The 57,671-nt window shown below is 44.1% G+C and carries 49 protein-coding genes and 1 other annotated feature (1 of these 50 running past the window's edge); of the genes, 29 read left to right on the top strand and 20 right to left on the bottom strand.

The features are described from left to right. Positions 1–360 precede the first annotated feature (360 nt). Positions 361–765 (top strand): DNA polymerase III subunit psi, encoded by a 405-nt coding sequence (locus tag AACV32_RS04535; protein ID WP_170895691.1) that lies wholly within the window; start codon positions 361–363, stop codon positions 763–765. Between the two features lie 4 nt (positions 766–769). Continuing rightward, positions 770–1,216: a ribosomal protein S18-alanine N-acetyltransferase gene (gene rimI, locus AACV32_RS04540; protein ID WP_013857606.1), complete on the top strand. Its 447-nt coding sequence runs from the start codon at positions 770–772 to the stop codon at positions 1,214–1,216. A 62-nt stretch (positions 1,217–1,278) separates the two neighbouring features. Here the strand turns inward: rimI and AACV32_RS04545 are convergent, their stop codons facing one another. Beyond that, positions 1,279–3,330 (bottom strand): putative bifunctional diguanylate cyclase/phosphodiesterase, encoded by a 2,052-nt coding sequence (locus AACV32_RS04545; protein WP_013857605.1) that lies wholly within the window; start codon positions 3,328–3,330, stop codon positions 1,279–1,281. Between the two features lie 222 nt (positions 3,331–3,552). Here AACV32_RS04545 and prfC point away from each other — a divergent pair, with 222 nt between their 5' ends. Further along, the gene (gene prfC, locus AACV32_RS04550; RefSeq protein WP_026028084.1) at positions 3,553–5,142 is read left to right on the top strand and encodes a peptide chain release factor 3; all 1,590 of its coding nucleotides are present in this window, start codon (positions 3,553–3,555) and stop codon (positions 5,140–5,142) included. Positions 5,143–5,243: 101 nt separating this feature from the next. Here prfC and srmB read toward each other — a convergent pair whose 3' ends face one another. Both srmB and AACV32_RS04560 read right to left on the bottom strand, forming a co-directional pair. Further along, complete coding sequence (gene srmB, locus AACV32_RS04555; protein WP_013857603.1) at positions 5,244–6,479, bottom strand: ATP-dependent RNA helicase SrmB; 1,236 nt, start codon at positions 6,477–6,479, stop codon at positions 5,244–5,246. A gap of 92 nt (positions 6,480–6,571) precedes the next feature. Then, positions 6,572–7,294, bottom strand: coding sequence for a tRNA1(Val) (adenine(37)-N6)-methyltransferase (locus AACV32_RS04560; RefSeq protein ID WP_170895692.1), 723 nt, complete (start codon positions 7,292–7,294; stop codon positions 6,572–6,574). Positions 7,295–7,602: 308 nt separating this feature from the next. Between AACV32_RS04560 and brnQ the strand changes: the two genes are divergently transcribed. The 5 genes from brnQ to AACV32_RS04585 all read left to right on the top strand — a co-directional run bounded on the left by brnQ (position 7,603) and on the right by AACV32_RS04585 (position 14,100). Next, positions 7,603–8,916 (top strand): branched-chain amino acid transport system II carrier protein, encoded by a 1,314-nt coding sequence (gene brnQ / locus AACV32_RS04565; RefSeq protein WP_013857601.1) that lies wholly within the window; start codon positions 7,603–7,605, stop codon positions 8,914–8,916. Between the two features lie 170 nt (positions 8,917–9,086). Then, positions 9,087–10,185, top strand: a protein-coding gene (gene prfB / locus AACV32_RS04570) for a peptide chain release factor 2 (protein ID WP_096036081.1) whose coding sequence is annotated in 2 segments (ribosomal slippage) — positions 9,087–9,161 and positions 9,163–10,185 — 1,098 coding nt in all. Because the reading frame shifts where the segments join, the coding sequence is not laid out codon by codon here. A gap of 33 nt (positions 10,186–10,218) precedes the next feature. Then, positions 10,219–11,751 (top strand): lysine--tRNA ligase, encoded by a 1,533-nt coding sequence (gene lysS / locus AACV32_RS04575; protein WP_013857598.1) that lies wholly within the window; start codon positions 10,219–10,221, stop codon positions 11,749–11,751. 262 nt (positions 11,752–12,013) lie between these two features. Further along, the gene (gene vpsR, locus AACV32_RS04580) at positions 12,014–13,348 is read left to right on the top strand and encodes a cyclic-di-GMP-binding transcriptional regulator VpsR (RefSeq protein WP_017043264.1); all 1,335 of its coding nucleotides are present in this window, start codon (positions 12,014–12,016) and stop codon (positions 13,346–13,348) included. A gap of 500 nt (positions 13,349–13,848) precedes the next feature. Then, a complete protein-coding gene (locus AACV32_RS04585) occupies positions 13,849–14,100 on the top strand; it encodes a hypothetical protein (protein WP_010319130.1) in 252 nt (83 codons plus the stop codon). Between the two features lie 37 nt (positions 14,101–14,137). Here AACV32_RS04585 and AACV32_RS04590 read toward each other — a convergent pair whose 3' ends face one another. Together AACV32_RS04590 and mutH are read right to left on the bottom strand one after the other, a co-directional pair. After that, entirely contained in the window at positions 14,138–15,172 is a 1,035-nt protein-coding gene (locus AACV32_RS04590) for an NADP(H)-dependent aldo-keto reductase (protein WP_013857595.1), read from the bottom strand. A gap of 134 nt (positions 15,173–15,306) precedes the next feature. Then, positions 15,307–15,972 (bottom strand): DNA mismatch repair endonuclease MutH, encoded by a 666-nt coding sequence (gene mutH / locus AACV32_RS04595; RefSeq protein WP_170895693.1) that lies wholly within the window; start codon positions 15,970–15,972, stop codon positions 15,307–15,309. Positions 15,973–16,577: 605 nt separating this feature from the next. Between mutH and rppH the strand changes: the two genes are divergently transcribed. The 5 genes from rppH to AACV32_RS04620 are packed head-to-tail and all read left to right on the top strand — an operon-like array spanning position 16,578 to position 21,859. Further along, complete coding sequence (gene rppH / locus AACV32_RS04600; RefSeq protein ID WP_010319133.1) at positions 16,578–17,096, top strand: RNA pyrophosphohydrolase; 519 nt, start codon at positions 16,578–16,580, stop codon at positions 17,094–17,096. A gap of 2 nt (positions 17,097–17,098) precedes the next feature. Then, complete coding sequence (gene ptsP, locus AACV32_RS04605) at positions 17,099–19,345, top strand: phosphoenolpyruvate--protein phosphotransferase (protein WP_088720923.1); 2,247 nt, start codon at positions 17,099–17,101, stop codon at positions 19,343–19,345. 8 nt (positions 19,346–19,353) lie between these two features. Beyond that, a complete protein-coding gene (locus AACV32_RS04610) occupies positions 19,354–20,145 on the top strand; it encodes a sulfite exporter TauE/SafE family protein (protein ID WP_064624487.1) in 792 nt (263 codons plus the stop codon). Positions 20,146–20,188: 43 nt separating this feature from the next. Further along, the gene (lgt, locus tag AACV32_RS04615; protein ID WP_013857591.1) at positions 20,189–20,992 is read left to right on the top strand and encodes a prolipoprotein diacylglyceryl transferase; all 804 of its coding nucleotides are present in this window, start codon (positions 20,189–20,191) and stop codon (positions 20,990–20,992) included. A 15-nt stretch (positions 20,993–21,007) separates the two neighbouring features. After that, positions 21,008–21,859: a thymidylate synthase gene (locus AACV32_RS04620; RefSeq protein WP_017043268.1), complete on the top strand. Its 852-nt coding sequence runs from the start codon at positions 21,008–21,010 to the stop codon at positions 21,857–21,859. 103 nt (positions 21,860–21,962) lie between these two features. Here AACV32_RS04620 and AACV32_RS04625 read toward each other — a convergent pair whose 3' ends face one another. Beyond that, on the bottom strand, positions 21,963–23,108 hold the full coding sequence (locus AACV32_RS04625) for a Na/Pi symporter (protein WP_170895694.1): 1,146 nt from the start codon (positions 23,106–23,108) through the stop codon (positions 21,963–21,965). 371 nt (positions 23,109–23,479) lie between these two features. Here AACV32_RS04625 and nhaR point away from each other — a divergent pair, with 371 nt between their 5' ends. Beyond that, positions 23,480–24,370, top strand: coding sequence for a transcriptional activator NhaR (nhaR, locus tag AACV32_RS04630; RefSeq protein ID WP_026027442.1), 891 nt, complete (start codon positions 23,480–23,482; stop codon positions 24,368–24,370). Positions 24,371–24,644: 274 nt separating this feature from the next. Next, complete coding sequence (locus AACV32_RS04635) at positions 24,645–24,938, top strand: ArsR/SmtB family transcription factor (RefSeq protein ID WP_026028082.1); 294 nt, start codon at positions 24,645–24,647, stop codon at positions 24,936–24,938. Positions 24,939–25,089: 151 nt separating this feature from the next. On the opposite strand, the gene rpsT is transcribed toward AACV32_RS04635, so the two are convergent. Beyond that, positions 25,090–25,350, bottom strand: a complete 261-nt coding sequence (rpsT, locus tag AACV32_RS04640) for a 30S ribosomal protein S20 (protein WP_026027444.1) — start codon at positions 25,348–25,350, stop codon at positions 25,090–25,092. A gap of 257 nt (positions 25,351–25,607) precedes the next feature. Here rpsT and murJ point away from each other — a divergent pair, with 257 nt between their 5' ends. From murJ to ispH, 6 genes are all read left to right on the top strand, one after another. Beyond that, positions 25,608–27,170: a murein biosynthesis integral membrane protein MurJ gene (gene murJ / locus AACV32_RS04645; protein WP_026028080.1), complete on the top strand. Its 1,563-nt coding sequence runs from the start codon at positions 25,608–25,610 to the stop codon at positions 27,168–27,170. Between the two features lie 71 nt (positions 27,171–27,241). After that, positions 27,242–28,177, top strand: a complete 936-nt coding sequence (gene ribF, locus AACV32_RS04650; protein WP_026028079.1) for a bifunctional riboflavin kinase/FAD synthetase — start codon at positions 27,242–27,244, stop codon at positions 28,175–28,177. A gap of 63 nt (positions 28,178–28,240) precedes the next feature. Then, positions 28,241–31,099 (top strand): isoleucine--tRNA ligase, encoded by a 2,859-nt coding sequence (gene ileS, locus AACV32_RS04655; protein WP_017048821.1) that lies wholly within the window; start codon positions 28,241–28,243, stop codon positions 31,097–31,099. Positions 31,100–31,116: 17 nt separating this feature from the next. Next, entirely contained in the window at positions 31,117–31,626 is a 510-nt protein-coding gene (lspA, locus tag AACV32_RS04660; protein ID WP_026028078.1) for a signal peptidase II, read from the top strand. Positions 31,627–31,794: 168 nt separating this feature from the next. Beyond that, positions 31,795–32,226 (top strand): FKBP-type peptidyl-prolyl cis-trans isomerase, encoded by a 432-nt coding sequence (fkpB, locus tag AACV32_RS04665; RefSeq protein ID WP_017046295.1) that lies wholly within the window; start codon positions 31,795–31,797, stop codon positions 32,224–32,226. Positions 32,227–32,252: 26 nt separating this feature from the next. Beyond that, positions 32,253–33,215 (top strand): 4-hydroxy-3-methylbut-2-enyl diphosphate reductase, encoded by a 963-nt coding sequence (gene ispH / locus AACV32_RS04670; protein ID WP_017047896.1) that lies wholly within the window; start codon positions 32,253–32,255, stop codon positions 33,213–33,215. 95 nt (positions 33,216–33,310) lie between these two features. Here ispH and AACV32_RS04675 read toward each other — a convergent pair whose 3' ends face one another. Beyond that, positions 33,311–34,795: a carbon starvation CstA family protein gene (locus tag AACV32_RS04675; RefSeq protein ID WP_170895695.1), complete on the bottom strand. Its 1,485-nt coding sequence runs from the start codon at positions 34,793–34,795 to the stop codon at positions 33,311–33,313. 243 nt (positions 34,796–35,038) lie between these two features. On the opposite strand from AACV32_RS04675, the gene AACV32_RS04680 reads away from it, so the two are divergent. Both AACV32_RS04680 and AACV32_RS04685 read left to right on the top strand, forming a co-directional pair. Further along, a complete protein-coding gene (locus tag AACV32_RS04680; RefSeq protein ID WP_026028346.1) occupies positions 35,039–35,380 on the top strand; it encodes a DUF2799 domain-containing protein in 342 nt (113 codons plus the stop codon). A gap of 51 nt (positions 35,381–35,431) precedes the next feature. Beyond that, positions 35,432–37,228, top strand: coding sequence for a cation:proton antiporter (locus AACV32_RS04685; RefSeq protein ID WP_017048823.1), 1,797 nt, complete (start codon positions 35,432–35,434; stop codon positions 37,226–37,228). Here the strand turns inward: AACV32_RS04685 and murQ are convergent. Together murQ and AACV32_RS04695 are read right to left on the bottom strand one after the other, a co-directional pair. After that, positions 37,225–38,154, bottom strand: coding sequence for an N-acetylmuramic acid 6-phosphate etherase (murQ, locus tag AACV32_RS04690; RefSeq protein WP_017048824.1), 930 nt, complete (start codon positions 38,152–38,154; stop codon positions 37,225–37,227). The genes AACV32_RS04685 and murQ overlap by 4 nt on opposite strands. Before the next feature lie 15 nt (positions 38,155–38,169). After that, entirely contained in the window at positions 38,170–39,282 is a 1,113-nt protein-coding gene (locus AACV32_RS04695) for an anhydro-N-acetylmuramic acid kinase (protein ID WP_026028077.1), read from the bottom strand. Positions 39,283–39,380: 98 nt separating this feature from the next. Here AACV32_RS04695 and nagZ point away from each other — a divergent pair, with 98 nt between their 5' ends. Continuing rightward, a complete protein-coding gene (gene nagZ / locus AACV32_RS04700) occupies positions 39,381–40,367 on the top strand; it encodes a beta-N-acetylhexosaminidase (protein ID WP_170895696.1) in 987 nt (328 codons plus the stop codon). A 54-nt stretch (positions 40,368–40,421) separates the two neighbouring features. Here the strand turns inward: nagZ and btsR are convergent, their stop codons facing one another. Together btsR and AACV32_RS04710 are read right to left on the bottom strand one after the other, a co-directional pair. Next, positions 40,422–41,138, bottom strand: a complete 717-nt coding sequence (btsR, locus tag AACV32_RS04705) for a two-component system response regulator BtsR (protein WP_017046291.1) — start codon at positions 41,136–41,138, stop codon at positions 40,422–40,424. A gap of 9 nt (positions 41,139–41,147) precedes the next feature. After that, complete coding sequence (locus AACV32_RS04710; protein WP_026028347.1) at positions 41,148–42,827, bottom strand: sensor histidine kinase; 1,680 nt, start codon at positions 42,825–42,827, stop codon at positions 41,148–41,150. Positions 42,828–43,202: 375 nt separating this feature from the next. Here AACV32_RS04710 and AACV32_RS04715 point away from each other — a divergent pair, with 375 nt between their 5' ends. Both AACV32_RS04715 and tyrA read left to right on the top strand, forming a co-directional pair. Then, entirely contained in the window at positions 43,203–44,282 is a 1,080-nt protein-coding gene (locus tag AACV32_RS04715) for a 3-deoxy-7-phosphoheptulonate synthase (protein WP_017048826.1), read from the top strand. Positions 44,283–44,293: 11 nt separating this feature from the next. After that, positions 44,294–45,421: a bifunctional chorismate mutase/prephenate dehydrogenase gene (gene tyrA, locus AACV32_RS04720; RefSeq protein WP_017048827.1), complete on the top strand. Its 1,128-nt coding sequence runs from the start codon at positions 44,294–44,296 to the stop codon at positions 45,419–45,421. A 45-nt stretch (positions 45,422–45,466) separates the two neighbouring features. Here the strand turns inward: tyrA and AACV32_RS04725 are convergent, their stop codons facing one another. Both AACV32_RS04725 and ettA read right to left on the bottom strand, forming a co-directional pair. Further along, a complete protein-coding gene (locus AACV32_RS04725; protein ID WP_013857542.1) occupies positions 45,467–45,844 on the bottom strand; it encodes a PilZ domain-containing protein in 378 nt (125 codons plus the stop codon). A gap of 190 nt (positions 45,845–46,034) precedes the next feature. Beyond that, the gene (gene ettA / locus AACV32_RS04730) at positions 46,035–47,702 is read right to left on the bottom strand and encodes an energy-dependent translational throttle protein EttA (RefSeq protein ID WP_010319161.1); all 1,668 of its coding nucleotides are present in this window, start codon (positions 47,700–47,702) and stop codon (positions 46,035–46,037) included. Positions 47,703–47,961: 259 nt separating this feature from the next. Here ettA and AACV32_RS04735 point away from each other — a divergent pair, with 259 nt between their 5' ends. Together AACV32_RS04735 and trpR are read left to right on the top strand one after the other, a co-directional pair. Next, positions 47,962–49,911 carry a transglycosylase SLT domain-containing protein gene (locus tag AACV32_RS04735; RefSeq protein ID WP_170895697.1) on the top strand — a complete coding sequence of 650 codons (1,950 nt, stop codon included), beginning with the start codon at positions 47,962–47,964 and terminating at the stop codon, positions 49,909–49,911. A 58-nt stretch (positions 49,912–49,969) separates the two neighbouring features. Next, positions 49,970–50,269 (top strand): trp operon repressor, encoded by a 300-nt coding sequence (trpR, locus tag AACV32_RS04740; RefSeq protein ID WP_013857539.1) that lies wholly within the window; start codon positions 49,970–49,972, stop codon positions 50,267–50,269. Between the two features lie 24 nt (positions 50,270–50,293). Here the strand turns inward: trpR and yjjX are convergent, their stop codons facing one another. From yjjX to bamD, 6 genes are all read right to left on the bottom strand, one after another. Next, positions 50,294–50,821, bottom strand: coding sequence for an inosine/xanthosine triphosphatase (gene yjjX, locus AACV32_RS04745; RefSeq protein WP_017048829.1), 528 nt, complete (start codon positions 50,819–50,821; stop codon positions 50,294–50,296). After that, complete coding sequence (locus AACV32_RS04750) at positions 50,793–53,144, bottom strand: putative bifunctional diguanylate cyclase/phosphodiesterase (protein ID WP_170895698.1); 2,352 nt, start codon at positions 53,142–53,144, stop codon at positions 50,793–50,795. The genes yjjX and AACV32_RS04750 overlap by 29 nt, the downstream gene beginning before the upstream one ends. After that, on the bottom strand, positions 53,128–54,174 hold the full coding sequence (locus AACV32_RS04755; RefSeq protein ID WP_017048831.1) for a polyamine ABC transporter substrate-binding protein: 1,047 nt from the start codon (positions 54,172–54,174) through the stop codon (positions 53,128–53,130). Before AACV32_RS04755 ends, AACV32_RS04750 begins: the two co-directional genes overlap by 17 nt. Positions 54,175–54,389: 215 nt before the next feature. Next, the gene (gene pheA / locus AACV32_RS04760) at positions 54,390–55,568 is read right to left on the bottom strand and encodes a prephenate dehydratase (RefSeq protein ID WP_026028348.1); all 1,179 of its coding nucleotides are present in this window, start codon (positions 55,566–55,568) and stop codon (positions 54,390–54,392) included. 12 nt (positions 55,569–55,580) lie between these two features. Further along, positions 55,581–55,699 (bottom strand) — a sequence feature (Phe leader region). A 109-nt stretch (positions 55,700–55,808) separates the two neighbouring features. Continuing rightward, positions 55,809–56,135, bottom strand: coding sequence for a ribosome hibernation-promoting factor, HPF/YfiA family (gene hpf / locus AACV32_RS04765; RefSeq protein WP_026027341.1), 327 nt, complete (start codon positions 56,133–56,135; stop codon positions 55,809–55,811). A gap of 457 nt (positions 56,136–56,592) precedes the next feature. Further along, positions 56,593–57,318 carry an outer membrane protein assembly factor BamD gene (gene bamD, locus AACV32_RS04770; RefSeq protein WP_017048833.1) on the bottom strand — a complete coding sequence of 242 codons (726 nt, stop codon included), beginning with the start codon at positions 57,316–57,318 and terminating at the stop codon, positions 56,593–56,595. A gap of 155 nt (positions 57,319–57,473) precedes the next feature. Between bamD and rluD the strand changes: the two genes are divergently transcribed. Then, on the top strand, positions 57,474–57,671 hold the 5' portion of the coding sequence (gene rluD / locus AACV32_RS04775) for a 23S rRNA pseudouridine(1911/1915/1917) synthase RluD (protein WP_017048834.1). 777 nt of this gene lie beyond the right edge of the window; 198 of the gene's 975 nt are visible here — the first part of the coding sequence; it begins with the start codon at positions 57,474–57,476; its stop codon lies beyond the right edge, outside the window.

A 57,671-nucleotide genomic window follows, 5' to 3' on the forward strand; every position in this document is an offset into this window, starting at 1 on the left:
TTGATGATATCGAGGGCTTGAGAAACGTGCATAAAAAAATCCGATAAACAGGGTCTATCGGATTTTTACATAAAGGTAGGATCATTCAACTGATCTGCCGATTAAAGTCTTAACTGATCGGCATTAGCCCAGTGCTCCCTGTTTACTTTTATGCTCTTCTCATTTGAAGCTACCGTTGTGTTGGCTACATTCGCTCACCCCAATCACCTCGTTTATCTAGGCTCATGGGGATGAATTCACTTGTCGCCTATCTGCAACTTCAAGTTGTTTGGGCATAGCTCTTGGGTCATTGGATGATTAACGGTTTCTGTCTTGGCGCTGATTTGTTAGGATTGCGATGTTCAATGAGGTCATAAACAGATGTCACATCACGAAAATCAATATTTACAAGAAATGGGCATCCAGCGTTGGGAGCTTATCCATCCACAGCGGCTGGCTGGCTATCAACCTGATCCGGTGACGCTGCCGAGCTCGTGCCGTTTATTACTCGTTTCCCCCCAATACCCGCAACAAGGTGCTCTATTGCTGTTTTCAAGAGTATTGAAAAGTATGGGGCTCGAAATCAGTCAGGCGTGTTATCTTGAGCCTCACTCTCTTAGCCAACTAACAGGCTCCAGCATTGAATGGGTGTGGTTTTCAGGCTGTGAAAAGAAAGAAAGCCCGTTGGCCCAGAAAGTGTTAACGTCACCGCCGCTAGTTGAGATAGATGGCAATACCGAGCTGCGCCGGGCGTTGTGGCAGCAAATTTGTTCTTATGAGTCATAAAACCATGAATATTGATGTTGTGCCTTTATCACTTCCTTATCTTGATGCTATTTGGTCTATTGAGCAGCAAGCTCACAGTTACCCTTGGGCTGAATCACTCGTACGCGACTTGGCGAGTCGTGGTGCATGCCACCATGCTATGTTGGTTGATGGCAAAGTTGTCGGTTATTTCTATGCACAGAATATTGTTGGAGAGGTGACCTTGTTGAATATCGCTGTCGATCCGCAGCAGCAAGGTAAGGGTTACGGAAAATTGTTGATGGAGTTTTTCTTAACTTACTGTGAAAAAGCGCAAGCTGAAAGTGCGTGGCTTGAAGTTCGCGAAAGCAACATCCGCGCTTATAGCTTGTACGAATCGCTGGGTTTTAATGAGCTCGATCGTCGAGTGAACTACTATCCCACTCCGAAAGGATCAGAAGATGCGATCATCATGAGCTACTATTTTTTGTAGCTTATTTTCCATCAGCAGATCGTTTGCAAACTCAGTTTTTTTCATAGTCAGGCGTCTCGGAACTATTTCTGGTGCGCCTTATCTTTTTGATGTTCATTGAGTTGATAACATGGGCTTGCAAAACGCTTGACGACTTCCTTAGCGGTTAACGGCTTATCAAATAAGTAACCTTGGAACTGATCACAACCCAATTGTTTGAGAGTTTCGAGTTCTTGGCACTCTTCCACACCTTCGGCTATTACCTCCAAATTTAAACGTTTCGCAATCATAATAATCGTATCCACAATTGCTTGGTCACTCTCATCTAGATGCAATTGAGTGACAAAAGAACGATCGATTTTGAGCACATCCACCGATAAAAGTTTGAGGTAACGCAGTGATGAATAACCAGTGCCAAAATCATCAATCGAGATGCTCAGCTTACTTTTTTTAAGTTGCACCATTTTTTGAATCGCACTTTCTACATTTTCCAGTAATAGCCCTTCAGTAATCTCCAATTCAAGATGTTCACCAGTAATACCTGCTTGTTGCATTGCATGGTTAATGTGTTCAACAAAAGAATCTTGAGAAAACTGCAACGGACTGATGTTGATGGCTAAACGGCGAAAATGGGGCGGTAATACTCCTTGGCGCTTCCAAGCGGCGTATTGATAGCACGCTTGCTCTAATATCCAGTTTCCAATCGGAATAATTTGCCCCGTTTCTTCTGCTATGGTCATAAACACACCCGGTGGCAATACACCTTTGGTTGGGTGGTTCCAGCGGATCAAGGCTTCCACACCGACAATATTGTGCCGCTCATCGACTTGAGGTTGGTAATAAAGTTCTAACTGTTGGGTATTGAGGGCTTCATGGAGGCCTTTTTCAATTTCCAGAAACGATTCGACTTGAGCCTGCATTTCTGGCTCATAAAACATGTATTTATTGCGCCCATTCGCTTTCGCTCGATAAAGCGCTGTATCGGCTTGTCTAAGGACATCGATATTGGTTTTGCCCACTGACGGAAAAATCGAGATACCAATACTCACAGTGCAATAAAGCTGGTGGTCATCAATCGAGTAAGGGTTGGAAATCAGAGCCAGAAGCTGCTGAGCTACCTTCTCTGCTTGTTGGCGAGAGAGATGAGGAATCAACACCGCAAACTCATCGCCACCGATGCGTGCGGCGGTGTAATCGTGTTTAAGCCAGCCATCCATACGCATGGCGATAGCTTTGATTAAATGATCCCCCGTTGTGTGTCCAAGTGAATCATTGATCGTTTTGAAACGGTCGAGATCAAGGTAAAACAACACACCAGAAGTGTGGGTGCGAATACTGTTATCAATCGCATCAGTGAGCAGTTGCAGCAGCAAGCTGCGATTAGCAAGGCCAGTTAACGTGTCGTAGTAGGCTAATTGGTTAAGTTTAGCATCCGCGAGCTCTCGCTCTTTCCATAAAGTATAGAAAGTACCGGCTAACTCACTGAGCTCATTTTTTTGCTGTTGTAATGGCGGCTGTGTTGGACGTTGATTGTTTTGCAATGAACGAACCCACGAAATTAACGTGGTGATGGGTTTTGACAGCTTGTAGTAAAAAAAGACTAAAAGGATCGAAGTCAGCAACACATTTCGAAAGAGATCAAACAGCAATACTCGTGTGGTTTTTGCAATAAATTCTTTGGCAATGGAAGAGCCGTTGACGGAAAAACTTAAGCTACCTACCACCACACTCGAATTGGGTTGATGCAAGTCAGTTTTAAAGATGGGTATTTCAGGTGTCAGATAATTCGATAAGAGCCGAATAAAAGCCGTCTGCGCTGGAATTTCTCTGCTTTTTTTTGCCAGTGTATCGCCAAAATCATCAATAATTTCAACGTGATAAATGGCATTGTCAACCATTAGGCTAGAGACGACTTGATTGGCTAATAAGTTGTTGAGGTGATAAGCAGCCTGGCTGGCATTTGAATAATTTTGCAGCAGTTTAAAACGGTAGTGATCTTCAATGCGAGCTTGCTCATGGTGTAGGTCGAGCAAAGTATGATACAAACTAAAGCCTATCCCAAGGATCACCGAGACTAGGAACACTGTTTTGGCTTGTTTAAATGCCAGAGAATTTCTTTGTTTGGTTATCAGCATAATACTCGCTTATTCTCTTCGCCCTTTTTAGTTATAGCTCATATTTATTGATAATTTAATTACAAATAGAAAGGTCGTCATTCTCTTGTTGATTTGTATAGCGACGAAAGTTGCTCCCAGATCAAATATAGGGGAGAATACCGCGCAAATTTGAATCGAACTGCTGATCAGCGTAAGCGCTTCGGCTCTCCCTTATATCAGCATATTGAGAAGACCTGTTTCATGTCAAATACTCCTTTTTTGAGTGAAGTTTCTAAACGTAGAACCTTCGCTATTATTTCGCACCCGGATGCGGGTAAAACCACCATTACTGAAAAAGTTCTGCTATTCGGGAATGCCATTCAAAAAGCGGGAACGGTAAAAGGGCGCGGCTCTAACCAGCATGCTAAATCAGATTGGATGGAAATGGAAAAAGAGCGTGGTATTTCGGTCACGACCTCTGTGATGCAATTCCCTTACAATCATTGTTTGGTTAACTTGCTCGATACTCCAGGGCACGAAGACTTCTCGGAAGATACTTACCGCACATTGACGGCGGTTGACTCGTGCTTAATGGTTATTGATGCAGCAAAAGGTGTTGAAGATCGTACTCGTAAGCTGATGGAAGTGACTCGCTTACGTGATACACCGATTGTAACCTTCATGAACAAATTGGACCGTGAGATCCGCGACCCAATGGAATTGCTTGATGAAGTGGAGAATGAGCTGAAGATTGCCTGCGCCCCGATTTCATGGCCAGTGGGTTGTGGTAAAGAGTTTAAAGGCGTGTACCACATTCACCGTGATGAGACGATTCTGTACGCGACCGGCCAAGGCCACACTATTCAAGAAGAGCGCATTGTTAAGGGCCTCAACAACCCTGATCTGGATAAGGCCGTGGGTGATGACCTTGCCGCTCAGCTGCGTGATGAGCTTGAATTGGTATTGGGTGCTTCTCATGAATTTGATCAAGAGCTGTTTTTAAAAGGTGAGTTGACCCCTGTTTTCTTCGGAACGGCATTAGGTAACTTTGGTGTGGACCATATGCTGCATGGTTTAACTGAGTGGGCTCCGGCGCCGATGCCACGTCAAGCTAATGAGCGTATTGTTGAAGCGACGGAAGAGAAATTCTCAGGCTTTGTGTTTAAAATCCAAGCGAACATGGATCCTAAACACCGCGATCGTATTGCGTTTATGCGTATTGTGTCGGGTACTTATACCCAAGGCATGAAAATGAACCACGTGCGTATTGGTAAGCAAGTGAGTATTTCTGATGCGGTTACCTTTATGGCGGGCGATCGCTCTCGTGCTGAAAATGCTTATGCTGGCGATATTATCGGTTTGCATAACCATGGAACAATTCAGATTGGTGATACCTTTACTCAAGGTGAATCGTTGAAATTCTCAGGTATTCCTAACTTTGCTCCTGAGCTGTTCCGTCGTATTCGCTTGCGCGATCCACTGAAGCAGAAGCAACTGCTTAAAGGTTTAGTGCAGTTGTCGGAAGAGGGAGCGGTTCAAGTCTTCCGCCCACTACAAAATAACGATTTGATTGTGGGTGCAGTGGGTGTGCTGCAGTTTGATGTGGTGGTGTCTCGTTTAAAATCTGAATACAACGTCGAGGCGATTTACGAAGGTGTTAACGTTGCAACAGCACGTTGGATTGAGTGCGCAGATGATAAAAAATTCGAAGAGTTTAAGCGCAAAAACCAAAGTAACATCGCACTGGATGGTGGGGATAACCTGACTTACATCGCGCCGACTATGGTCAATTTGAATCTGGCCAAAGAGCGTTTTCCTGAAGTGGAGTTCCGTGCGACACGCGAACATTAAACCTTGGTGAGTTTGAAGAGAGTGATACTCTCTTCAAACGTTAAAGATAAAAAATGCCGATATTTCAGTATCGGCATTTTTTTATAGGTGGTATTGGAACACTATTTTTTCTTTTTGTTCGCTTTCTTCTTCTTCGAAACCACTTTGACTTTTTTGTCATCGGTTTTCTTTTTCTTTTTGAATACCGGCTTTTTGTGCTGTGGGCGCATATCTTTAATGAAGCGCTCTTTTATCTCCTCGTCGACATAACGCGCGACGCGGTCCATCATCACTTGATCATGGGCTTCAACCAAAGAGATCGCATTGCCTTTTTTACCAGCACGAGCCGTACGACCTATGCGGTGTAAGTACACATCCGCTGAGCGTGGCATATCAAAGTTGATCACGTGACTTACGTCAGGTAAGTCAATACCGCGTGCGGCCACGTCGGTTGCCAGTAGTACGTTGACTGCGCCTTCACGGAATCGCGTAATGGCGTTATTGCGACGATCTTGTGGCATTTCGCCTTGAATCCAAGCACAAGGAATTTGCGCTTTTTCTAGCTCTGTACGCAAATCAGCTAAGCGCTCACGAGTTTTGATAAACACGATAGAACGTTCGGCTTGCTCGGTGAGGATTTTCTTCAATAGCTCAACTTTGTGCACCATGGTATCGGCGCGGTGATACCATTGAGTGATTTTTTTGCGTTCACGACGAGAAGGATCGGCATTGATTGTTGCTGGTTCTTTTAAGAGATCGGCAGTAAAACCTTCCACACCATGACCTTCCAGTGTTGCAGAGAAGAGCAAGGTCTGTTTACGCCAGCGACATTCAGCAGCGAGACGATCGACGATTGGGCCAAAGCCCATGTCCAGCATGCGGTCAGCTTCATCCAAAATAAGCCATTCAATCGCACGACAATCAAAACGCTCGCCTTCAATGTATTCCATCAAGCGACCAGGCGTTGCCACCACAATATCTTGCGTTTTGGCTAAGATGTCGGCGTGCTCTTGATATTGTACGCCGCCAGTGATGGTGACGATATTGAGGCGAGTATTCTTCGCCAGTTCACGAGCTTGATCCGCCACTTGCATCGCCAATTCACGAGTTGGGGTCAGAATCAAGACGCGTGCAGGGCCGGCTCGCTTGCGCGGAAAATCTAAAAGATATTGTAGCGCGGGTAAAACAAATGCAGCGGTTTTACCGGTTCCCGTTGGCGCAGAGGCAAGAATATCTCGACCATCTAGGGCTTGTGGGATCGCTTCAGCTTGAACTTGGGTGGGACGTTCAAAGCCCATATCTTCAATGGCCGCAATGATGCAAGGGTCAAGATCGAGGTCAGCAAAGGTTTTGATCACAGTGAGTACTCCACAAGCCGTTAGGCTTATTTGGCTATAAAATTAAGGTCGAACATTATAGGGGGATTGGTGATTAGGATCACATGTTATTTCTACATCTTGAGATAAAAATCTTGAGTTAGGGCAATAAAGGCTTCGCTATAACCACTTGATGAGTGAATGACCAACGATGAATCAATCACAGAAGCCGAGGCTAAACTTAGTTCAATCAATAGCCGATGAGCGGGTTTGTGTGCTATGGGTTGTACAGTGCAGCGCCGCTTAAGCTGCCAGCCGAGCGTGAGTGCTTGCTCGATAAATTGTTCCCCTTCATACACGGGCAAAATAAAACAAGCTTGCCCCTCATCGTTGAGGAGACTTTTTGCTCTGACTAATAAAGCGTGATGAGCAAGTTGATTGGTGTGCCTAGCAGTAGCTCGCTGGGGATCATGAGACAGTTCACCACTGTTGAAATAGGGTGGGTTACAAATAATTGCATCAAAGGACGGCGTAAAAGAGGTATCTAAAATATCACCTCGTAAAACCTGTATGCGTTGCCCCCATGAAGAAGCATTACTGTTGTATTGGGCCGCTTCAAAGGCAAAGGCATCGATATCGATGGCCGTAATTTGTGTATCGCTAAAACGTTGTGCGCACATTAATGCCAATAACCCAGTACCGGTGCCAATATCGAGAATGGTTTTGGGATGGTGCGTGAAAGCCCACGCGCCTAATAGAACCCCATCGGTACTGACAGGCATTCCCGCTTGTCCACCGTCAATGGAAAATTGTTTAAATTTGAAACGCTTATTTTTGGGCGTGTGACTTTTCATCATTATTTCAAAATATAGCTCTAATTAAGTGATAACCACTATTGTTATCTATTTGTTCGGATTATTCTTCTATCTGTTATGAGACTGTATGATAAAATGATCAACACATCATTCTTTCTATTTTTTAACATTTAGAGTTTTAAACTGGTTTTTCACCGATATTATAAATTAATGTAGCGTTTTTTGCTTTGCCCTTGCGAAGTCTTGAGTGTTTAGTCATTATTCGCCCTTAATTTTTAGATTTAGATGCGGTTTCAACCTCATCAACAATGCATACACAACATTTATCAAATAATAATTAAGGGTTATCTGTGAAGCAGACGTTAAAACTAACAGATATTATCGCGGTCGGCTTTATGCTTTTCGCGTTTTTCTTGGGTGCTGGTAACATCATCTTTCCGCCAATCGCTGGCCAGCTTGCTGGAGAGCATTTACTGCCAGCCATGACAGGCTTCCTCATTACCGCTGTCGGTTTACCATTGATGACGATTATTGCGATTGCTGTCGCGGGTGGTTCTTGGGAGCATTTAACCAAAGATCTGCCTAAACAAGCTGCAACTATCATGGCAGTGATGATCTTTATCATCATTGGTCCTGCCTTTGCAGCACCGCGTACCGGCCTTGTGGCGTATGAAATGGCAGTGAAACCATTTTTCATTGATGCGCAACAATCGCATTTGACACTATTTTCGATTCTCTTTTTTGTGATTGCGATGTTTTTTGCCTGGTCTCAAGGTCGGCTCATTGACATCATTGGTAAAGTGCTAACTCCTGCTCTATTTGTTGGATTAATTATTTTAGCCGTTGCGGTTTTTGTTGATCCGCAAGGTGAGATGGTGACTGCACAAGGCGAATACCTGACTCAGCCGTTGACGAAAGGTTTCCTTGAAGGCTACAACACCATGGATACGTTTGGCGCACTGATGTTTGGGATGTTAATTGTCGATGCACTGCGTAGCAAAGGCATTACTGAGCGCGCGGCAACCACAAAGTATTTAATCAGCGCGGCGTGTATTGCGGCGGTTGGTTTAGCTTTTGTCTATATTTCACTGTTTTATCTTGGTGCGACAAGCTCTGTGGTCGCTTTTGGTGCAGAAAATGGCGGCGCAGTGCTTAGCCAATATGTGCAAGCGCTGTTTGGCCCTTATGGGCAGATCGTGCTTTCTGTCATCGTGCTACTAGCCTGCCTAACCACGGCAATTGGTTTGATTTCAGCATGCTCAGATTACTTTTGTACATTGACTCCAATTGCGTATAAATCTTGGGTGATCATTATTGGTGTTGCTTGCGCTATCGTGGCAAACGTTGGTTTATCACAATTGATCACGCTTTCCATCCCCGCACTGTATGCGCTTTATCCAGTTGCGATTGCCTTGATTATGTTGACCTTCTTAAGAGGGAAACTACCAAACCCAGCAGTGGCATACCGTGTAGTGCTACTTGTCTCTTTTCTTTTTGCGTTGATCGACGCGGCAAAAGTCGCTGGCGTTGATGTGTCTGCGTTCAATATGCTGCCACTGTTTGAGGTCGGCATGGGGTGGTTACTTCCTACACTCGCTGCGATGATTTGCATGTTCTTTATTGCAACTACCGTTCAACAAAGTGTGGTTAAAGAAGCGGCATAATCGCGTTTTTACTCGTAAGCATTAAAGAGGCTGAACACGATTGTTCAGCCTCTTTTTTTAGGCGTGCGCCAGCTTTTATTCCAACAGATCAAACGAATTTTTCCTGTATCTTCGTCACATTTTTAAGTAGAATTCTTCGGTTAAATTCTACTCATAAATGTTGAGCAAACATGTTTGAAATCAATCCTATTAAAAACCGTCTTCAGGATGTGTCAGAGCGCACAAATATCCTGAGGGGGTATCTTTGACTACGACGCTAAGAAAGAGCGTTTAGAAGAAGTGAATGCAGAACTCGAGCAACCCAACGTCTGGAACGAACCTGAGCGTGCACAAGCGCTAGGTAAAGAACGCGCTTCGCTCGAAGCCATTGTCGATACCATTGATCAGTTAGATCAAGGTGTGGATGATGTGGAAGGACTACTGGAACTGGCTATTGAAGCAGAAGACCAAGAAACCTTCGATGAAATTGGCCCTGAACTGGATGAGCTGGAAGCTAAGCTTGAACAGCTTGAGTTTCGCCGTATGTTCTCTGGCGATCACGATTCTTCAGATTGCTATATTGATCTGCAGTCTGGTTCGGGCGGCACCGAGGCTCAAGACTGGACATCAATCCTGCTACGCATGTATTTACGTTGGGCAGAAGCGAAAGGCTTTAAGACTGAAGTGATTGAAGTGTCTGAAGGTGATGTTGCTGGCCTAAAAGGCGCAACCGTGCGCATTATCGGTGATTACGCTTATGGTTGGCTGCGCACCGAAACTGGCGTACACCGCTTGGTTCGTAAATCCCCATTTGATTCGAGTGGCCGCCGCCATACCTCTTTTGCCTCTGCGTTTATCTATCCTGAGATTGATGAAAATATTGCTATCGACATCAACCCAGCCGATCTTCGTATCGATGTTTATCGCGCTTCGGGAGCGGGTGGTCAGCACGTTAACACCACCGAATCGGCGGTGCGTATTACGCACATTCCAACCAATACCGTTGTTCAATGCCAAAACGATCGTTCGCAGCATAAAAACAAAGACCAAGCGATGAAACAATTGCGTGCAAAACTGTTTGAACTTGAGTTACAAAAGCAGAACGCAGAAAAGCAAGCCAATGAAGATGCGAAATCTGACATTGGCTGGGGAAGCCAAATCCGATCTTATGTATTGGATGACTCCCGAATCAAAGACTTACGCACTGGCGTTGAAAACCGCAATACCCAAGCGGTATTAGATGGTGATTTAGACAAATTTATTGAAGCAAGCCTGAAATCAGGCCTTTAATGCTTTTTTACCGACATATAAGGTACATGTAAAATGACTGATGCTGTTCAAAACGAAATGAATCAAGAGCAAATTGCGCAAGAAGAGAACAAACTCATCGCAGAGCGTCGCAGCAAGCTGGATCACATCCGTAAGAGCTGTAAAGCGAATGGCCACCCAAATGACTTTCGTCGTGACAGCCTTGCGGGCGATCTTCAACAGCAATTCGGTGAAAAGAGCAAAGAAGAGTTAGAAGCCTTAAACCATGTTGTGGCGATTGCGGGTCGTATCATGGCGAAACGTGGCCCTTTCCTTGTTATTCAAGAAACCTCTGGTCGTATTCAAGCTTATGCTTCAAAAGAGGTTCAAACTGAGCTGAAGGAAAAATACCAAGGTCTAGACATTGGTGACATCATCGGCGTGAAAGGTGCGTTGCACAAATCTGGCAAAGGCGATCTCTACGTTAATATGGAAGAGTACGAATTGCTGACAAAGGCACTTCGTCCATTACCAGAGAAGTTCCACGGTTTGACTGACCAAGAGATGCGCTACCGCCAACGTTATGTGGATTTGATTGTTAATGAAAGTTCACGTAATGCGTTCATTGTTCGCTCTAAAGTAATGACTGCAATTCGTAACTTCATGATCTCAAAACAGTTCATGGAAGTAGAAACGCCAATGATGCATGTGATCCCTGGCGGTGCTAGTGCGCGTCCATTCATCACTCACCACAATGCGCTCGACATGCCAATGTACTTGCGTATCGCACCTGAGCTTTACCTTAAGCGTTTAGTTGTGGGTGGCTTTGATCGCGTGTTTGAAATCAACCGTAACTTCCGTAACGAAGGTCTTTCTCCTCGCCATAACCCTGAATTTACTATGATGGAATTCTATATGGCGTACGCAGATTACAATGATCTGATGGACTTTACTGAGGAGTTATTAAGCACTGTGGCACAGGAAGTTTTAGGTTCGACTTCAATGCCTTATGGTGATGAAACGGTAGAATTTGGTGGTCAATATGCTCGCATGAGTATGTTTGAAGCCATCAAACACTACAACCCAGAGCACGCTCAAATCCAAGCGTTAACTGAACAGGATCTGCAAAACCGTGAGCTCATGGTATCTATCGCGAAATCGGTTCATGTAGACGTTGAACCTTTCTGGACTTGCGGCCAACTACTTGAAGAGATCTTCGGTGAAACGGCCGAACCTAAGTTGATGCAACCGACCTTCATCACTGGATACCCTGCGGATATTTCACCATTGGCGCGTCGTAGCGATAACAACCCATTCTTCACTGACCGTTTTGAGTTCTTCATCGGTGGTCGTGAAGTCGCCAATGGCTTCTCTGAGCTTAATGATGCTCAAGATCAAGACGAGCGCTTCTTAGCGCAAGTGAATGCCAAAGATGCTGGCGACGATGAAGCCATGTTCTACGATGCTGATTATGTTGTTGCGTTAGAGCACGGTCTCCCACCAACGGCGGGTCAAGGCATTGGTATTGACCGTTTGGTGATGTTACTCACCAACACCCATACGATTCGTGACGTTATCCTATTCCCTGCGATGCGCCCACAGCAGTAATTGCTACTTTCGTTCCGATAAACCGCCTAAATAGGCGGTTTTTTTTTGCATTAGTTTGAAAAATTTTGTTCACTAGCGTGGACTAACAGACAACAATTTCGAAAGGATTATGAAATAGTTCCCTATATTAAATGGTAAAGTGCTTATTTGTTGTCTAGTCTTATGATTGAGACAGACTACAGCGCCAAGTCTCGTTAATGTAACAGCCGTTTAATGTGCCAAAAGTAGCACTGCATATAAATTTAAAGATAAGGAATAATAGATGGGCACTCAATTCCGAATGGATTCTGTCCCTGGTTCGCTTGTCGTCGTTGGTGGGACATACGAGCCTTGGTTATCTGTACTTGAACAGGTTGGTTGGCGTTGTACACAATGCGCAGATTTACGTAAAGCGGATGCCTTGTTTGCAGAAACAGGCCCATGCATTGGTATTGTTGATTTGAGCCATGATGAATTCAGCCTCAATGGCATTGCAAATTTGGTCAGCAACCATAAACAAGTACGTTGGTTGGCGTTCATTCGCGAATCACAGTTGAGCTCGGATACGATTTGCCAATTCATTGTTAACTTTTGTATCGACTTTTTTACGGCGCCGATTCCCGATGCGCAGCTACTGAGCACCATTGGACACCAACTTGGAATGCTTAAGTTAGAGAAGAAAGTATGGCCACATTATGGAGCAACAGGGGATATTGGTTTAATTGGTGAGTCCACTCCCATGAAGCGCTTGCGTGATCAGATCAAACGCATCGGCCCTACAGATGTCAGTATCCTCATTTATGGGGAAAATGGAACGGGCAAAGAGACGGTCGCGAGAGCGGTACACAAAACCTCGTCTCGCGCACAAAAACCTTTTATTTCAGTGAATTGCCGAGCTTTATCGGAGAGCCGCTTTGAATGTGAGCTATTCGGTATTGGTTGTGAAGACTCATCTCAAACTTCATTATTGGAGCGGGCAGATGGTGGGACGATCCTACTCAAAGATATTCTCACTCTACCTAAAAGCCAACAAGCTAACCTTTTGCGCTTCCTGCAGGAAGGAACGATAGAAACTTCAATGGGTGTCAAAGAGGTGGATGTGCGTATTTTGGCCGCCAACTCTTCCGATATTGAAAAAGCGCTGATTGATGGCAATTTTAACGAAGAGCTGTACCACTATATCAACGTATTGCGTATTAATGTCCCGAGCTTAAAAGAGCGGGCGGGTGATATTGCTTTACTGGCACGACACTTCTTGCAGGAGTATTCAAAAGAGTTTAACGCGCAGGCGCGCAGTTTTACTGAAGAAGCGGCGCGCTCATTGGCTCGTTATCACTGGCCGGGTAACGTTCGTGAGCTGATGAATCAGATCAAACGTGTGGTGCTGATGTCCGATTCAGTCATGTTGGATGAATTGCAACTCGACTTACCAAAACGCAGTGATGGTAAGCGCAGCCTAAAAAGCATTCGTGAGCGTTCAGAGCGAGATGCGCTATTACTGGTTTTAGAATCCAACTCAGGGCAAGTATCAATGGCCGCCAAAGAGCTAGGTGTATCTAGAGCTACTATGTATCGCTTGCTTAATAAACATAACTTAATCACTGAAAATACCTATTAACTTGATGATTCTTCAAGTAAAAATGGTCACATTTAATCCATGTGGCCATTTTTTATAATCATATCTTTTGCGAATAAGTTATTCTCTAGCTGAATATGTCACTTATTTGCTGTCATCGGCTTTCATTTTAGGTTAATGCATTGTTTTTTAATTGTTTGAAAATTAAGAGTTGAATAATCACCTCAGTTGCATAGAATTTAACCGTGAGCCGTGCTCACACACTCATTTCACTTTGGATTAACTATTTGCTTGGAGGCGCAACATGAATCATTTCGTTTTTGTTCATACTGTTCGCGTTTCTATCGATCTTACTGCGCCTAAATCGTCTCTTACTACAGACGCCTGTCGTATGTTTGATGATAAAAAAGGCACCGATTTTTAGTTAATCCGTAACCTTGAGATAGGCTGCGGAAAAATGGCAGCTTATCAAAGTGTTGATCCACCTTGTTTGCCCCCATTTTTCCAGCCGTCAACGTTTAGTTTACTACTGGAGAATACTCATGCGTCATTCAATTTATTTACAACTTGCTACTTTACTGGTCCGTGCTGATTTACGCCGTGAAGAGCGTCAATGGCAACGAAATGTTCGCCGTCATGCTTTTGAGCTGCCTTTTAATAGCCAACACTTGCTTAAAGATATTGGCTTAGAAAGTGATGGACGCGCTATTGGCGTTTCAGTCCCTGACTCAATTAAAGCTGAACGTCATATTCGTCATCTTCGCCGTGTGTTAAGCATGCGAATAACAACGTAAAACGAGGGGCTAGTGGCTTCGCTAGCCCCGAAGATATCTACGGACAAGGGTTGGAGTAAGTCGTCCCAATCTCTTGAATTTTAAGAAGCAATTCATTACTGAGTACGACATCTAAACTATCGATATTTGTTTTCAACTGCTCTAGGTTTGTCGCGCCAATGATATTGGATGCGACAAACGGACGTTGATTGACAAACGCCAATGCCATCTGTGCTGGATCAAGGCCATACTGGTTAGCAAGCTCAACATAAGCGTGAGTGGCTTGTACACCTTGCGCCGTAAAATAGCGAGAAAAGCGTTCAAATAGGCTGCACCGAGCACCGTCAGGTCTTGCGCCATTTAAATATTTACCACTCAGGCAACCAAACGCCAGTGGCGAGTAAGCCAGCAGTTGAACACCTTCGAAGTGGCTAATCTCAGATAAGCCAATTTCAAAGCTGCGATTCAGTAAATTATAAGGGTTTTGGATAGAGACAATTCTTGCTAGATCGTGTTTTTCTGCCAATTTTAGCAACGTCATCACGCCCCACGGGGTATCATTTGACACACCGATGTAACGCACTTTTCCAGCCTTGACGAGATCATTAAGCGCTTCGAGCGTTTCGATTAAAGTGACTTCTTCTTGCTGATCAGGATAAGGGTAGTTAAGTTGGCCGAACATGTTCGTTTGGCGTTGAGGCCAATGTAATTGATACAAATCGACATAGTCTGTTTTTAAGCGTCTTAAACTATCATCAATCGCTAAATGAATGTTGCGTCTATCGAGTGACATCTTTTCGCGGATGTGAGGCACGTTACGCGGGCCTGCCACTTTAGTCGCTAACACCACTTTTTCACGTTTACCTGATTTTTCTAACCAGTTGCCAATATAGCTTTCGGTCAGACCTTGGGTTTTACCGTTGGGGGGAACTGGGTACATTTCCGCAGTATCGATGAAATTCACACCTTGGTCTAAGGCGTAATCGAGCTGCTCAAAGGCTTGTTGTTGGCTATTTTGTTCACCAAAAGTCATGGTACCTAAGCAGATCTTGCTCACTTCCAGTGTGGAATGAGGCAGTTTGGTGTATTGCATATTCTTTCCTTGATGCTCTCGCTGGTGGAGTGTGTGACGTTTTTACTATAAGCGAAGATGGCAGTGAAACGGAAACGAATTGTGCAGTGAAAGATCAAACGGTTACGTTTTTTCATGAGCAATAACGAGCACTTTTAAATAAAGTGTTGCTCAAGAATGCTCGCGGTAAATTGAGTTCGAAGATAAAAGCCTCGTGGCAGAGTTTTGATAGGTTTGCCATTAGCACCGTAGGCTTCGGTTAATGCTCGCCCGTTTGCCGCTTTTGGCCTGAGCTGTAATACTTCACCGTGCTTAGCGGTGATCTGCTCAACTTTGCCAAGAACGATGAACTCCATCAGTTCTTCCCAATCATTTTTTAGCTGCTGTTCTTGTGCAGGAGAAGGGCTCCATAGCAATGGCGATCCGACATGGCGCTGGGCTAGGGGGATCTCTCGCTCACCCTCTATTGGGATCCACAGTACTCGAGAGAGTTTATTTCGCACGTGGCTTTGCTCCCATGTTAAACCATGAACACCGGTGAGTGGGGCCACACACACAAACGTTGTTTCGAGCGGTTTTCCAGTGTAACTGATTGGAATACTTTTGAGCTCGATACCTAATTGCTCGAAATCTTGCTGAGGTTTGCTGCCTGCTGTTGCACCCAAATGCCACTCTAATAGCTGACCGACCCATCCTTTATCTTTTTTTAAGTCAGGGGGCACGGTCATCTTGGCTTCTTCGGCGAGTTGACTAAAGCTTAAGCCTGCAATGTCTTGGGCTCTAAGCATTAATTCATGTTCAGTTTTAGGTACAGGTTTCATAATACTTTGAATGATAAAAACGCGATTGTAGCAAATTCTTATACACAATGTGCTGCCGTTTCTTTTGCTTAAAAGATCATCGCAATTCAAGTTATCCACAGGTTGATCGGAAAAATATTCCATTTTTTGTTTGTCTGTATGCATTTACAGGGTTTTGCTTGAGAGAGTGGGCCTCTTAATCAGTAAATCTTATTTCTACTAGAGTGGGGGTGTGGATAACGAGCTAATTGGTGGATCTTTGAGCATGTTGTGAAAGGATCAATTTTTTGTTAATCGCAACGTAATGTGAATAATGGAAAGTCAAATTAATTCATTGTTTTTAATGTATTTAATTTATTATTATCTTTTTTATATTGGTCCGTATTCTTTTGCTTTTTGGGGAAGTAAGTCGCTATCTAGAGATTCTTCACATAGTTACTCACAGAAAAGGTGAATAAATGTGGCTGGTGTCGCATTATTTTGTTGATAACTTTAAATTTGATGAAAAGTTATCCAATTAATGATTAGGAATACATAAATCTCGTGTTAATCACACTAGTAAGTTTGCTCCTATTGGGGATATGTGGAAAAATCAAAGCAATTAAGATTTTACTAGAGGTTGGCCAGTGATCGATGGCGATGGTTACCGACTCAATGTTGGTATTGTGATTTGTAACAACCATGGTCAGGTATTCTGGGCGAAACGATACGGACAACACTCTTGGCAGTTTCCACAAGGTGGAATTGACGACGATGAAACTCCTGAACAAGCGATGTTTAGAGAGCTTTACGAAGAGGTTGGGCTTACAAAGAAAGATGTGAAAATCATAGCAACAAGCCGTCATTGGTTAAGATATAAATTACCAAAACGGCTCGTTCGTTGGGATTCTCAACCTGTCTGTATTGGGCAAAAACAGAAATGGTTTCTTCTGCGCTTAGAGTGTGATGAATCAAGAATCAACATGCAGCGCGGCAGTACCCCTGAATTTGATGGTTGGCGTTGGGTCAGTTATTGGTATCCAGTGAGGCAAGTAGTCTCTTTCAAGCGAGATGTTTATCGTCGTGCCATGAAAGAGTTTGCATCATTCGCGATGCCATTTAAAGAACGTAATAACAAAGGTAAGCGCAAAAATAAAAGAGGATAGACATGCTCTCTCAGCTAAGGGAAATAGTTGAACAAGTATCCAAGGTAGAAGATGTACACCAAGCCTTGGATATTTTGGTTAAGCAAACGTGCAATGCGATGAGTACCGAGTGTTGCACTGTCTATCTTGCTAACGAAGAAAAACATCGCCTAGAACTGATGGCAACGCAAGGCTTAAAGTTCAAAGGCGACAAAATCCACATCGGTTTTGACGAAGGTTTAGTGGGCTTAGTGAAACGTTCAGCTGAGCCAATCAACATTGCTGAAGCGTCGAAACATCCTAATTTTAAATACTTCAAACAGCTTGGCGAAGAGGTGTATCAAAGCTTTCTTGGTACGCCGATTATTCATCGCAAGCGAGTATTGGGTGTGTTGGTCGTGCAGCAAAAAACACCTCGCTTATTTAGTGAGATGGAAGAGTCTTTTATTGTCACTCTGGCGGCGCAAGTGGCCGTGATTATTGCTCATGCTCAAACACAAGGGCAGTGGCTGCTTTCGAAAAAGCAGTTATCCACCAGTGGCATTGCTGCGTCATCTGGAATCGCGATTGGTGAGTTTTGGTGGGATGACACCCAGCCTCAACTGTCTGATGTTTACCCCGCCTCAACGCTCGATATTGAACGAGAACAAGAGTGGCTAGTGCTGGCGGTAGAAAGCGCCTTGAACGATTTTCGTCGTTTAAGAAAAAAACTCGATAGTGATATTAATAAAGATGCGTTAGCCATCTTCGATCTCTTTACTCATCTACTTAATGATCCGATGCTACGCAACGATCTGAAAAGCCAGATCCAAAAAGGTGATCGTGCAGATTGGGCATTACGGCAAGTTGTGGAGAGTTATTCCAACCGTTTTGCGAAGATGTCAGATGTTTACTTACGTGAGCGTGCACAGGATATTCGTGAGCTAGGTCAGCGACTGCTATTTTTTTTGCACAACACTGAGCATGATCAGCAGCAACTTGATAAACCGATTATTTTGGTGGTACGCGAACTTACTGCTTCAATTCTCGCCGCTATTCCTAAAGATAAATTACTGGCGGTGGTCTCTTTAGAAGGGGCTGCCAATTCCCACGCAGCAATATTGTCACGGGCGCTGGGCATTCCCGCAGTGATGGGGATTTCACTTAATCTCAAGGAGATCAACGGTAAAAAGGGCATTGTCGATGGTTATAGCGGCAAGGTTTTTATCTCACCAAATAGACAAATTCTGGCGGAATATCGCGCTTTAGCTTATGAAGAAAGCGAACTTTCTCAAATGGTTAATGAAACCATTGCAGAAGCTCCTTTTACGCAAGATGGCACACGTATTGAAGTGATGCTCAATGCTGGATTAAGTGCGGATACCAACATCGCAATTAACCAAGGGGTTGATGGTGTCGGGCTGTATCGAACCGAAATTTCCTTTTTGCTGCAACATCGCTTTCCATCAGAAGAAGAACAAGTGCAGCAGTATCGCAGCGTTTTGAACGCTTATCCTGATAAACGGGTGGTGATGAGAACGTTAGACATTGGTGGCGATAAAGCACTGCCTTATCTACCCATTGAAGAAGACAATCCCTTTCTTGGCTGGCGAGGCATTCGTTTTACGCTCGATCATCCCGATATCTTTTTGATTCAACTGCGGGCGATGATGCGTGCCAGCGGCGATAACCAAAATCTCAGCATTTTATTGCCAATGATTTCAGGAACGAAAGAGTTGGACGACGCAATGCGGTTGATTGAGCAAGCGTATCGAGAAGTGTCTAGCGTTGATGATCGGATCATAATGCCCAAGATTGGCATTATGATTGAAGTACCATCGATGATTTATCTTCTACCATTGATTGCGAGCAAAGTGGACTTTGTTTCGGTTGGAACCAACGATTTAACCCAATATTTGTTGGCCGTTGATCGGAACAATGCACATGTTGCTGATGTCTATGACTCCATGCATCCAGCGGTGGTGATGGCGCTTAAACAGATTTTAGAAACTTGCCAGTCTCATCGTATACCTGTTTGCGTGTGTGGTGAGTTGGCCGGAGACCCTATCGGTTCACTGTTATTAATTGGTTTGGGTTATCGCATGCTAAGTATGAATACCTCCAACGTAGCCAAGGTCAAATATTTGGTGAGGCACTCTCAATTAGGACAGTTACGGCAACTTGCTGACAAAGCGTTGATGCAACCTTACGGCAACGACATTTATAATATGATGCACTCATACTTTGAAGATAAAGGCTTTGCTGGCTTTATCCGCGCAGGCAAAAAATAGGAACCAATGTGAATTTTGAGTTGATGGTGTTGCTGGTGTTATTGGGCTCAGTCGTTGGTTTTATGGCTGGTTTACTGGGCATTGGTGGTGGTTTAATTGTGGTTCCTGCGTTGCTTCTTTTGCTTCCCAAAGCGGGTATTTCCGCCGAACTTAGTATGCATTTAGCGTTAGCGACATCGCTAGCGACCATCATTGTTACTTCGGCTTCTTCGGCATTAAATCACCTTAAATTGGGTAATGTGGATATGTTTGTCGTCAAGTGGCTCATGCCCGGCGTTATCGTCGGTGGGTTTGTTGGCTCAATGATCGCAGACGTGATCCCGACTCAATATCTACCGAAAGTATTTGGCGTGATTGTTTTTTGCTTGGCGATTCAAATGTTTTTATCGATAAAAGCGCAAATACAAAGAACGATGCCCGGTGCGTGGGTGACCATGCTATGTGGCAGTGGTATTGGTATTGTCTCTAGTTTAGCGGGAATTGGTGGCGGTTCGCTCTCCGTTCCTTTTTTGAATCGTCATGGCGTTGAAATGCGTAAAGCCGTCGGTTCTTCTTCTGTCTGTGGGTGTGTGATCGCAATCTCTGGCATGATTGGTTTTATTTTGCACGGTTATCAAGTGGAGAATTTACCACCTTACAGCATTGGCTATGTCTATCTACCTGCGTTAGTCGCCATTGCTTCGACCTCAATTCTCACTACTCGATTAGGAGCGCGGTACGCGACTCAGTTACCGACGGCGGTATTGAAAAAAATATTCTCCGTTTTTCTGATGGTTATAGCGGCAACTATGCTGTTTTAATCACTTATTATCTTCACCTCATTTTTAGTAAGAGAACACGTTTATGTCTCAGGGTTTTATACAGTTCCCAAATATTGATCCCGTGCTGATTGCGATTGGCCCTATATCCATTCGCTGGTACGGCTTAATGTATTTAGTTGGTTTTGTTTTTGCGATGTGGCTTGCCAATCGCAGAGCGGACAAACCAAATAGTGGCTGGACTCGTGAGCAAGTCTCGGATTTGCTGTTTGCTGGATTTTTAGGGGTGGTCATTGGTGGTCGTGTCGGTTATGTGTTGTTTTACAATTTTGATCTGTTTCTCCAAGACCCGCTCTATCTCTTTAAAGTGTGGACAGGCGGGATGTCTTTCCATGGTGGTCTACTTGGCGTGATCAGCGCAATGTTTTGGTATGCACGGAAAAATAACCGAACGTTTTTTGGTGTCGCCGATTTTGTGGCTCCTTTGGTTCCATTTGGTTTAGGCATGGGACGATTAGGCAACTTCATGAACAGTGAATTGTGGGGGCGAGTAACCGATGTTCCATGGGCGATCATTTTTCCAAACGGCGGGCCTTTGCCTCGCCATCCATCACAGCTTTATGAGTTTTTCTTAGAAGGGATTGTGCTGTTTATTATATTGAACCTGTTTATCCGCAAAAATCGGCCAATTGGTTCAGTCTCAGGGCTATTTTTGATAGGCTACGGGACATTCCGTTTCCTTGTTGAATATGTTCGTGAACCTGATGCACAATTAGGATTGTTCGCTGGATTTATCTCCATGGGGCAAATCCTGTCGCTACCGATGATCATTGTCGGTGCACTGATGATGGTATGGGCGTACAAGGTTAACCATAAAGTGACTCAATAGTGTTAAGGATAGTTTGTGAAACAGTATCTTGAACTTTGTCAGCGAATTGTTGATGAGGGCGTTTGGATCGAAAATGAACGTACCGCCAAACGCTGCCTAACGGTGGTTAACGCTGATCTCACCTATGATGTAGGTCAGAATCAATTCCCGTTAGTGACAACGCGTAAAAGCTTCTGGAAAGCCGCAGTTGCTGAGCTACTTGGTTATATTCGTGGCTACGATAATGCAGCCGACTTTCGCGCTTTAGGAACCAAAACGTGGGATGCGAATGCGAATTTAAATGCAGCTTGGCTTAACAATCCATACCGCAAAGGTGAAGATGATATGGGCCGCGTGTACGGCGTTCAAGGACGTGCGTGGGCCAAGGCGGATGGTGGGCAGATTGATCAACTGCGTAAGATTGTTGATGATCTTTCACGTGGCGTTGATGATAGAGGCGAAATCCTAAACTTTTATAACCCAGGTGAGTTTCATATGGGCTGCTTGCGCCCCTGCATGTACAGTCATCACTTTTCGTTGTTGGGTGATACTTTGTATCTCAATAGTACGCAACGCTCGTGTGATGTCCCGCTTGGCTTGAATTTTAATATGGTTCAGGTCTACGTGTTCCTCGCAATTATGGCGCAAATTACCGGCAAAAAAGCCGGCGTGGCCTACCATAAGATCGTCAATGCGCATATCTATGAAGACCAACTGGCGTTGATGAAAGATGTACAACTTAAGCGTGAACCGCTCCCTATGGCGAAGTTTCATATCAACCCGAAAATTAAAACGCTAGAAGATCTTGAAACTTGGGTTACCTTGGATGATTTCTGGATTGAAGGCTACCAATGCCATGATGCCATCCAGTACCCATTTTCGGTTTAGTTGCTCTCTCGCATTATTAAAAAGTACTGTTTTCTAGTTGTAAAAAATCCCCGAAGCGTTGCTCGGGGATTTTTTTTGATCTGTCGTGTGGTTTGTTCGTTACTTAAGCCGTTAGTGCCAATATGCCACCAGGTAGGATAATAAAGACCGATAGCAAATAGACGGCGACAACCGACTTATTCTTAGTCGCCATTTCGGCGATCATTTCTGCGCCTTTAATTGGCAGTTCACGTAAAAACGGAACACCATAGATCAACACAGTGGCTAATACATTAAAGGTTAAGTGGACTAAGGCAATTTGCAAGGCAAATACCGCAAACTCACCAGAAACGGCCGTTGCCGCGAGTAGGGCGGTAATGCAAGTGCCAATATTAGCCCCTAAAGTGAATGGGTAAACATCGCGTACTTTCAATACACCAGTGCCGACCAGCGGAACCATTAAACTGGTGGTAGTTGAAGAAGATTGAACCAATACAGTGACGATTGAACCTGAAAGGATACCGTGCAGCGGTCCGCGTCCAATGGCATCTTTGAGTATCTCTTTCGCACGACCCACCATCAAACTCTTCATGAGCTTACCCATGACAGTGATAGCCACAAAAATGGTCGCAATACCAAGAACAATCAACATCACGCCACCTATAACTTCACCAAAAGTGATCAGCTGGCCTTTTAGTGCCGTGATAATTGGGCTCGTGATAGGTTTGATAAAATCGAGTCCTTTCATGCTCATATCACCAGTAGAGAGCAAAGGTGACACAAGCCAATGAGAAATTTTCTCTAAAATACCAAACATCATCTCTAACGGTAGGAAAATCAGTACCGCCAAAAGATTAAAGAAGTCGTGAATTGTTGCACTTGCAAAAGCGCGTTTAAATTCGATTTGGCAACGAACGTGTCCAAGGCTAACAAGCGTGTTGGTTACTGTGGTGCCAATATTGGCACCCATGACCATTGGGATCGCCATTTCAACAGGTAATCCGCCAGCCACAAGACCGACAATGATAGAGGTTACGGTGCTTGAAGATTGAATCAATGCTGTGGCGACTAACCCTATCATCAACCCCGCTATTGGGTGTGAGGCAAACTCAAACAGTACCTTAGCTTGATCACCTGTCGCCCATTTAAATCCACTACCTACCATCGCCACTGCAAGTAGCAGTAGGTAGAGCATGAATGCCAAGTTCGCCCAACGCAGCCAACGAGTGGTACTCGCAATGGGTGCAGCAGTAGTTGTCGCTTGGTTCATTTTCTTTTCTCCATTGACCTTTTGAGTGTTGTTCGGTCTGTTGTTGAATCTGAGCGAGATAGTAGAGAATAATTATTTCATTTATATGACAGTGGGTTTCTCATTGATAACTCTGATAAAAACAAGTTTCACGGTGACTTTTAATTCTTTATTTATTGAATTTTCATGATGTTATGCGATTTTAACAGCGTAGAGGAGGAGGGCGAGGGACGCTAGTTTTAGATATTTTATGACGAAGTTGTCATTTTTGAACTCTAACTGTTCGGTATTAAGATTAGCTAACGTTCTTAAGTTCGGTTTTTCCGAGTTAATTGCTCATTTGGCTTGGGTTTGTTATAAACAACGACCAGATAAAATTGAGTGTCCTTATCATGTTTCACCTCAACTACAATCATCTTTACTACTTCTGGATGGTATGCAAGCAGGGATCGGTCACTAAAGCTGCAGAAGCACTCTTCTTGACTCCGCAAACCGTCACTGGGCAAATTAAGGCTTTTGAAGAGCGCATGGATGGTAAGCTTACTAAGCGTAATGGTCGTAGCATTGAACCGACAGAACTTGGGCAACTGGTTTTTAAATATGCTGACCGGATGTTCGGCTTAAGTTATGAGATGCTCGATATTGTCAATTATAGTCAGCGCTCTAATCTGCTGTTTGATGTAGGAGTGGCGGATGCCCTCTCTAAACGGCTTGTCAGTAAAATACTGATGACGACAGTCCCGGCCGATAGCAGTATCCACTTGCGTTGTTTTGAATCGACCCATGAAATGTTGTTAGAGCAACTTTCACAACACAAATTGGATATGATTCTCTCTGATTATCCCGTCGATTCCAGCCAAAGCCCGGGCCTGTTCAGCAAAAAACTGGGTGAGAGTCACATGAGTTTTTTTTGTTCAGGCAAGGTTGAAAATGTCTCTTTTCCCGCCATTTTAGAGCAGAGAAAGTTGTTGATACCGGGAAGCCGAACCGCGATGGGGCGTAATCTATTGCAATGGTTTGACCGTCAAGGCCTGAAGCCGAATATTCTGGGGGAGTTTGATGATGCGGCATTGATGAAAGCTTTTGCGCGTTATCATCATGATGCAATTTTTTTAGCGCCCTCAATCTATGTGACTGAAGTTGGTGATGATCTTCCTTTGCAACTCATCGGTCAGATTGATGATTTAAAAGAAGAGTACTACGTCATTTTTGCTGAGAGGATGATCCAACATCCGGCAGTGAAAAATGTTTGCGATGCAGATTTTAATAATTTGTTTGTATGATGCTTTCACTACTAACGATAAATAGATTATTATCTCATTATCTAGCAATATTATTAATTATCGCTTGCCAAGTAATACTAATCTAAACTGGTTATACGCCTTCTGATGCCGTTATTGACGCTCTATTGAATGGTTGCCGTCATAAACGGTATAACAATTAAACTACGTAGAAAAAGGTACTAACCTTACTTATAAACTCATAACCTGTTGGGTTAAGGAAGATGCAAACTTGTGATGCGTTTGATGTAAGAAGTTGTTCCAAGGGAGCTTATTCATGAACCTACAAGAAATGGAAAAAAATTCCGCTAAAGCAGTGGTGTTGTTAAAGGCTATGGCTAACGAAAGACGCCTACAAATATTGTGTTTATTACACAATCAAGAACTGTCGGTTGGTGAGCTATGTGGGAAATTAGAATTGAGTCAATCGGCACTTTCGCAGCATCTTGCTTGGTTAAGAAGAGATGGGTTAGTGGATACAAGAAAAGAAGCTCAGACGGTTTACTACACACTCAGCAGCCATGAGATCAAGGCGATGATTGAGTTGTTACACGGTTTATACTGCCGCTAGTGTTTTGAAAAATACACAATCCGAAATTATGTTTCAGTAACATAGTTCGGATTTTTTATATTAAAATTAGAGTAAATACTTTACTTGACACTGCGGATATAAAAAAACCGGCCTTAGCCGGTTTTTATTTTCGCGTGGAACCAAGTCTAAATTATAGAGCTTTGATTGCTGCAGCGAAACGAGACTTATGGCGAGCAGCTTTGTTCTTGTGAACAAGACCTTTAGTCGACATACGGTCAAGGATTGGTGTAACTGCAGCAAATGCAGCAGTTGCAGCTTCTTTATCGCCAGCTGCGATAGCTGCGATGGTTTTCTTCATGTAAGTGCGCATCATAGAACGACGGCTAGCATTATGCTGACGACGTTTCTCAGCTTGGATAGCGCGCTTCTTAGCAGATTTACTATTTGCCAAGGGTCTAACTCCCAAAAACTTAGTTCGGTGACAATTTAAGGGCGGGGAATATCCCTTATTTGCTCTCAATTGTCAAATGATTTGTGCAAAAACCGTTCTAGGCCAAACAAATTTTGGTATAGGAAGGTCATCGCGGTTAAGATGCGGGGATTCTAACAGTATTTTTTTTCCAATGCTAATACTTATCTGATCTCGCACTGACATTCCTTATGTGTTGCTGTGGATAATGACGTTTTGGCTTGTTTTTCGAGGTAATAGTGAGCAAACGCCTACTCAAATCTGGCTTGATTGTCAGTGCTATGACGTTGATTTCTCGTGTGTTGGGCCTAGTTCGTGACGTAGTTGTTGCGAATTTGATGGGGGCAGGTGCGAGTGCCGATGTTTTTTTCTTTGCTAATAAAATTCCTAACTTTTTACGTCGGCTATTTGCCGAAGGGGCTTTTTCTCAAGCGTTTGTTCCAGTACTGACCGAATACCATTCATCCGGAGATATCAATAAAACACGCGAGCTGATCGCTAAAGCATCTGGCACATTGGGGGTGATTGTCACTTTGGTGACTGTTGTGGGGATCTTATGCTCTGGTGCGGTCACGGCACTGTTTGGGGCTGGTTGGTTTTTAGATTGGCTTAATGATGGTCCTGATGCGCATAAGTTTGAGCTTGCGAGTTTATTATTAAAAATCACTTTTCCTTACTTATGGTTTATCACTTTTGTTGCTTTATCAGGAGCGATTCTCAATACCCTGGGCAAATTTGCCGTCTCTTCTTTCACCCCTGTATTTTTGAATGTAATGATCATCGGTTGCGCTTGGTTTTTGTCGCCGCACTTACAGCAACCGGAAATTGGCTTGGCGATTGGCGTCCTTCTTGGGGGATTGGTCCAGTTTCTATTTCAAATTCCATTTTTGCTCAAAGCAGGTTTATTGGTTTGGCCTCAATGGGGTTGGAATGAACCGGGGGTTGTGAAAATTCGCACTTTGATGTTGCCCGCTCTTTTTGGAGTATCGGTCAGTCAAATTAACTTATTGCTGGACACCTTCATTGCCAGCTTCTTACAAACGGGCTCCATCAGCTGGCTTTACTATTCAGATCGTTTGCTAGAATTTCCGTTAGGCTTATTTGGTATTGCGATCGCTACCGTTATTTTGCCTGCATTATCCCGTAAACATGTTGATGCCCACAGCGAAGGATTTTCGCAAACCATGGATTGGGGTATTCGTATGGTTTGTCTGCTCGGTTTTCCTGCGATGTTAGGCCTGATTGTGTTGGCAAAACCGATGCTTATGGTGCTATTTATGCGAGGTGAGTTTACCCCGAATGATGTCAATCAAACGGCGTTGTCACTCTATGCATTTGGTTTGGGCTTGATCAGTTTTATGCTGATCAAAGTGCTTGCACCAGGGTACTACTCTCGGCAAGACACCAAAACGCCAGTTCGTTATGGCATTATCGCCATGATCTCTAATATGGTCTTCAATGCACTTTTAGCGTGGCATTTAAGTTATGTTGGTTTGGCGTTAGCTACGTCATTATCTGCTTTTATCAACATGGCTCTGCTTTACCGAGGGTTACATGTGCAAGGGGTGTATCAGATCACCCGTAAAACTATTGGTTTTATTATTCGCTTAATGGTGGCCAGCAGTGCGATGGTTGTGGTCATTGTTTGGCAATTGGAAGAAATGTCAACGTGGCTAGAGTGGAGCCTGACACAGAGGGCTACATCATTGGTGATGCTGATCAGTATCGGTGCGGTCAGTTATTTGCTTTGCCTAGCCGTGCTTGGCGTGCGTTTAAAAGACTTAAAAGCGGCGACAGATTAATGGTGATTAGTATATAATCCGTCGGTTTCGCACCTTGCTAATTGAGAACTATAGGTTTTAAGCATTTTCTAATGGAATTGATTCGCGGCATTCACAATATCAAGCCACAGCATCATGGCTGTGTATTAACCATCGGAAACTTTGATGGTGTTCATTTAGGACATCAGCAAGTTTTGAAGCAAGTATCCAAGAAAGCGCAATTATTGGGTTTACCTTCGGTGGTCATGACGTTTGAACCGCAGCCATTAGAATTATTTGCCAAGCACAATGCACCAGCTCGATTAACTCGATTACGTGATAAATTTGTGCAATTGAACAAGCAGTCGGTTGACAGATTGTTATGTGTGAATTTTAACCAGCACTTTGCTAATTTAACGGCAGAAGCTTTTATTCGTGACTTGTTGGTCGCTCAGTTGGGTGTTAAGTTTCTGGTGATTGGTGATGATTTTTGTTTTGGTAAAAATCGCCAAGGTAATTTCAGTATGCTGCAGCAAGCTGGACAACAGTTTGGTTTTGAGGTGGTAAGTACCCACAGTTTTTGCTTGCAACAACAAAGAGTGAGTAGTACTGCTATTCGTAACGCTTTAGCAAGCGATGACTTAGTGTTAGCTAAGCAGATGCTCGGTCGTGATTACGGTATCAGTGGTCGAGTGTCGCATGGTCAAAAGTTAGGGCGAACCATTGGTTTTCCTACAGCGAACATTCCGCTTAAGCGCTGTGTTTCACCGGTCTCTGGTGTTTACGTCGTCAATGTCTATGGCCTTGATAACTCGCCCATCGGAGGAATTGCCAATATTGGTAATAGGCCAACAGTCAACGGGGTTCGCCAACAACTTGAAGTACACTTGTTTGACTTTCATGCCAATTTATATGGCAAACAGCTAGAAGTGGCACTTTTACATAAGCTTCGAGATGAAAAGAAATTTGAATCTTTTGGAGCGTTAAAGCAACAAATTGAATTGGATGCTGATGCGGCAAGGGTGTGGTTGCATCAGCTAAAGAATTAGTCGGATTATTCCACCGATTAATATCATGTCTAACGTCGCCCAATATAACGGAATTAAGAATCGATGAGTGATTATAAAGATACCCTGAACCTACCTGAAACAGGGTTTCCAATGCGTGGCGATCTGGCTAAACGTGAGCCAGAAATGTTAAAGCGTTGGTATCAAGAAGATCTTTACGGCGAAATCCGTAAAGCCAAAAAAGGCAAAAAATCTTTCGTATTGCACGATGGCCCTCCTTATGCCAACGGTGATATTCATATTGGTCACGCACTGAATAAGATTCTTAAAGACATTATTATCAAATCGAAAACCTTATCTGGTTTTGACGCGCCTTACATCCCAGGTTGGGACTGTCACGGCCTACCTATCGAATTGATGGTAGAGAAAAAAGTCGGCAAACCGGGCCAGAAAGTGACCGCGGCTGAGTTTCGTGAAAAATGCCGTGAATATGCAGCAGGTCAAGTGGAAGGCCAGAAAGAGAGCTTTAAGCGTTTGGGCATCATGGGTGAGTGGGATAAACCTTATCGCACCATGGATTTCGCCACCGAGGCGAACATTATTCGCGCATTGGGTAAAATTGCCGATAAAGGCCACCTGCTGAAAGGTTTCAAACCTGTTCACTGGTGTACTGATTGTGGTTCAGCACTGGCTGAAGCGGAAGTTGAATACAAAGATAAAGTGTCACCTTCGATTGACGTACGATTCAAAGCAGCCGATGAAGCGGCGCTGCTTGAAAAGTTCACGCTCGCGGCTGATCACGCCGGCCACGGTGAAGTGTCGATTGTCATTTGGACAACCACACCTTGGACCTTGCCAGCTAACCGCGCAGTCTGCTTACGTGATGATCTTGAATATGTTTTGTTGCAAATTGAAGCAGACGGTGAACGCCCTGCTGAACGCATTATCGTTGCGTCAGAACTTGCAAAAAGTGTCATGGATCGTGCTGGCATCAGTCATTACCACAACCTTGGTTTTTGCCGAGGTGCAGACCTAGAACTAATGCCTTTTAATCATCCATTTTACGCATTTACTGTGCCTGCGATTTTGGGTGAGCACGTAACTACTGAATCGGGTACTGGTGTCGTTCATACTGCACCTGGTCATGGTCAAGAAGACTTCGTGGTCGGTCAGCAATACGGCCTTGAAGTAGCCAATCCTGTCGGTTCAAACGGCGTATATCTAGCAGACACCGAGCTATTTGCTGGTCAACATGTGTTTAAAGCGAATGACTCTGTACTTGAAGTACTGAAAGAAAAAGGTGCTTTGTTGCACCACCATGCCTACGAGCATAGCTATCCTCACTGCTGGCGTCATAAAACTCCAATCATTTTCCGTGCAACACCACAATGGTTTGTCTCTATGGAGCAAGCCGGTCTACGCGCCCAAGCTCTAGAATCGATCAAAGGCGTACAATGGATGCCGGAATGGGGTCAAAGCCGCATCGAAGCAATGATTGAAGGTCGTCCTGAATGGTGTATTTCTCGTCAGCGTACTTGGGGTGTACCGATTGCGTTATTTGTGCACAAAGAGACGGCAGAACTTCATCCTAATAGCCCTGCGCTGATTGAAACAGTGGCGCAATTGGTAGAACAAAAAGGGATTCAAGCGTGGTGGGATGTCGACACTGCTGAGATCTTGGGCGAGGAAGATGCCAAGCATTACGAAAAAGTACTCGATACACTGGATGTGTGGTTCGACTCTGGTGTAACTCACTACGCCGTTGTTGATAAGCGTGAAGAGTTCAATGGCCACGGTGCAGATCTGTACCTTGAAGGTTCAGATCAGCATCGTGGTTGGTTCCAATCTTCATTGATTTCATCGGTAGCAATGAAAGGTGCTGCGCCTTACAAACAAGTATTGACGCATGGCTTTGTGGTCGATGGTCATGGCCGCAAGATGTCAAAATCAATCGGCAACGTGGTTGCGCCAAAAGATGTCACCAATAAACTGGGTGCAGACATCCTGCGTCTATGGGTTGCATCGACTGATTACACTGGTGAAGTGGCGGTTTCTGACGAAATTCTAAAACGTTCGGCGGATGCTTATCGCCGTATCCGTAATACAGCACGTTTCTTCTTAGCCAACCTCAATGGGTTTAACCCAGCAACGGATATGGTTGCAGCTGATGAGATGGTGTCGCTGGATCGCTGGGCCGTAGGCCGTGCCTTTGCGGCGCAACAAGAAATTGTCAAAGCATATGAAGAGTATAATACGCATGGCGTGATCCAACGCTTGATGCACTTCTGCTCAATTGAAATGGGTTCGTTCTACCTTGATGTGATTAAAGATCGCCAATACACCGCTAAACAAGGTGCACATGCACAGCGTAGCTGTCAAACGGCGCTGTATTACATCGTTGAGGCTTTGGTTCGTTGGATGGCACCGATCATGTCATTTACGGCTGATGAAATTTGGAACGAAATGCCAGCGATGCAAGCTAATGGCGAGCCGCGTGAAAAATTTGTCTTCACGGGTGAGTGGTTTGAAGGTCTGTTTGGGTTAACTGAAGGCGAAGAGTTGAACAATGAATTTTGGGCAGAGATGCAAAAAGTTCGTAGCTCGGTGAACAAGTTGCTTGAAACTGCTCGTAGTGAAAAAATCATTGGTGGCTCATTACAAGCTGAAGTGGTGCTGTTTGCTGATGATGCTTTAGTGGCTCAGTTAAACAAGCTTGAAGATGAACTGCGTTTTGTACTGCTGACATCAAAAGCGATAGTGAAGCCTCTGGCTGAGAAAAGCGATGCGGCACAAGCAACGGAAACTGCAGGTTTGTTTGTGTTGGTGAGCGCAACCGAAGCAGAGAAGTGCGATCGTTGTTGGCATCATACTCCTGACGTAGGCACTATCACCGGTCATGAAACTATTTGTGGCCGTTGTGTGTCGAACGTGGATGGTGAAGGCGAAGTTCGTAAGTTCGCTTAATAATATTGGGATTCAATATGGCAGAGCAGACGCTTACTTGGAAACAATCAGGAGTTCGCTGGCTATGGCTAGCGCTGCTGGTCTTTACCCTTGATGTCGGTATAAAGCTGATGGTCATGGATAACATGGGGTATGGTTGGGCAAATCGCATCGAAGTAATGCCTTTTTTTAACCTACTTTATGTACATAACTATGGTGCGGCATTTAGCTTTTTAGGCGATCAAGCGGGTTGGCAACGTTGGTTGTTTACCGCTATTGCCTTTGCGGTGACGGGGCTCCTCACTTACTGGATGAGTAAGCTGCCTGCGCAAGAGAAGTGGCATAATATCGCTTATGCCATGATTATTGGTGGCGCAATCGGCAACGTGTTTGATCGTATCGTGCACGGTTTTGTGGTTGATTATCTTGATTTCTACTGGGGTAATTATCACTGGCCAGCGTTTAACTTGGCTGACAGTGCCATTTGCCTTGGTGCAGCAATGATTATCCTTGATGGCTTTCGTAAAAAAGACGATGCGCACTCATAATGGCTAAAATAGTTGAATAACCCTAAGCGCTGTCTGTTGATTCAGGTGGCGCTTTTTGTTTACTCTTCATCTCTAAAAATACGGTGGCGATAGGCGTACTAAAAACGGGCATTTTTATTTCGTTATGGATGCCTTGTCTCCACACTAAAATAAATAAAGAGAAATCACGTGACGACAATAAAAGCAAACAGTGCGGTAACCCTACACTTTACCATTAAATTAAAAGATGGCTCTATTGCGGATAGCACTCATAATATGGGCAAACCAGCGAAATTGGTTATTGGTGATGGCAGTCTAAGCGACAATTTTGAGTTGTGCTTAATCGGTCTGAGTGCCGGAGAATCCAAAACCATTGAGTTAAAAGCCGAAGACGCGTTTGGTTTGTCTAACCCAGATAACATCCACCATATGGATCGCGCCAAATTTGCCAGTAATACTGAGGTGGAAGTTGGCACGATTATGGCGTTTAGTGGCCGCGATGGCTTAGAAATTCCTGGTATTATCACCGCTATTGCGGGCGATTCGGTAACGGTTGATTTTAACCACCCACTTGCAGGACAAGATGTCATTTTTGATGTTGAAATTTTGTCTGTAGAATAATTGGCAACTTGCGATAACCCTATTCAATGAGCAATGAAATGAAAATATTGTTAGCCAACCCTCGTGGTTTTTGCGCCGGTGTTGATCGTGCGATCAGCATTGTTGAACGCGCACTTGAGCTGTATCAGCCTCCGATTTATGTACGACATGAAGTGGTGCATAACCGCTTTGTGGTGGAAGGGCTGAAGCAGCGCGGGGCCATTTTTGTTGAGGACTTACACGAAGTACCTGATGACAATATTGTTATCTTTTCTGCTCATGGCGTTTCGCAAGCGGTGAGACTTGAAGCGAAAGCGCGTGCATTAACCGTGTTTGATGCCACTTGCCCTTTGGTGACTAAAGTGCATATGGAAGTGGCTCGAGCCAGTCGCCGCAGTATGGAAGTAGTGTTGATTGGCCATGCAGGTCATCCTGAAGTGGAAGGAACCATGGGTCAATACGCCAGTAAAAAAGGCGGCATGTACTTGGTTGAAAAACCGGAAGATGTTGAATCGCTAAAAGCTATCGTTAAAGATCCGACTAATTTACATTATGTTAGCCAAACCACCTTGTCGGTGGATGAAACAGCCGATGTGATTGATAAATTGCGTGAAGTGTTTCCGGATATTCAGGGACCACGTAAAGATGATATCTGTTACGCGACACAAAACCGCCAAGATGCGGTGCGTCAACTTGCATTAGATGTTGATTTGGTGGTGGTGGTGGGCTCGAAAAACTCATCAAACTCTACGCGTTTAAAAGAATTGGCGGAAAAGATCGGAACGCCGGGTTACTTGATTGATTGCCCTGAAGATATTGATCCAACGTGGTTTGATGGTAAGAAAACCGTTGGCGTCACGGCCGGCGCATCGGCACCCGAAGCATTAGTGAATCAGATCCTAGATCGAATTAAAGAGCTTGGTGCTCAATCGGTTGAAGAAGTGCTTGGACGAGAAGAGAACATGTTTTTTGAAGTGCCCAAAGAGCTGCAAATCAAGCAAATCGACTAGTCAATAAAAAGTATTTGAATTAGACGTACCAATAAAAGAAGAAGGGCTTCCAAATGGAAGCCCTTTTCTATAACGCAAGCGAAGCGCCATTCACACTATGCAGTTTCTGTGACTGCTTTCGGTTTTTCTTCATCGGTAAGTTCGATGTCGCCTTTACCTTTGGAGATTCTAATTACATATATGGTTACGGACAGTGAGAACAAAATACCGGCAATGGTTGATGCTTGCATCGGTAAGCCAAAGCCTAATGCACTGTTATTAAGAATGAAGGTGGCACAAACCGTGGTCATAAACATCGCGGGGATAGTCGCAATCCAATGCAGTTTGTTATGGCGTAGTAAATAGGCGGAAGCGGTCCAAAGCATCATTACTGCTGTGGTTTGGTTGGCAAAACCGAAGTAGCGCCAAATAATACCGAAATCCACTTGAGTGAGAATGGCACCCAAAACAAACAGCGGCAGTGCCATGAACAAGCGATTACGCAGCGTTTTTTGTTCCATATTGAAATATTCAGCTAAGATCAAACGACTAGAGCGAAATGCAGTGTCGCCTGAGGTGATGGGTAGGATAACCACACCCAAGAAGGCGGTGATGCCGCCAAATACGCCCAATAAGCCAAAGGATGCGCTGTACACAACGTTACCCGGGCCGCCGTTTTTCACTGCTTCTGATAAACCTTCCAATGAGCCAAAGAAAGAGAGTGCAATCGCACACCAGATAAGTGCGATAATGCCTTCACCAATCATGGCACCGTAAAACACGAAGCGGCCATTTTTTTCATTTTCCATACAGCGAGCCATCAATGGCGATTGAGTTGCATGGAAACCAGAGATAGCACCGCAAGCAATCGTGATAAAGAGCGCTGGCCAAAGTGGTAGGTCGTTCGGGTTCATGTTGCTGAACATGTCGCTCATTTCAAAACCGCCCATCACAGTGTGTTCACTGGAAAGTGCAATCGCGGTCATTAAGCCAACCGACATAAAGATCAACAATGCGCCGAACAGTGGGTAGAAACGGCCGATGATTTTATCGACAGGAACGATGGTGGCGAGAATGTAGTAAGCGAAAATAATCACCACCATTGAGGTCATGCTCACCGTTAGACTCGTTTGCTCGTTAATCAGATTGGTGATCATCCCTGCAGGCGCTGAAACGAAAACAACCCCTACAAGCAGTAGCAGTACAATGGCAAAAATGTTCATAAAATGTTTGGCGCCATTGCCTAGGTAACGGCCGGTTATGGTGGGCACTGAAGCGCCGCCATTGCGTACCGACAACATGCCTGAAAAGTAGTCATGCACCGCACCTGCAAAAATACAGCCGACGACAATCCACAACATTGCTGCAGGACCATAGAGTGCGCCCATAATTGGGCCGAAAATTGGGCCTACGCCAGCAATATTAAGCAATTGTACCAAGTAGACTTTTTTGGTCGACATAGGAACATAGTCCACGCCATCACTCATGGTGTGGGCCGGTGTTTTACGGTTCTCGTTAATACCAAATACTTTTTCTACAAAAGCGCCGTAGATAAAGTATCCGGCCAGTAGGGCTGCGACACAGGTAAGAAACCACATCATAGCAATTGTCCTTTATGAATGAATTAAGCTCACTGTGGATAATAAAGGGCTCTGTGACGAGGAACATCTGCTTTTCCAGTGAGCGGCACTATAGCCAGTTAAGTGGCTATTTCACACAATAAGTGGTTTAGGCCTCGTCTCATCATCTGGATCAATAATGCTTTGCTGCTGGGAGGCAATGAGTGGCATCTTACAAGCAATCTGCTAGGCTAATTGAATGAAAATAAGAACTTAAGGACAACAATGAAAAAATTAAGTGTATTGTGCGCTGCTGTGTTGATGGTTGGGTGTGCGGCCTCTGATGCTGAATTAGCACAAAACGGAGATTGGCAACAAATTGGTTATCAAGATGGAGTCACAGGTCATACTCAGCGCAGCTATAAAAAGCTTTCTGAGCTGGGTTTGGTGCAACAAGCCGATTACGAAGCGGGATACGTTAAAGGGCTAAGCGAGTATTGTAACCCCAATTTCGCCTATCAAATTGGATTGTCAGGACTATATTATGAAGGTGCGTGCGAAGGAACCGAGCAAGCACAGCGCTTTCGCATGGAATGGCAACGGGGTTGGAATGAGTTTTCTAATTAACCCACCTATTGATGGGTTATCCATTTAAGATATCGCTATTAGAGAAAATATATGCATGAAGAGTTTATTGCTTTAGCTATTGCAGCCATTGGCGTTCTTGGTTTGACGTGCCAGTGGTTAGCATGGAAGTTGCGTCTTCCTGCTATTTTATTTTTATTAATTGCGGGCATTGTCGTTGGTCCGTTGACTGGGTGGTTAGAACCTCAGCAGCTATTGGGAGAATTATTATTCCCTTTGATTTCTCTTGCGGTTGCGGTGATTTTGTTTGAGGGTAGCCTCACACTCAACTTCAAAGATATTCGCGGCGTCAACCACACTGTGTGGAGCATTGTGTCGCTTGGAGCCCTAGTTTCATGGGGAATAACCAGCGTTGCGTCGTATTATTTATTGGACTTTGATTGGTCACTTGCGCTGCTGTTTGGCAGTTTGACCGTAGTTACCGGGCCGACCGTCATAGTACCGCTGCTACGTACCGTGCGGCCAAATGCTCGACTTTCCAATATATTGCGCTGGGAAGGAATACTCATCGACCCGTTGGGTGCACTGTTTGTGGTGATGGTGTATGAGTTTATTATCTCTAGCAGTGAAGCGCATAGCTTATACGTTTTCTCTTTAATTATTGGTGTTGGTTTAAGTATAGGAGCGGCCGCTGGCCAAGCCGTCGCTGTCATATTGAGGCGAGGCATGTTGCCTGAATATTTACAGCCTTTTGCTGTATTGGCTGTGGTACTTGGCGTCTTTTCCGCTTCTAACGCCATCGAGTCAGAGTCTGGCTTACTGACGGTGACGGTGATGGGGATGTGGCTGGCAAATGCTAAAAACGTCAATATTCAGCATATTCTTCATTTCAAAGAAAACCTGACTATTTTGCTAATCACTGGCCTCTTTATCCTTTTGGCTGCACGCATCGAGCTGGCTGATTTCCAAGCATTAGGGTGGAGTGCATTGCTGTTGTTGGTGGTAATGCAGTTAGTTTCCCGTCCGATGTCCATTTTTATTGCAACCGTGCGCAGCTCATTATCTTTCAAAGAGAAAGCTTTTTTGGCTTGGGTGGCGCCTCGCGGTATTGTGGCTGCTTCTATTTCTTCTCTATTTGCTATCAAACTGACAGCGGCAGGTGTAGAGGGAGCGACACTATTAGTGCCTTTAACGTTTATGGTCATTATTGGAACGGTGATTTTACAAAGTGCGACGGCGCGTCCTATTGCAATGGCATTGAAGGTGGCAGAACCTGCTCCGCGTGGTTTTTTGATTATTGGTGCGAATGACGTCGCCCGAGCGCTTGGAAAGGCGTTTGCGAAATATGATTGTCGCGTTGTGCTCACCGATTCTAACTGGGACTACATTAGTCAGGCGCGAATGGCGGGGCTAGCCAATTATTATGGTAATCCGATATCAAGCCACGCCGATGAATATTTAGATTTGATTGGTATTGGTCATGTGGTTGCACTTAGCCCTGATAAGCATTTCAATATTATGGCTTGCATGCATTTTCTCAGTGATTTCGGTGAAAAACGCGTATTTTGTTTGAACGATCATGCCAATGACAATAGTAGCGATAAACACAAAGTGGCTCAGGAATATCACGGTTTATCACTTTTTAATGGTGACGTGAGTTATAAAAAATTAGCCAGTTTGATCAACCAAGGTGCAGAAATTAAGCACACAAAACTGAGCGAAAGTTTCACCTACCAAGATTATCTCCAGCAGAACAAAGGACATTTTGTTTTGCCACTGTTTATGGTGAACGTCAAAGGCCGTATCCAGATGCACCATTCTATTCAGGAGTTTTTACCTACGGAAGGTGAAATAGTCGTCTCGTTGATCAAACAGAGCCAGAGCCACTAGTGGCTCTCGTGTTCACTTTCCATTGCCCGGCGAAGAAAACCATCAGACTCAGTCAATTTATCCATAGCTTCTGCATAACTTAACCCCGTCAAGTGCATCAATATCGCTACTTTTACATTGTTGTTGCTTTGGGCTAATAAGTATTCAGCCTCAGCGCGTTCACAGTCGGTTGCTTGCATCACAATTCGCACCGCTCTGGCGATGAGTTTTCGGTTAGTGGCCTTAACATCGACCATTAAATTTTGGTAACTCTTACCAAGACGGATCATGCTAGCGGTGGTGAGCATGTTGAGTACCAGCTTCTGCGCTGTACCGGATTTTAAGCGCGTTGAACCGGTCAGAGCTTCTGGCCCAACGACAGGGCTAATGGCTATTTGCGCCAATTCCGCAATCGGGGAATCCGGGTTACATGATAGGGCAATGGTTGTCGCGCCCAAATCATTAGCATACTCCAAGGCACCGATGACATAAGGTGTGCGCCCACTAGCGGCAATGCCAACAACCACATCTTGATCCGTAAAATGAATACTTTTGAGATCTTGAATGCCGAGTTCTGCGCAATCTTCCGCCCCTTCTTTAGCACTGAACATGGCCTCTTTCCCACCGGCAATCAAACCAATCACCATCTGATCGCTAACTCCAAATGTTGGAGGGCACTCTGATGCATCAAGAACGCCTAATCGACCACTGGTTCCTGCGCCAATGTAGATTAATCGACCACCATGTTTGAATGCATAGGTAATTCGATCCACGGCTAAGGCGATCTCCGGAAGGACTTTTTCGACGGCCAGCGGAACGTGTTTATCTTGTTGATTGAGCCGTTCTACAATTTCTTGTGCTGATAGTAGGTCAATATCCATTGTGTCAGGGTTGCGACCTTCGGAAATAAGGTGAGAAAGCGCAGAGAGCAGCGCGTCATTAGTCATACCATTCCTTACTTATTAATGAGTAAAATAGACCACACCCAACGAAGCGAGAGCGCTTGCTCCGGTTACTTCTGGTAGATTGCTGGGTAAATTATGCAGACGACGTTGAGCAAGCCAAGCAAAAGCCATCGCTTCCATGTAGTCACTATCCACCCCTTTATCGCTGGTGGGCATGATGCGCCAGTGTGCTAAATGGGCCTGCAAACGTTCAACCAATAGCGGGTTACGGGCACCGCCCCCACACAGCAGCAATTCCGGCGCTGGCCCACATTGGTAGTGTGCGACTTGCGTGGCGATGGTGAGTGCTGTGTATTCACAGAGTGTACGTTGCACATCTTCTGCTGCTAACGAAAACTCAGCCAATATCTGCTGAAGCCAAGGGAGATTAAACAGCTCGCGACCTGTACTTTTCGGTGCATTCAACGCAAGGTACGGCTCTTGATTGAGACGTTCGAGTAGTGGTTGGTGTACCTTTCCCGATCTCGCCCACATGCCATTATCATCAAACTTATGGCCTGTCTGTTCAAAGCACCACGCATCCATCAACATATTGCCCGGGCCCGTATCGTAGCCTAATACTTTTTGCTGCGGCCGCAGTACCGAAATATTAGCGATGCCGCCAATATTGAGTACTACAACGCTCGAATCGGTTGATTTGAAAATGGTGTCGTGAAATGCAGGGACTAATGGAGCTCCTTGGCCGCCGAGCGCCATATCTTTGCGACGAAAATCAGCCACTGTGTCGATGCCAGTTTTGCTGCTGATGATATTGGCATCACCGAGTTGCATCGTAAAAGGCGTATTACCGTTGGGTTGATGAAAAACCGTTTGGCCATGGCAGCCAATCGCGCGAATATCGCACGCTTGATAGCCTGATTGAGCCAGTAAAGCGATGACTGCATCAGCAAACAGATGGCCGAGCAAGTGGTCTAACTCGCCAATCTCTTGCACATTGGTTGATTGCCCAATACAGACATTCAGCAAACGCTGTTTGAGATCTTCTGGCATTGGGAAATCAGCGTGAGCCAATAAACGAATTTGGTTGCCATCCATTTCGACCAGCGCTGTATCGACACCATCCATGCTGGTGCCAGACATCACACCAATGTAGCGTTCAATGCTCTTCATTCGCTTCTCCTTCAACTCGAAAACAAAATCATTGTAATAGAAATTCAAAGCGAATAACCTCGTTAAATTAACTGTTTAAGTAAATTTTTGGAGTGAGCATGGGACCGTTGTGGCTAGATGTGGCAGGCTGTGAATTGAGCGCTGAAGACAAAGAGATTCTTGAGCATCCCACTGTCGGCGGGGTCATTCTTTTTGCGCGTAATTATCACGATAATGCGCAGTTGCTTGCGCTTAATAAAGCGATTCGCCACGCAGCAAAACGTCCGATTTTGATTGGTGTCGATCAAGAAGGTGGGCGAGTACAACGTTTTCGTGATGGGTTTTCGCTGATCCCTGCCGCGCAGCAGTATGCCAAGCAGAATAATGGTGAAGCATTAGCTCGCCAAGGTGGCTGGCTGATGGCGGCGGAGTTGATTGCTCATGATATTGATCTCAGCTTTGCTCCTGTATTGGATAAAGGTCATGCGTGTAAAGCGATTGGTAATCGTGCTTTTGGTGATGATGTACAGAGCATCATTCGCCACAGTTCAGCCTATATGCAAGGTATGAAAGAGGCTGGCATGGCAACAACAGGTAAACACTTTCCCGGTCACGGCGGGGTAATCGCTGACTCGCATCTTGAGACGCCCTATGATGAGCGCAGCACGGTGATGGAAGAGGACATGGCAATATTCAAAGCGCAGATTGAAGCTGGAGTGCTCGATGCCATGATGCCTGCGCATGTGATTTATCCTCACTATGATGATCAACCTGCCAGCGGCTCTGCGTTTTGGTTGAAGCAAGTACTTCGCCAGCAGTTAGGGTTCAAAGGATTAGTCTTTTCTGATGATTTAACAATGGAAGGGGCATCTGCCATGGGCGGTCCTGCCGAGCGCGCGCATCAATCGCTAGCCGCTGGATGTGACATGATTTTAGTGTGCAATCAACGCGCAGCTCAAATTGAAGTATTGGATAATTTGCCGATTTTGGACGTGCCAGCGGCTGAGTCTCTACTCAAACGTCGTGCTTTTAATCTTCTTCAACTGCAAAGCACTGAACAGTGGAAACAAGCCTCAGAAGCGATGAAACGATTGCTTGGTGAGTAAAAAAATGGCGCTGTGCGTGAAAGCTTCAGCGCCGTTATTTTCTATTCGTTGCGGTTAGTGAAAACCCAGAACTTCTTTTAAATTTTTTAGATAACGTCGGCTGACGGGCACTTTGTGATCACTAAGGGTGATGATTTCCGCCAGCCCATTGTCCAATAATTTGATCTCTTTAATGGCCCTAGTATTGATTAAATACTGGCGGTGACAACGAACCAGTGGCGTTCTTTCTTCCAAAATTTTGAGCGTTAATTGGCTGGTGGCTCGTTGTAAATGGGTTTGCACATGAACACCACTGATGTCGCTCAAAGCAAACTCGACATCTTTGGTGGCAATGATCACAATTCGATTTAATCCAATGCAGGGAACTTGATCTAACCCTGCTGGTGATAAAATTGAAAAATCCTGCTTTTTGTGCCCTTGGCGAACTAAACGTTGCAGCGTTTTCTTTAAGCGCTCAGGGTCAACCGGCTTGAGTAGGTAATCAAATGCATTTTCCTCAAACGCTTGCAGCGCATACTGATCATAAGCGGTGACAAACACCACATTGGGCATCGTATCTGGGTCAAGCATCCCTAGCAGCTCAATGCCAGTAACTTGTGGCATTTGGATGTCGAGAAACACCACGTCTGGCTTTAGCTGATTGATTTTTTTTAACCCTTCGATCGCATTACTGGCGTGACCAATCACATCAACATCGCCCGTCTCTTCTAGTAGCTCAGTCAGTTCTTCCCGAGCGAGCAGTTCGTCATCAATAACCAGTGCCGATAGCATGTTATTCCCTTAGTTAAATCCTTGATGAGGAATGAGAAAGCTCATTCGTGTGTATTGATTAGCCAATACTTCCGTTTTTAGTGCGGCTTGTTCGCCAAATTTATTAGTTAAGCGTTTATTGACAATTTGCATGCCTAAACCATCGTAATCTTCATTCGGAGCTTGGTAACTGCCCGCATTATCTTCCACTACAATTTTGTATCCTTCCGTTTGCGCTTGGCTGTAGATTCGTACCCGTCCGCCTTCTAACAAGTTAGAGGTGCCGTGCTTTATCGCATTTTCTACCAGTGGCTGTAGAGTAAAACTGGGTACATTGCGCTCAAGCAGTAATGCATCATCGATGGCAATATCCACTTCAAGGCGATCGGCAAAACGCGCTTGTTCTATGGTTAAGTAGGCTTTGACATGTGCTAATTCTTCTTTAAGAGTCACTGTCTCAATATTTTGTTTGAGGTTACTACGAAAGAAGTGCGAAAGATGCTGGATAAGTTCTCGCGCTTTGTCGGGATCACGGCGGGTGATGGCACTAATGGTATTGAGCGCATTAAACAGAAAGTGGGGGTTGACTTGAGCATGCAGCAGTTTGATCTCGGCGCGAGAAAGCAGCATCTGCTTTTGTTGGTATTCGCCGTACAGAATTTGGCTCGACAGTAATTGTGCAATCCCTTCCGCCATTGACATGTTAATTGTTGAAAAAAGCTTACGCTTCGGCTCGTACAGCTTTATGGTTCCAATTACGCGATCACCTGCTCGAAGTGGAATAATTAACGCTGAACCGAGTTTGCAGCTTTTGGAGAGTGAGCATTGATAAGGGGAATCTTTTCCGTCGAGGTAAATAATGCGGTTTTTGGTGATCGCATCGAGTGTACTTTGTGATGAGATGGGCGTATTGGGTTTGTGGTGGTCATCACCGATACCGATAAACGCGAGTATTTTTTCTCTATCGGTGATGGATACTGCGCCAACATTGGTCATTTCGTAAACAATTCGAGCGACTTTACCTGCATTGTGTGGATTAAAACCGTTGGCCAAAATGCCAACTGAACGCTCAGCAATATTCAGTGCGCGACGAGAAAAGGTGGCGGAATACTCTTCAAAAATGGTTTTTCTGTCTTGTAAAATGCTCATGAATAGCGCCGCGCCGACTGAGTTAGCGATGATCATGGGCGCGGCGATGGTCGAGACTAAGGCGTATGCATCAACAAACGGTTTAGCGACTAACAAAATTACCAACATTTGCACTATCTCAGCAAACAGTGTTACGGCAAAGACAATGCTGGGGCTAAACAGGAGTCGCCCTTTGCCCTTTCTCAGTAAATAGGTGTGGAGCAATCCACCAATCAACCCTTCTGCAGTGGTTGAAATGGCGCATGCCACATCGGTAAAACCGCCTAAAGTGTAGCGATGCATACCGCCAGTAAATCCAACCGCAAACCCCACAATGGGGCCACCAAATAACCCACCCATGACGGCACCTATCGCCCGCGTATTGGCAATCGCATCGTTGATCTGCAAACCAAAATAGGTGCCCATGATGCAAAAGAGGGAAAACAAAACATAGGTACTGATTTTGTGGCTAATTCGACTGGAAATGTTAAGCAGCGGCAAGAAAATGGGTGTTTTGCTCAACATATAAGCGAGAACGAGGTAAACACACATCTGTTGCAGTAAGGAAAGAATTAAATCCATGTCAAAAACCCGTTGGTTTGGTGATCCCCTTTTCACTTGAAGCTACAGTGGTATTGGCTTTGTTCATTTTCCTAAGCGTAGAGTTTTCTATATACATTAGGATTTATGTATGGATGGCCAGACTGTAACACCAATCTCTTTGGGTATGATTTACGATTCATCCTCACTATTTTAGGTGAGATAGAGAGAATAAAATACGCGTCAGCTTATATTTTTTGCTTTAATAGAAGATAAATACACATGTAATTTTATTTTTACACATAATGTTTTTTTAAATTTACACTTGAAATGTTTTTAAAGCCTGTTAATTTGTCTTTTATTGGTGTTTAGGTATGCAATAAGATTTTTTGTAAACAAATAATTACAGGTGATGAGATGCAAAAAAGTGAACTAAGTAATATTAATATTAGTGATGAGCAAGTGCTGATCACTCCGGAACAATTAAAAGCTAAGCTGCCGCTCAGTCATCAAGCTCGCCAGTTCATTCAACACTCTCGTCAGACAATTGCCAATATTATCCATAAAAAAGATCACCGTTTACTGGTGGTGTGCGGTCCTTGCTCTATTCATGATATTGATGCGGCAAAAGAGTACGCAAAGCGCTTGAAATCACTCTCAGAGCAGTTGAGGGATCAACTGTACATTGTCATGCGTGTTTACTTTGAAAAGCCGCGTACAACGGTTGGCTGGAAAGGTCTGATTAACGATCCTCATCTTGATGGCAGTTTTGATATCGAACATGGTTTACACGTTGGTCGTCAATTGTTAGTTGAGCTAGCGGAGATGGAGATCCCTCTGGCGACCGAAGCGCTTGATCCGATCAGCCCTCAATATTTAGCCGATACATTCAGTTGGGCTGCGATTGGTGCACGCACTACGGAATCCCAAACACACCGAGAAATGGCAAGTGGTTTGTCGATGCCGATTGGGTTTAAAAACGGCACCGATGGCAATTTAGCAACGGCAATCAATGCGATGCAGGCGGCGTCATCCAGCCACCGCTTTATGGGCATTAATAGTGAAGGGCAAGTGGCCTTACTTACCACTCAAGGCAACCCAAATGGGCATGTCATTTTACGTGGCGGTAAGCAAACCAACTACGATTCAGTGTCGGTCACCGAGTGTGAGCAAGAGATGGCAAAACATAAATTGGATGCCTCGTTAATGGTGGATTGCAGCCATGCTAATTCACGTAAAGATTACCGTCGTCAGCCGTTAGTCGCTGAAGATGTGATTCATCAAATTCGTGAAGGAAATCAGTCTATTATTGGCTTGATGATTGAAAGTCACCTCAATGAAGGTAATCAATCTTCTGACCTTCCTCGCAACGAAATGGAATACGGTGTATCGATTACGGATGCCTGTATTAATTGGTCATCAACTGAGGCACTATTACGACATGCTCATCAAGAGCTCGTTCCGTTCTTAGAAAATCGCCTAAAAAAAGGTGAATAAAGGGAAGTGCCATGGCTGTTGAACTTAACGAATTACGTGATCAAATTGATGCTGTCGATAAACAAATGGTCGAGCTGCTTGCACGCCGATTAGCTTTGGTTGAAAAGGTGGGGGAAGTCAAGAGCCGATATGGTCTACCTATTTATGCTCCCGATCGAGAAGCGGCGATGCTGGCTTCTCGCCGCGCTGAAGCGGAAAGAAAAGGCGTCCCGCCACAACTGATTGAAGATATTTTGCGCCGTACTATGCGTGAATCTTATGCCAGTGAAAAGGATTCTGGCTTTAAGTGCTTAAACCCAGAGCTGCGCTCTGTGGTGATTATTGGCGGTCATGGTCAACTTGGTGGCTTATTTGGCCGTATGTTCAAACTGTCGGGCTATCAGGTGAAAGTATTAGGCAGTAAAGATTGGCATCAAGCCGATGAGATACTGCATGATGCCGGTTTGGTTGTAGTGACGGTTCCTATTCACTTAACTGTCGGTGTGATTGAAAAACTTGCTCATTTGCCTGCCGATTGTATTTTGTGCGACCTCACATCGATTAAGTCTAAGCCTCTACAGGCGATGCTTAAAACACACTCTGGCCCAGTGGTTGGATTACACCCAATGTTTGGCCCAGATGTCCCTAGTATGGCCAAGCAAGTGATCGTCTATTGCGATGGGCGAGGAGAAGAGAGTTATCAGTGGTTGCTAAAACAGTTTTCGATATGGGGAGCGAGTTTGTGCCAGATTGATGCCGCAGAACACGATCACGGCATGACCTTGATCCAAGCACTGCGTCACTTCACTTCGTTTGTATACGGTTTACATCTTTCTAAAGAAAATCCGAATATCCAAAAATTACTGCAGCTGAGTTCACCGATTTATCGTTTAGAACTGGCGATGGTTGGACGGCTTTTTGGTCAAGACCCTCACTTGTATGGCGATATCATTTTCTCATCGGAAGAGAACGTTGAGATGATAAAACGTTTTCATGCTTGTTTTGGCGAGGCGTTAACCTTACTTGACGGGCGTGAGAAGCAGGCTTTTGTGGAAAACTTTAGCAAAGTGAGTGATTGGTTTGGCAGTTATTCACAACAATTTATGCTTGAAAGTCAAAACTTGTTAAAACAAGCGAACGATGCCATTCATCGTGTTTAAGGCTGTCTGAACGGCGAGTGCGGTTGTTGTGAATACGGCCGCCGCTCATTCTTCCGGTTCATCCCCTAAATCAGACAAGTATTCCAGTTCGCGATGGAGCAAACTTTCATCACCCATGTTCAATTCAACTAAACGTTTCAAATGGCCAATACTTTCAATATCAATGTGATTGATGCTGACACGAATAATGTTGTTTTGAATGTGGATCAACTTGGCGACTAGATTAATAGTGACATCGCTGTCTGGCAGTGTGAAATGGACTTGTGCCATTTCATTGAGCACTAATTTGTCCGCGTCAGGGCATGAGAGCAATAGCCCATGCAGCGACAAATCCTGAATCGTTGTGGTGACGGTATGTTTACCTTGCAATAAGGTGGCAGGCATCTGATAGATGATGCGTGAAAAGCGACGTCTTTCAATCATGGTACTCTCTCTTGTTGAGCGTTGACCTGTGCCAGCTTCGGCTCTGTATCGATCATTGAAAAATTATACCCATTAAGTTTAGACCTAATTGAAGGCAGTGTCGCGAATCCTGCATCTTGTTGTGTGATGCGTGATGTACAAGTAATAAAAAGGCCGCAATAGATTGCGGCCAGAGACTTCAAATACAGAGTTATTTGGTCATACGCTTGTATTTAATGCGGTGTGGTTCAGCCGCTTGAGCGCCCAATGTCTGTTTTAACCACTCAGTGTATTCGCTGTAGTTGCCTTCATAGAATTTCACTTCACCTTCATCACGGTAGTCCAGAATGTGGGTCGCAATACGGTCTAGGAACCAACGGTCGTGTGAGATAACCATGGCGCAACCAGGGAATTCCAGCAGCGCCTCTTCCAATGCGCGTAGTGTTTCAACATCCAGATCGTTGGTTGGTTCGTCGAGTAATAGGACGTTGCCGCCAGCTTTAAGCAATTTGGCTAAGTGAACACGGTTGCGCTCACCGCCCGATAGCTGACCGAGCACTTTTTGTTGATCGACGCCTTTGAAGTTAAAGCGAGAGCAGTAAGCACGCGCAGGAATTTCAAAATTGTTGATCTTGATAATATCCGCCCCTTCAGAGATCTCTTGGAAGACGGTATTTTTGTCGTTCATGCTGTCACGGAACTGATCAACCGAGGCTAATTTCACGGTTGCGCCCAATTCAATTTCACCAGAATCTGGTTGCTCTACGCCACTTAGCATTTTAAACAGCGTTGATTTACCCGCACCGTTAGCACCGATGATGCCGACAATCGCTCCTTTCGGCATGCTAAATGACAAATTATCAATCAGTACACGATCACCAAACGATTTGGTTAAGTTACGAACTTCCAATACTTTGTCACCTAAACGTTCGCCCGGCGGGATGAAGAGTTCGTTGGTTTCATTACGTTTTTGATGTTCAGTATTATTAAGTTCTTCAAAGCGTGCCATACGTGCTTTGGATTTTGCTTGGCGGCCTTTCGGGTTTTTACGAACCCATTCCAGCTCTTTTTCAATCGTTTTTTGGCGAGCACTCTCTTGAGATGATTCTTGCTTTAAGCGTTCATCTTTCTGTTCGAGCCACGAGGTGTAGTTACCTTGCCAAGGAATGCCTTCACCGCGGTCAAGTTCTAAAATCCAACCAGCAGCATTATCAAGGAAGTAACGGTCGTGGGTGATGGCGACGACTGTGCCTGAATAGTCGACAAGGAAGTGCTCTAGCCAAGCAACAGATTCCGCGTCTAAGTGGTTGGTTGGTTCGTCAAGCAGCAGCATATCTGGCTTTTCAAGTAGCAAACGGCAGATCGCCACACGGCGGCGCTCACCACCAGACAAAACGGCAATTTTAGCATCCCATTCTGGTAGACGAAGTGCATTGGCCGCACGTTCTAAAGCGTTCTCTAAATTATGGCCATCTTTGGCTTGAATCAGAGCCTCGAGCTCACCTTGCTCTTTGGCTAACGCATCAAAATCGGCATCGGGTTCTGCATATGCCGCATAAACAGCATCGAGGCGAGTTAGTGCGCCAGCCACATCAGAAACGGCCTCTTCCACCACTTCACGCACGGTTTTTGATTCATCCAGTACTGGTTCTTGAGGCAAGTAGCCGACTTTCAATCCTGCTTGCGGGCGTGCTTCCCCATCAATATCAGTATCGATGCCAGCCATGATACGTAACAGGGTGGATTTACCTGAACCATTGAGACCTAAAACACCGATTTTAGCTCCAGGGAAAAAGCTCAGAGAGATGTCTTTGAGAATTTGACGCTTAGGCGGGACAATTTTACTCACCCGCGACATGGTATATACGTATTCAGCCATTGCCGATTGTTCCTAATCTTAGTAACAGAAGAAAGTGGTCATTTTATACCAAAGCGATCGCATTTGTTACTAGGTACCTAATTTTTAGAGCTTAGATGGTGTTTTTCATCGATAAAAAAGTAACGAAACATTAAGTTACTAAGTTCATATGTCGCACTTTTATGAATTTAATATTATTTACATCTATGGCCTTTACTTTTTTATCTAGAATCAGCGTAATGAAACGGAAATCACCTTGCTTTGGATAGGACGAGAGCACATGACGCTCATGCATTTTATAAGACCGCAGCGATTGTTATCATCAATATTAGCGTTGAGCTCCTTGGTGTGCGGCACCGCGTTTTCAGGCGCAATAGAGGATTTGGATAGTCAACGAGAGCTGTACGATCAAGCTCAGAGGTGGCTTGATGAAGATAAAGTTGATGAAGCTAAAAAAATTAGAAATAAGATCAAAAACTATCCATTGACGCCTTATCTGGATTATCGATCTCTGCTGGTCGATATTGGTAATAAACCGCCATTAGCGGTTCAGGTTTTTATCGATACACATCAAGATTTCCCGTTTTCAAACCGCATTCGAGCACCGTATCTAGATGCGTTGGCGGCTAAAGGAAAATGGGCCACCTTGCTTGATTTTCAAAAAGCGGAGCCGAATGATGAGCCTTATCGCTGTCATTACTACAATGCGCATTACCAAACAGGCCAGCGAGATATTGCGTTCAAAGGCGCACAAAAATTATGGCTCAGTGGCAGTAGCATTTCTGACGCCTGTGATCCACTCTTCACCGCATGGAGTGAGCAAGGCGGGTTAACCGATGACTGGTTGCTTAAACGAATGTTATTGGCGTTTGATGGGCGTAATTTAACGCTAATGAAATACTTACAGAAAAAATTAGTTAAGCCAAAATCACAGGCGACAGCGCAAGCGATGATGGATCTCTACCGCTCGCCAGAAAATGTGCTGACTTTTGCTAAACAATACACCGATGGCACGTTTAATCAGCAGTCGATTCAATTTGCGTTAGAAAAGCTAGCACGCCAAGATGCAAAGCTTGCGCAAAGTGTGTACCAAACTCTTCTCGATCAGAAAATACTGGCGGATGCTTATCAGCGTCCTATTGCAGAATATCTAGCCAGAATATTGCTTGATACCGAGGAGCAAGCACTCGCAAACTGGCGAGATAGTGTGATAGCGCAAAGCTCAAACAGTCTTTTGCTCGAGCAGAGGATCCGCAAGGCACTGACCGTTGGTCGTTGGGATGAAGTGAAATTCTGGACAGAGCAGCTCCCTGCTGATGAAAAAGCCAGCTTACGTTGGCAATATTGGCTTGGGCGCGCTGATATTGCGTTGGGTGATGAAGCCAAAGGATTACAACGTTTAAATGCGATGATTGGGCAACGTAATTTCTACAGTGTCGCGGCCGCTAATATGGTGAAACAGTCAGTAAATTATCCCAGTACATCGATTAAGCTTAATACCAATTTATTGACGCCGTATAAAAAAGCCTTAGTACGGATCCAAGAGCTGATTGAACGAGATAAAATCGCTGCTGCAAAAAGTGAATGGAAATGGTTACTCGATCGTGCAGAGACAAAAGAAAAAGAGATGCTAGCGGCCTACGCCGACTCCCAACGTTGGTATAGTTTAACTGTGACAGCCTCTATTTCGGCGCGGATGTGGGACAACATGCAATTGCGTTTTCCATTAGCCCATCAATGGTGGTTTAACTTCTATGGCCAAAAACACGACATCGACCCAATTATGCTGATGTCACTTGCTCGTCAAGAAAGTGGAATGGATGTTGAGGCTCAATCGCCCGTTGGCGCTCGCGGTATCATGCAGATTATGCCGAGCACGGCTAAGTATACGGCTAAAAAATATCAGCTGACCTATAACGATGAGCAAGAGTTATATGAGGTGGGCAAAAATATCGAAATAGGCAGCCATTACTTAAATGGATTATTAGAGCAATACGGCGACAATCGAATTTTTGCATTTGCTGCCTATAACGCTGGGCCAAATCGCGTCAATCAATGGCGAGAGAAAACACAAGGCAAGTTAGATGCTTACGCTTTTATTGAAGCGATCCCTTTTCGGGAAACCCGCGGGTATGTGCAAAATATTTTGATGTTTGAGACTTACTATCGAGATTTGATGGGGATTGAAGGTGAATTTCTCAATCAAGATGAGCTCAATACAAAATATTAATTCCAATACGAAGTGAAAGTTCTACAATAGCGGAACGTATCACTTTGCGAGTACATTCATGCCACACCAACCTGAGTACACTGATTGGCAGCAGCTAATGGAATTGGTTAAATCAGCCACAGAGCAAGAGCAGCACGCAATGCTACTCACCATGATGATGACCCCAGATGAGCGAGATGCGCTCGTGGCGCGTGCGAACATCTTATGTGAGCTACTCAAAGGGGAGTTATCACAGCGGCAGATTAGCCAATTGCTCGGAGTGGGAATTGCGACCATTACGCGTGGCTCAAATGAGCTCAAAAGTAAATCAGAACAAGAAAAGTCGCAATTAGCCGCTCTGCTACTCAAGGTGTCTTAAGGGTTCCTTGAGTTTGCCAACCTTTTATAAATTAGCAGGGAAATGCTCTGGGTTGATAAAAGGGATTAACGCGAGGATCAATGCTTGATGGTAGACCGAGCTGCGAGTGAGCTGGTTATGAGTGAGCAGGCTGATCGCCCCACCTTTCTGTTTGATATTTTGGCAGTCAAACAGTTTATCCATCACATCGCCTAGCTCATTTTCATGGCTTAACAGCTTCAATACTTGAGGTGGTAGCATTAAGCTGGCTGAACGCGATTCTCCTCTATGAGTCGCGGATTCAATCACCATCCATGCAAAAGTCACGCTATTCTCAATGCCCGCTTCTAACCCGACGTAATAATCTGCCGTGGGATCTTGCTCTTTCGCATTTCGTACTCGGTTAAGTGCGCCTTGATGGGTTTCTTCATCTGTCATCGGTTGATCCGCGACACCACTGGGCACACTCACCCCTTTAAATGAGAAAGTATCCTGCGGAAAGGTACTTTCAAATGCACTTTTGACTGCATTGATTTTGGCCGGGTTAAGAGAGGCAATGATCACATTTTTCATAAACAGCGTTTAACTCTTTTTGTTGTTGATACCATGAAACCAACGCATTTAATGGCATTGGTTTGGCAAAATAATAGCCTTGCATGAAATCACATTGGTAATCAGCAAGCCAATTATGCATCTCTTTACTTTCAATACCTTCAGCTGTGACTTGCATTGATTGAGAGTGGCAAAGTTCGATCAAAGGCTTAATGATCTTGTGATTGTCAGTGGTGATGAGTGTATCTAAAAAAAGCCGATCGAACTTAATTTTTTGTACTGGATATTGCACCAATTGAGTAATGGAGGTGTAACCAGAACCGAAATCATCAATCGCCAATCCGTAGCCTAAATGCGATAGTTCGTGAAGCAGTGGAAAACCTTTTGAATTGGCAGAAAAAGTTTCTGTAATTTCAAAATCAATCAAATGGGGAGGAACTGCATTCTCCTGCGCATGTTTATGAATGTAATGAGCTAACTGTAAAGAGTTTAATTCTGCTGATGAAAGGTTAATCGATAACTGAACAGGGTGTTCAAACATCGCTTGCAGTGCATGGAACTCCTCGAAAGCTGAACGGACGACCCAGCGATCAATGTTGCCAAATAACCCGGTTTGTTCGGCTATCGGAATAAATTCTTTTGGTGAAATCGTACCGAGCAGGTTGGATTCCCAACGAAGTAAAACTTCAAATCCTGAGACTGTATTGCCAGCACGATTTAAATAAGGTTGATAGACCAAGCTAAATTCCTGATCAAAATCCCCTCGGCGTAATGCTTGCTCAATGTTGGCTCTGCGCTGAACACCCTTATTGAGCTCTGGCGAGTAGTAAGCTATTTGGTTCTTCCCAGCATTTTTTGCTTGATACATGGCCGTATCAGCATTAGATAATAATTTTTCTAAGGTATAGCCATCGGTTGGGTAGGTGGCGATGCCGATACTTGCTGTGATTGGAAAGTTCCCGAGTGGTGAATTGTGCTGATTTTGTAGTGGAGCCAGTAACTGGCTTGCAAATTCGCTTGCGGCTTGTTTAAACGTGCTAGGGGCAGAGATAAAAATTGAGAACTCATCCCCAGAGAGTCGAGCAGCTAAACTTTTAACTTGATACTTTTCAAAGGAAAAGTTGCGCAATGAGCCGATATGTTGTGCAAAATTGACTAATAATACATCACCAATCTGATGTCCATATTTATCATTGACGTATTTGAAATTATCTAAATCAATATACAAAACCCAGATGTTATCGGTGTGTCTTGCTTTTGCTAGTACTCTTTCTACCGATTGTTGAAAGTGGTGGCGATTGGCAAGTTTTGTTAAGTGGTCGTACTCTGCAAGTGCTTTTGTTTTCTTATATGTGGTATCAAGCTCCTGATACATATCGTAAAAACGAGAGGATAGCCGGCCAATTTCATCGTTACTCTTGAGAGTTTCGATATTGTCACGCTGCTTATTCTCTACTTCTTTCAATTGTTGATCTAATTGGGATATGGGCTTGATTACATGCCGGTATAATAAATACAAAAGCAGCAACACAGTCACTAGAGTCGATATTCCAAACGACAACGCTAACCGTTTTTTAATGGCATAAAGTTTGTCGTTAATTAGATACTGTGCAGGATCAAGTGTGGCATAAAGATCTGATGTTAATTCAACAGTTTGCGTTAATCCTACCTTTTTAATATCCGCTGCGTCAGTGAAAAAAATGGTACTTCGGTTATCAAATTCTATTTTCTTCATCAGTCGATTAAAGGGTTCGAGTACGACGAAAACAACAACAAAGAAAATTTTATCGCGGTTATAGCTAAGCGGTGTCGTAAGTGTTTGAGTATCTAAAACATCATACCGAACTAGAATACCTTCACCGCTGGAATTTGTCGTATAGTCAATATAAGAGGTTTTCTGTGTGCTATCGAAAGTGTCTTGTATGTGGTTGAGAATTTTTGTATCGATTTTAGCGAAGGGGTCACCACTATTTTCGGCATAATAAAGAACATTTTTGCTGCCATCCAAAATCGATAACGCAATGAAATTATTCTCTTGTGATTGGAGAATGTCCAATGTTTGCTGAAAGTTATCAACCAGTTCTAACTCTCGATAAGGGTTGCGCTCATGTGCAACGTAGTGACGAATGATATCGCTTTTCGTGAGGGTGTAAGCGTAGCTATTCACCAGGTATTGGGTTTGACGAAAGTGACCCGCGAGTTTTTCCATACTCAGTTGAAGATAGCTTTCTTCTCTTTTCAGCAAAGCATCTTTTTGATTGGAGTAGATAATGTAACTAGATGCCACTGCACTGAGAAGAATAACCGGTGTTATCAGCAACAGAATTCTATTGTTGAGCTTCATGTTGTTCCAAAATACTGTTAATGATTTTTGCTCTCAAACTAATATCGGCAGGGAGCAATTCGCTATCAATAATGCCTTGTTCTAACAAAGCTGGGTTTGGAAATAATGATGCATCATTTCGGTAATTATCTGGCATTAAATTTAGGGCACTTAAGTTTGGTGTCGCAGCTTTAATATCTTTTGCATTTATTGCGGCAACTTCTGGGCTCAATAAGTGGTTTATAAACTCTTTTGCATGCTCTTTATTTTTTGAATTGCTGTTGATGGCTAAACAATCCACCCAAATATAGGGTCGCCCTTGCGGGGTGACAAAATCCCAATCATTGCTGCCAAAATACTTATTCAATGAAAATTGGTCACCGCTGTATGCGAGTGCCATATCTAATCCATCACTGTCAGGATGGCTTCGGACGTAACTCAATATATATTCATAGGTTAAGATGTTGCGATTCACGGATAGCATCTTTTGATAAGCCTGTTTCAGTGCATTATCGTTATTTGTAATTGGCGATTGTTGTTGGGCATACAATGCTGGCAACAGGGTTTCAACGGTATCGTGAAGCATCCCCACATGGCCTTGGAGTGCTGGTGGCATGTCGATGAGATCAGCCCAGTTTTTGGGTTTGGCTGGAAATTTACTTTTTTTGTAGACGATGCCTACGGTTCCCCAAAAGTAGGGAACGGCGTGGCTACCGCACGCTTGATTCCATTTCGTATCATTATGCTTTCTATTGGGCAGAGTACTCAGATCTTCAAAGGTGTTGAGCTGAGAGTAGATAAGAGCGGATACGTTATCTAACACTACAATATCAAAAGGCAGCTGGACACTTTTGACCATTAATAGACTGCGTTCATCGTCATTATCAAAATGATATAGATTAATATCGATGCCGCTGCTTTGCCGCCATTGATCAACGATTTGCGGTGACATAGTGTCTTCCCACAAATAAATATTGAGCTCTGAGCTTCGAATGTGCGCTGAAATGCCTAGCAGAAATAGCATTAAAGCCAAAGGATGGATTTTCATCATGATATAAGTAGATGAACCTTATTTATTGGAAAAGGGCATCGTTCACAATGAAAGTGTCACAGATATCTTATGACGTGCGGAATATGTTCCGTGAATTCAAAGTAGGCTGACAGCCCAAAACATAGTGATTAATTATGTGTGAAATGATTGGGCATTATATGAACTATGTTGATAGCTGTCAGCTGACTTCTGTCAAATATTTGACTTAAATGTGATTATTGAAGTTTTACTTGGGTCGGTTTAACATTTTCGCTTGGGTAGCAACCTAATACTTTTAAATGCTTAGTGATTTTTGTTAGCTCATTCAATGCTTGCTGCATTTCAATGGAATCAAGATGTGATTCAAGATCAACATAGAACATTTCTTCCCAAGGATTACCCATAATAGGTCTCGATTCCAATTTGGTCATATTGATGCCGTAGCGTTGCAGCACTAACAAGCTTTCAACAAGTGAGCCTGCTTGCTGTGATGTTGACATGATTAATGTCGTCTTCGCTGGAATTTGAGTAGAGACTTCCACGGGTTTTCGCGCAACAACAATAAAGCGAGTCTGGTTTTCTGTTTGATTGGCGATATTAGATTTGATCGATTGTAAGCCGTACAGTTTACCGCTAGAAGCATTGCCAATTGCGGCAACATCGTTGCGATTAAGCTGCTGTACTTTTTGCATCGCATCAGCGGTGCTCGCACAGGTTTCAAGTGTAACGCCTTTTAGGCGGCTTAAAAATTCGCTGCACTGCTGGTGGGGCTGTGGGTGTGAATAAAGAATTTTGAGCTCTTCCAAACGTAATTCAGAGGTGGCGACCAAGCAGTGCTCAATCGGTAAAGTGAGCTCACCTACAATGTACAAGGTAGTATGTTGCAGCAAATCATACACTTCGTTAATTGAACCTGAACTGGTATTTTCAATCGGCAATACCCCATAGTCGGCATGACCCGATTCAACCGTTTTAGTGACTTCTTTAAACTGATCGCAATTGAGTTCGATCAACTCTGTATTTTTACGACTGAAGTACTCACGAGTTGCAAGATGGGAGTAAGAACCTTTAGCACCTAAAAAAGCAACCCTTGCCAGCGGTTTACGGCTCAGTTGCGGATTGGCTAGATTCTGCAAGTATGCTTGCTGTAGCAAGACGGAGTCTTCAATGATGGTATGAAATAGTTTAGTAATGTACTGAGCATCTAAATTGTATTTTTCTTTACCAGTATTAATCAATTTGACTAAAAGTTGCTGTTCACGTATTGCATCTCTCACTGGTTTTGCGGTTTCCACTTTGCTTTTAGCGACTTCAATGCTGAACTTTCGACGCTCTGCCAGTAGGTTTAGCAGTTGATCATCAAGCTCGTTCAGTCGCAAGCGGATCTCTTCAAGTGAATAGTGCTTTTCAGTCATAAAAATGTCCTTGTAAAAAAGCCTCCCAGTGGGAGGCTTCCTGTTCGTTTTTGACTTATCTTCTGTCAACGACCATGCCTCCAAGGTTATTGGAGAAAAAAGAAGTCAAAAAAGAACAGTGAGGTTAAGTGCATAAGAAGGTGATTTCTCTTTGAATGTAAAGACACAATAAGCAAGCAACCGTAGAGCGTCAAGCAAAAAAATAGCGCTTGAAAGCGCTATTTTTCATCATATTAAATTTTATTCAACTTCTTCTTCTACTTCCGGTTTGTCGGTACGACGAGCTTCCGGTTTATGGCGCAGTTTGTTGAGTTGGCGTTCTAATTTTTGTTCTACCTCATTGATAGCTGCGTAAAGATCTTCGTGGGTTGCAGAAGCGACTAATTGTCCTTTGGGTACCGTGATAATAGCTTCGAATCTTTTTTGTTTATTGGGCTCTTCACTAAAGCTAGCTTGGCATCCTATGATATCCACTTGCCATTTTTCTAGTTTTTTAAATTTGCTCTCAATGTGAGTGCGGATTGCAGAGGTGATGTCGATATTTTTACCAGTGATAGTTACTTTCATAGATGTTTTCCTCTGTTGCATCCCTCATGGGTTAACTTCAGATTACTGATTTAATACCAAAGTAATGTGATCTATGTCACTTTATTGAATGTGATTTCAAAGGGCGAGTTTAAACGTGATCTCACGCAAAGAGTGCTGACAAAGAGTAAAGAAAAAGCTTGTGATTCCTATCAATCTGGATAGATTGGTTAAAGGATCAAGCTAAGAATTTCCCATTTTTAGGGTGTTTTTGCGGCCTAAAAAGAGCGCTGCTCATTTCTTATTCAAGTGTTTTTTGTGATCTTTATTCTAACGATGTTTTGAACACCTCCCTTTTTATTTCAGTTTTTCAGTTTTCCCTGCACCACTCATTTTCCAGCCGTCTTTTGCTGGCGTGTTATTATTCCCATCGACTCCAAATAAAAAAAACCACTCAAAGCGAGAGTGGTTTTCATGGCGTACTTAAGCTTATTGCAAACTATTGTGGATTGAGTGCAATTAACTTTTGAGTTCTGGCAATGGCATCGTTCAGTTTGAGCTGTTTATACGCTTCTAACTGAATGTGTAATGATTTGCGAGCCGCTTCAGTGTCTGGATACGTTTTTTGTAGCTCCTGAGCACGGTTGATAGCCGCAATCCAAGATTCACGGCGTAAGTAAAAATCAGCTGTGGCAAGGTCATATTCAGCCAGTCTATTTTTTAACGCGAATAAGCGTTTATGAGCATCTTCTGCATAAGGGCTTGTTGGGTAGCGTTGCAGCAGTTTCTTAAAATCAGCAAACGCAGCTTTTACCGGTTCTGGATCACGATCCGCGCGATCGACATTAAATAGGTCATGCATGAAGTTGCGATCTTGCGCCATATGCGTCAAACCACGCATGTAGAGTACCCAATCCATTTTTTCATGGGTTGGATTCAAACGGGTAAAGCGTTCAATGGTCGCTAAACCTAACGCAAGATCATCGTTTTTGTAGTAAGCGTAAATAAGGTCAAGTTGAACTTGTTCTGAATACGCGCCGAAGGGATAACGTGAATCTAACGCCTCAAGTTTTTGAATGGCCGTTAACCAGTTACCAGTTTGCAGTGAGGTTTGTGCTTCTGAGTATAATTCAGAAGGCGGCACATCAGGGACAATCTCTTCGCTGCTTGAACAGCCAAATAACAGTGATAATGCGAGTAAGCCTGATAAAGTGTGGTGTTTCATGACAGGAGTCGTTTCCTTGAATTAATGCTTCTTAATTGAGTGCGTAATCGCTTTACAAATCGTTTCGTTACTTTCTTAGCAGTAACAGATACAATGACGCCATATTTTATCCATACTAGACGCTATTAGTCTCACGGTTTTTAAAAAAGTTCGATATGGCTCAGCAGATTGAATTAACAAATACAGTAAAAGATAGCCAGTTAGGTCAACGTTTAGACCAAGCTGTCGCTGAATTATTCGCAGATTTCTCTCGTTCACGTCTAAAAGAGTGGCTTTTAGAAGGCAAAGTTCAGGTCAATGATGAGGTGATCACTAAACCAAGAACGAAAGTCATGGGGGGAGAAATCATTACG

It is taken from the genome of Vibrio sp. B7 (assembly GCF_963888765.1).
In the GTDB taxonomy this organism is placed as follows: Bacteria; Pseudomonadota; Gammaproteobacteria; order Enterobacterales; family Vibrionaceae; genus Vibrio; species Vibrio anguillarum.

Coding starts and splice junctions, on each gene's coding strand:
- AACV32_RS04675 (WP_170895695.1), bottom strand. CDS start 34,795: ATGATGTGGTTTCTTACCTGTGTCGCAGCCCTACTGGCCGGATACTTT.
- pheA (WP_026028348.1), bottom strand. CDS start 55,568: ATGACTGAAAAGCACTATTCACTTGAAGAGATCCGCTTGCGACTGAAC.
- hpf (WP_026027341.1), bottom strand. CDS start 56,135: ATGAAAGTAACTATCACTGGTAAAAATATCGACATCACCTCTGCAATC.
- tyrA (WP_017048827.1), top strand. CDS start 44,294: ATGGCTGTTGAACTTAACGAATTACGTGATCAAATTGATGCTGTCGAT.
- AACV32_RS04685 (WP_017048823.1), top strand. CDS start 35,432: ATGCATGAAGAGTTTATTGCTTTAGCTATTGCAGCCATTGGCGTTCTT.
- AACV32_RS04545 (WP_013857605.1), bottom strand. CDS start 3,330: ATGCTGATAACCAAACAAAGAAATTCTCTGGCATTTAAACAAGCCAAA.
- lgt (WP_013857591.1), top strand. CDS start 20,189: ATGTCTCAGGGTTTTATACAGTTCCCAAATATTGATCCCGTGCTGATT.
- AACV32_RS04725 (WP_013857542.1), bottom strand. CDS start 45,844: ATGATTGAAAGACGTCGCTTTTCACGCATCATCTATCAGATGCCTGCC.
- nagZ (WP_170895696.1), top strand. CDS start 39,381: ATGGGACCGTTGTGGCTAGATGTGGCAGGCTGTGAATTGAGCGCTGAA.
- AACV32_RS04585 (WP_010319130.1), top strand. CDS start 13,849: ATGCGTCATTCAATTTATTTACAACTTGCTACTTTACTGGTCCGTGCT.
- bamD (WP_017048833.1), bottom strand. CDS start 57,318: ATGAAACACCACACTTTATCAGGCTTACTCGCATTATCACTGTTATTT.
- AACV32_RS04590 (WP_013857595.1), bottom strand. CDS start 15,172: ATGCAATACACCAAACTGCCTCATTCCACACTGGAAGTGAGCAAGATC.
- ettA (WP_010319161.1), bottom strand. CDS start 47,702: ATGGCTGAATACGTATATACCATGTCGCGGGTGAGTAAAATTGTCCCG.
- AACV32_RS04755 (WP_017048831.1), bottom strand. CDS start 54,174: ATGATGAAAATCCATCCTTTGGCTTTAATGCTATTTCTGCTAGGCATT.
- AACV32_RS04535 (WP_170895691.1), top strand. CDS start 361: ATGTCACATCACGAAAATCAATATTTACAAGAAATGGGCATCCAGCGT.
- AACV32_RS04560 (WP_170895692.1), bottom strand. CDS start 7,294: ATGATGAAAAGTCACACGCCCAAAAATAAGCGTTTCAAATTTAAACAA.
- yjjX (WP_017048829.1), bottom strand. CDS start 50,821: ATGAAAAATGTGATCATTGCCTCTCTTAACCCGGCCAAAATCAATGCA.
- btsR (WP_017046291.1), bottom strand. CDS start 41,138: ATGCTATCGGCACTGGTTATTGATGACGAACTGCTCGCTCGGGAAGAA.
- prfC (WP_026028084.1), top strand. CDS start 3,553: ATGTCAAATACTCCTTTTTTGAGTGAAGTTTCTAAACGTAGAACCTTC.
- rimI (WP_013857606.1), top strand. CDS start 770: ATGAATATTGATGTTGTGCCTTTATCACTTCCTTATCTTGATGCTATT.
- AACV32_RS04750 (WP_170895698.1), bottom strand. CDS start 53,144: ATGAAGCTCAACAATAGAATTCTGTTGCTGATAACACCGGTTATTCTT.
- AACV32_RS04735 (WP_170895697.1), top strand. CDS start 47,962: ATGACGCTCATGCATTTTATAAGACCGCAGCGATTGTTATCATCAATA.
- AACV32_RS04635 (WP_026028082.1), top strand. CDS start 24,645: ATGAACCTACAAGAAATGGAAAAAAATTCCGCTAAAGCAGTGGTGTTG.
- AACV32_RS04715 (WP_017048826.1), top strand. CDS start 43,203: ATGCAAAAAAGTGAACTAAGTAATATTAATATTAGTGATGAGCAAGTG.
- ptsP (WP_088720923.1), top strand. CDS start 17,099: ATGCTCTCTCAGCTAAGGGAAATAGTTGAACAAGTATCCAAGGTAGAA.
- AACV32_RS04710 (WP_026028347.1), bottom strand. CDS start 42,827: ATGGATTTAATTCTTTCCTTACTGCAACAGATGTGTGTTTACCTCGTT.
- ileS (WP_017048821.1), top strand. CDS start 28,241: ATGAGTGATTATAAAGATACCCTGAACCTACCTGAAACAGGGTTTCCA.
- ispH (WP_017047896.1), top strand. CDS start 32,253: ATGAGCAATGAAATGAAAATATTGTTAGCCAACCCTCGTGGTTTTTGC.
- ribF (WP_026028079.1), top strand. CDS start 27,242: ATGGAATTGATTCGCGGCATTCACAATATCAAGCCACAGCATCATGGC.
- lspA (WP_026028078.1), top strand. CDS start 31,117: ATGGCAGAGCAGACGCTTACTTGGAAACAATCAGGAGTTCGCTGGCTA.
- lysS (WP_013857598.1), top strand. CDS start 10,219: ATGACTGATGCTGTTCAAAACGAAATGAATCAAGAGCAAATTGCGCAA.
- AACV32_RS04625 (WP_170895694.1), bottom strand. CDS start 23,108: ATGAACCAAGCGACAACTACTGCTGCACCCATTGCGAGTACCACTCGT.
- vpsR (WP_017043264.1), top strand. CDS start 12,014: ATGGGCACTCAATTCCGAATGGATTCTGTCCCTGGTTCGCTTGTCGTC.
- nhaR (WP_026027442.1), top strand. CDS start 23,480: ATGTTTCACCTCAACTACAATCATCTTTACTACTTCTGGATGGTATGC.
- AACV32_RS04680 (WP_026028346.1), top strand. CDS start 35,039: ATGAAAAAATTAAGTGTATTGTGCGCTGCTGTGTTGATGGTTGGGTGT.
- AACV32_RS04695 (WP_026028077.1), bottom strand. CDS start 39,282: ATGAAGAGCATTGAACGCTACATTGGTGTGATGTCTGGCACCAGCATG.
- mutH (WP_170895693.1), bottom strand. CDS start 15,972: ATGAAACCTGTACCTAAAACTGAACATGAATTAATGCTTAGAGCCCAA.
- murQ (WP_017048824.1), bottom strand. CDS start 38,154: ATGACTAATGACGCGCTGCTCTCTGCGCTTTCTCACCTTATTTCCGAA.
- trpR (WP_013857539.1), top strand. CDS start 49,970: ATGCCACACCAACCTGAGTACACTGATTGGCAGCAGCTAATGGAATTG.